Genomic DNA, 57,671 nt, shown 5'->3' on the forward strand with positions numbered 1-57,671 from the left:
GACCTGGTAAAAACCTCTGGAAGAAAGAGAAACAAAGAAAGGAAAATGAACTATATTTGTGAAACCCAAAAACAAGGTGGCAAAGGTTTATGCCATTGTTGCCAAAACACTGGAAGGGCATCGAGCCCTACCAGTGTTTACCCAAAAACAAAGGCGGCTTCGGATTGTCCATTGTTGAGCGAGGATGTAAACCTTTTTAGTTTGTCAATTCTCAAAATGACAACCTTGTTAGGGATGAGTTTTGGTTGTGTCAACTTTTATAGTAAACAGTGACGAAATGTGACAACCAATTTTAGGATAAGTCATTTTTCACCCAGATAAAATCGTTTGATAGTTATCAAACGATTGTTCTATAATTATCAAACGATCGTTCGACAATTGTGTAATGATCGTTTGACAATTGTCGAATGAATCGACCTTTTGCACAATGGCTGTTTATGATCACAATACATTCAAAAAGCAATTGATGAACCTACAGCACATATCTTCTTTTATTGAATCCAGACTCCGGTCACTTCTCCAAGGATTATTTTTTGTTGTTTTTCATTGATTTCACCTTGTTTTTTGCATTCAATGATCATCCATGGCGACGAAGCGTTTGCTGGGTTGAAAAAGGAGAGGGTGTATGCCGAATTGTCGGCAGATTGATACACATTGCTTGTCTCTCCGACCTGAAAAGCGGCGATCTCTGTTCCGTATAAAAGACCGAATCCTTTCCATAAAGCATTCGATTTCAATAGCTGGTTGGCCTGATCACTCACTTCCAACCGGCTCGAAGGTAGTAGTTGTATCAATGTCTGAGGTATTTTGTCAATAGCCATAGCCATGTATCCCTCTCGCGACGAAGGCTGTTGGGCGATGACCGGTTTCGGCTGAACCGGCGTTTCTGATACCGTTGGCGAAGGAGTTGCATTTTCCGGTACAGGAGTAGCCGTTAATACAGGAGAAGAGGTCGGCATTACGGCTAAAGCCAGTTCCGCACTTTTAAATAACTCATCGACAAAATCAATGGTCGTTTTTCTGAATTTACCGCTTATCCGAGTGAGCTTGTTCTTATTGAGAGCCGCTTTGTCTACGATCCATTCTTCCGCCAGATATTTTTCGGGATCCCGTTGATAAGAGACCTTGTATTCATAACGGATACCTGCTATTTTAATCAGACTGCTGTTTGCATCACACTCAATGGTCAGGCGATACGACATGGACGTTTGGTCTACGGACAATGCTGTTTTGGAAAAAACGAGGTAATCTTCTCCCACCGCAGCGATGTTTCCCTGCGAGCGATCGGTATATACGACCCGTTTGGGCTCTTCGTTGAACTGTTCCTGCGCCCAAGCCAGCATCCGATCAAAAATTTCTTCTTTGCTCAGATGAGCGGTCGTTATCTTTTTTGAAAAAACCACTTTCCCGTTTTCAAGAGGTACTGCGCCAGCCAGATAACGCTCGTTATTTTGTGCAAACAGGGAGATGGGAGCCAAAAGGAGTAGTAAAATTAGTTTTTTCATCGTTTTTTCTCTTTTTTGATTGGATGCTGATAAGAAACAAAGATATGTATTGTACCTGAAATAAAGCGAGTCTCTCACAAATTATTATATTAATTACTCTTTATCAAAGAAAAAAAGTCTATATTTGCACCCTGTGAAAAATAAGGAATATATAATAATGTAATATAAAACCTAAGATTCAAATGCAAAACAAAGGATTTGTAAAGGTCTTCGCGGTGTTGCTTACGCTTGTTTGTTTGTTTTATCTGTCGTTCTCTTTTGTAACCAGACACTACAGCAATAAAGCCGCTGAGTATGCAGGTGGAGATACTGAGAAAGCGAGTTATTTCCTTGACTCACTATCTACTCAGAAGGTATGGCTGGGGTATACCCTGAAACAATGTCAGGAAATGGAGATCAGTTTAGGGCTTGACCTAAAAGGTGGGATGAATGTCGTATTGGAATTGAATGTGCCGGATGTGGTTCGTTCACTTTCTAATAACAACCAGGATCCGAATTTCAATAAGGCGTTAGAATTAGCTTATGAACGTCAGGCTAGCAGTAACAGAGACTTCATCGACTTGTTCGCTGAAGAGTATAAAAAACTGGATGCTGGAGCACGTTTGTCTGCTATTTTCAGTACCTTCGAACTAAAAGATAAAATCACTCCACAAAGCAGTGATGCACAAGTGATCGCTATCCTTAAGAGCGAATTAACCAGTGCGATCGATAACTCATTTAATGTATTACGCACGCGTATCGACCGTTTTGGGGTCGTTTCTCCGAATATCCAACGTTTGGAAACGGCTGGTCGTATCTTGGTTGAATTACCGGGTGTGAAAGAACCGGAACGTGTACGTCGCCTTCTTCAGGGTAGTGCCAATCTGGAATTCTGGGAAACATACCGTTTACCGGAAATTTACCAATACCTGATAGAGATCGATAAGTTATTGGCTTCAATGGAAAGCACGAATAACAACCAGTCGGAAACGCAAACTCAAACCACTGCTCCTGCAGATCAGAACGCTGATCAAGCGCCGGCTGCAGAAGGAAATGAAGCTGATTCTTTGTTGGCGCAAATTGAAGGTGGCGAAGAGGGTGCTGATGCACTTGATCAAACCAATATGAGTCTTGAAGAGATGTTGCGTCAATATCCTCTAACGGCTCGTTTACAGATAAATTCGTACAACGGACAGTTATCGAACAGTTCGGCAATCGGTGTGGCTAACTCCCGTGATATGGATAAGATCAATGAGATCTTTGAAATGAAACAGGTCAAAGATATTCTGCCTCGTAACCTATTACTTCGTTGGGGTGTTAAGGCGATTGACGAACGTGAACAATATTATGAATTATATGCACTTAAAGTGACGAATCGCGACGGTACTCCTGCTCTTGGCGGTGATGTAGTTACTGATGCGGTAGCCGACTTTATGCAACAAGGTGGTCGTACAGAACAGATTGTAAGTATGACGATGAATGCCGAAGGTGCAAAATCATGGGCGCGTTTGACGAAAGAGAATATCGGTAAGCAAATTGCGATTGTTCTCGATGAAATGGTATATTCTGCACCGAATGTTAATGATGAAATTACAGGTGGTCGTTCGCAGATTACCGGTCATTTCACTCCCGAAGAGGCGAAGGACTTAGCCAACGTATTGAAATCGGGTAAAATGGCGGCATCGATCAATATCGTTCAGGAAGATGTGGTTGGTCCTTCATTGGGACAGGAAGCGATTAATGCCGGTGTGATTTCATTTGCGATTGCATTAGTCATATTAATGGTTTATATGTGTGTCTTCTACGGGCTAGTACCGGGTCTGATTGCCGACGGAGCGCTTGTGTTGAATATCTTCTTTACGATGGGTATTCTGGCCTCTTTCCAGGCTGTTCTGACTTTGCCGGGTATTGCCGGGATGGTCTTGACTCTCGGTATGGCTGTGGATGCGAACGTATTGGTCTATGAACGTATCAAAGAAGAGTTGCGTGCCGGAAAAGGATTGGGCAAAGCGATTGCCGATGGTTACGGAAATGCATTCTCTGCGATTTTCGATGCCAACTTAACTTCGATTATTACAGGTGTCGTATTGTTCTACTTCGGAACAGGACCTATCCGTGGTTTTGCTACGACGATGATTATCGGTTTGATTGCTTCATTCCTTACTGCGGTATTCTTAACCCGTATTGTCTATGAAGCTTTTTTGGCTAAAGATAAATTGAAAAATGTCACATTTGTTACTTCTATATCTAAAGACTTCCTGACCAATCCAAAAATTAATTTCTTGGGTATGCGTAAGGTGGGATACCTTATTCCTGTTGCCTTGATTGTCTTAGGAGGACTCTCCATGGTGACAATTGGATTGAATAATGGTATCGACTTCACAGGGGGACGTAACTATATTATTCGTTTCGATCAGGATGTAAATACGGAAGATGTGCGTAATCTGTTGGATGAGCAACTGGATGGTGCTGTAAGTGTAATCACGATCGGTTCGCCGAATCAGGTGCGCGTTTCAACCAACTATCGTATTGCTGATAACGATCCGTCTGTTGACCGGGAAATTGAATCCAAATTATATACCGGAGTACAGTCTTTACTGTCTCAGGGAGTCACTCAAGATCAGTTTGTATCCGACTATATTCAAAGTTCACAGAAGGTAGGGCCGAGTATGGCGGATGACATTAAGAATAGCGCTATATTGGCCGTTATTTTTGCCATGTTCTGTATGGCTGCCTATATCTTACTCCGATTCCGGGATATCTCATTCTCGGTCGGTACTTTTGTTTCTGTATTGGTAACGACACTTTGTATTATCGGATTCTACAGTATGTTATGGAAAATACTTCCATTCTCTATGGAGATCGACCAGACATTTATTGCAGCGATCCTGACGGTAATCGGGTACTCGATCAATGACACGGTGGTTGTATTCGACCGTATCCGTGAAACAATCGGATTGTATCCGAAACGTGACCGTTATCAGGTGATCAATGATGCGTTGAACTCCACGTTAGCGCGTACATTTAATACCACATTGACAACGATGTTGGTGGTGTTATGTATCTTTATTCTGGGCGGTAGTACCATCCGTAGTTTCACCTTTGCTATTCTGCTTGGTATTCTGATCGGAACGTACAGTACATTGTTCGTTGCTACTCCGATTGCTTATGAGCTTCAGAAAAAGAAAATCAATAAGAATGCGGAAAAAGGAAAAGCATAATTATTAAAGCCTTATTATAGAAAAGCCGGGAATTTGATTTCCGGCTTTTTCATTTCCAAGACCTTCACTTGTCTGTCATTCTGTCGATAAACATACCTCATTTCTTTGTTTGAATAAAGAAAAAACCTATCTTTCGTCGCCATTACAAGAAATAAAGATAACAGAATGTAAACGCCATAAAATTACAGTATCATGGAAGAGATGATCGATCATATACCCGAATATCCTGTTTTTGAACAAGGAATTCGCCGTGCTCCTGACCGGGGATATACCCTTACTCCGGCTCAGACTGAAACTGCTTTAAAAAACGCATTACGTTATATTCCCAATCGTTATCACGCAATACTGGCTCCTGAATTTATGGAGGAGTTGTTGACTTATGGCCGGATTTACGGGTATCGTTTTCGTCCGGCGGGTGATTTGAAAGCGAAACCGATCGATCAGTATAAAGGGAATTGTATAGAAGGGAAAGCCTTTCAGGTCATGATCGATAATAATTTGAGTTTCGATGTCGCTTTATATCCTTATGAACTGGTCACCTATGGAGAAACCGGACAGGTTTGCCAGAATTGGATGCAATACCGGTTGATTAAATACTATCTGGAAGAGATGACCGATCATCAGACGCTTGTTGTCGAGTCGGGACATCCGTTGGGTCTTTTTGAATCGAAACCGGATGCGCCACGCGTCATTATTACCAATTCAATGATGATTGGTATGTTCGACAACCAGAAAGATTGGGAAATCGCAGCACAGATGGGCGTGGCCAATTACGGACAAATGACTGCCGGAGGATGGATGTATATCGGTCCGCAAGGGATTGTACATGGCACTTTCAATACCTTATTAAATGGTGGACGGAAAAAATTACATATTGCTCCGGATCAGGATCTGCACGGTTTTCTGTTTGTCTCTTCCGGTCTGGGAGGAATGAGTGGAGCGCAACCCAAAGCTGCAGTAATAGCAGGAGCAGCTTGTATTATTGCCGAAGTGGATGCGTCTCGTATCCAGACCCGTCAGAAACAGGGCTGGGTAGAATACGTAACGGATCATATGGAAGAAGCATTCAGTCTGGCGGCTGCTGCGGTTAAAGCGAAAAAGCCGATCTCTATTGCTTATCATGGGAATGTGGTCGATTTGTTGGAGTATGCCGCAAATACACATGTACATATTGATTTATTAAGTGATCAGACCTCCTGTCACGCCGTATATGAGGGTGGCTATTGCCCGGCAGGTCTCTCTTTTGAGGAGCGAACCGATCTGTTGACTCATGATCGGAGTGTTTTTGAATCGTTGGTCAATCGATCACTCGTTCGTCACTTCGAAGTCATCAAAAGATTGGTTGCGGCAGGTAGTTATTTCTTTGATTACGGTAATTCGTTTATGAAAGCGATATTTGATGCCGGCGTACAGGAAATCTCTCGAAATGGAATCGATGAAAAAGACGGTTTCATCTGGCCTTCTTATGTGGAGGATATCATGGGTCCTGAACTTTTCGACTATGGGTATGGTCCCTTCCGTTGGGTTTGTCTGAGCGGTAAACATGAAGACTTGATCCGGACAGACCGTGCGGCAATGGAATGTATTGATCCGAACAGACGTGGTCAGGATAGAGATAATTATAACTGGATCCGTGATGCGGAGAAAAATCAACTGGTGGTCGGCACACAGGCACGTATCCTTTATCAGGATGCGGAAGGTCGCCTGAAGATCGCTTTACGCTTCAATCAAATGGTGCGTGAAGGCGAAGTAGGTCCGATTATGCTGGGACGTGATCATCATGATGTGAGCGGAACGGATTCTCCATTCAGGGAGACGGCAAATATTTACGACGGTAGTAATGTGATGGCCGATATGGCCGTGCAATGTTTTGCCGGAAATGCGGCACGAGGGATGAGCCTTGTCGCCCTACATAATGGGGGAGGGGTTGGAATTGGGAAATCTGTCAACGGAGGTTTTGGCATGGTGCTCGACGGCAGCAAACGTGTGGATGAGATACTTCGTTCGGCGATGTTGTGGGATGTGATGGGAGGCGTTGCGCGTCGTTCATGGGCACGCAATCCGAATGCGATGTCGACTACTGCGCTATTCAATGAAAAACAGGCCTCCGGTTATCACATTACCTTACCTCATGTCGCTGATGAAACACTGATCCGGAAAATAGTCACACAATCATTAAAAAAACAGATATGAGCAATTGGAATAAAATCATGGAATGCGTTCCTAACTTCAGTGAAGGACGCGATCTCGATAAGATCGATCAGATTATTAGTCCGTTTCGGGGCAAAGTGGGAGTAAAACTACTTGACTATAGTAACGATATCGACCACAATCGGATGGTTGCGACCGTTGTTGGTGAACCGGAAGCGTTAAAAAAAGCGGTTGTCGAAGCAATTGGAATCGCAGTGAAATTAATCGATCTGACCAAACACTCCGGGCAACATCCGCGTTTGGGTGCTGCCGATGTCATTCCGTTTATCCCTATTCGTGGATGTACCATGGAAGAAGCCATTACGCTTTCAAGAGAAGTGGGAGAAGAAGTCGCTTCACGGTATAATCTGCCGGTATTCCTCTATGAAAAGTCGGCTTCAGCCCCTCACAGGGAGAATCTGGCGACTGTCCGTAAAGGGGAGTTTGAAGGATTGGCGACAAAGATTAAACAGCCGGAATGGCAGCCTGATTTTGGCCCGGCCGAACGACACAGTACAGCCGGAGGTGTTGCAATCGGTGCCCGTATGCCTTTGGTGGCCTATAATGTTAATCTGGGAACAGCTAATTTAGAGATTGCCAACGAGATTGCTAAAAAGGTTCGTTTCATTGGCGGAGGCCTTCGTTTCTGTAAAGCTATGGGAGTCGATTTGAAGGAAAGAGGAATTGTACAGGTCTCTATGAACCTGACTGATTATACACGAACAGCCATTTATAGAGCGTTCGAATTGGTACGCATAGAAGCGCAACGTTATGGAGTGCCGGTGGTCGGCAGCGAAGTGATCGGACTTGTACCGATGGAGGCACTTGTGGATACGGCTTCTTATTATCTGGGGTTGGAAAATTTCAGTATGAATCAGGTCCTCGAATCACGTATAATGGAATAAATATGTCGAACCGCTTATTGATACGCAACATCTCCCAACTGGTTACCTGCTCCGGTTTTAAAGCAAAACAAGGCCGGGACATGAACGAGTTGTGTATTCTTGAAGACGGTGCCGTTGCTGTTGAGAACGGCGTAATCACCCATGTCGGAACAACACCGGATGTATTGGCTTGTTTGGATGGATATTATCCGGAGATTAATGCGCAGGGGAAAGCCGTTTTACCGGGATTTGTGGACAGCCATACGCATTTTGTGTTTGGAGGTTACCGTGAAGATGAATTCTCCTGGCGCTTACGGGGAGATAGTTACATGTCAATCATGGAACGTGGTGGCGGCATCGTCAATACGATGAAAGCGACTCGTGAAAGCAGTTTTGGCGAGTTGAAAGAGCGGGCAAAGGAACGGTTGGACGAGTTGCTGGCAATGGGAGTCACTACAGTGGAAGGGAAAAGCGGATATGGACTTGATCTGGAGACGGAAATCCGGCAACTGCAAGTCATGAACGAATTAAATAAAGAGCATCCTATAGATATTGTTTCGACTTATCTGGGAGCTCATGCAGTACCTCCTGAGTATTCCGGCCAAACCGACGCATATATCGATTTTTTGATTGACGAGGGATTACCTGCTATCCATCCGGATTATAATGTTCGTTTTTGTGATGTGTTTTGTGAAAAGGGTGTTTTTTCCATCGAACAGAGTGAACGGTTGTTATTGGCAGCCAGAAAACAGGGGTTTGATTTAAAACTGCATGCCGATGAAATCGTCCCTTTAGGAGGAGCCGAGTTGGCTGCCCGTATGCATGCCATGAGTGCTGATCATCTGTTGCATATCTCGGATGAAGGGATCCGCCAATTGGCAGAACAACAGGTTGTCGCCACACTTTTGCCGTTGACGGCTTTTTCTTTAAATGAACCTTATGCCCGCGGACGTGAAATGATTGATGGAGGTTGCGCTGTTGCTTTGGCCTCTGATCTGAATCCGGGTAGCTGTTTCTCTGCTTCGATCCCTATGTTGATCGCATTAGCTTGTATCCAGATGCGGTTGACGCCCGAAGAGGCCATTACAGCTCTGACGATAAATGGTGCAGCTGCCGTCGGACAGGCGGATAGAATCGGAAGTATTGACGTCGGCAAACAAGCAGATATGATTCTATTACACTATCCTTCCTATAAGTTTCTTCCCTATCATATTGGGATGAATATCGTAGAAACAGTGATAAAGAGTGGCAAACCATTTCAGGTGCCCCGCTTGTCGGACAGACCGTATTTTAAATGATATACAGACAGAAAGTATAAACTAAATATGAACAATTATGTTAGCAGACTTATCAATTAAACAATTTCTGGCCGAAACAGCTGCAAATACGCCTGTACCGGGAGGGGGGAGTACTGCCGCGTTATGTGGAGCCATAGCCACAGCATTAACGGAAATGGTCGCTCATCTGACGATCGGGAAGAAAAAGTATGCAGATTATGACGGGCAGATGCGCACGATTGCCGTCGAAGCCGCAACGATCCGTGAGCGTCTGATCGAGTATATCGATACAGACAGTAAGGCCTATGCTCTGGTGATGGACGCATATAAGCTACCTAAAGAGACAGAAGAGCAAATCGCAATACGTAATCACGCAATACAAGAGGCCACCAAAGAAGCAGCCAACGTTCCTATGAGGGTAGCCGAAGAGATCGGATCTGTGATGGAAACAATTATCTATGTGGCTAAAAAGGGAAATCAGAATGCTGTAACAGATGCCTGTGTTGCTATGATGACAGCCAGAACATGTGTGCTTGGAGCGTTACTGAATGTCCGAATCAATCTCTCTTCGATCAAAGATGAGACCTTTGTCAGCCGAATGAAAGAGAAATCCGATCATCTTGAAGCAGAGGCCATACGTATTGAAACAAAATTATTAATATGGGTAAAGACAATCCTTTAATGCTTTAAGTAAACACAGGCAAGTCAATGATAAAATAAGTTCTGAATAATTCAGATCGACAGATTTAAAGAATATGGGACAAAACGTATATTATGTGGGAGCCGCCCCACTTACCTTCGAGGGTATCGAACGTATTCTCAGCGGGAATATGAAATTAGAGTTGAATGCGGAGGTAAAGGAGCGCATTCAACGATGCAGGGATTATCTGGATCATAAAATCGAACAACAAGACGGTCCTTTGTATGGGATAACGACCGGATTTGGTTCGCTATGTAATAAAAATATATCTCCGGATGAATTAAGTACGCTCCAGGAAAACCTGGTTAAAAGTCATGCCTGCAGTGTGGGAGATGAAGTCAGTCCGGTGATTGTCCGTCTGATGATGTTGTTAAAAGCCCAAGCGTTATCATTAGGGCATAGTGGGGTGCAGGTCATTACCGTGCAGCGTATTCTGGATTTTTTCAATAATGATATACTCCCTATTGTTTATGATCGTGGTTCGTTGGGTGCATCCGGTGATCTGGCTCCTTTAGCCAATCTCTTTTTACCGCTTATAGGGGTGGGTGATGTGTATTACAAAGGTAAAAAACGCGATGCAATCGGTGTTTTAGACGAATTTGCATGGAAGCCAGTTAAACTCAAAAGCAAAGAAGGATTAGCGCTTCTCAATGGTACGCAGTTTATGAGTGCCAACGGAGTCTTTGCCCTTATGCGTGCGTTTAAGATCTCCAAAAAAGCCGATTTAATCGCCGCTTTGTCACTTGAAGCCTTTGACGGATTGATGGATCCTTTTATGGATTGTATCCAGCAAATGCGTCCACATCAGGGGCAGATAGAGACGGGTGATGCTTTTCGTCGTCTGTTAGAAGGCAGTGAACTGATTAACCGCAAAAAGGCGCATGTGCAGGATCCTTATTCGTTTCGCTGCATTCCTCAGGTACATGGTGCGACAAAAGATGCGATTCGCTATGTTTCCAGTGTGTTGTTGACAGAGATCAACTCTGTAACCGATAATCCGACCATTTTCCCTGATGAAGATAAAATCATCTCAGGAGGCAATTTTCATGGACAACCATTAGCTATATCCTATGATTTTTTGGCTGTTGCTTTAGCTGAGCTGGGAAATATCTCCGAGCGGCGAGTAGCCCAACTGATTATGGGATTACGCGATTTACCCGAATTTCTTGTTGCTAATCCGGGATTAAATTCCGGATTTATGATACCACAGTATACAGCCGCCAGTATGGTGAGCCAGAATAAGATGTACTGTTATCCGGCCAGTAGTGATTCGATCGTCTCCAGTAACGGTCAGGAAGATCATGTGAGCATGGGGGCTAATGCGGCTACCAAGTTATTCAAGATTATGGATAACCTGGATCATATCCTGGCTATTGAGTTGATGAATGCTGCTCAGGGTATAGATTTCCGTCGCCCCGCTAAGACCTCTCCATTCTTGGAAAAATTCCTTAAGGAGTACCGGAAAGAGGTTTCGTTTATCGAAGACGATATAGTGATGTATACGGAAATTCACCGGACGGTCGCATTTATCCGAAGGAAAGATTTTGACTATTGAAAGCGATAAGTCCAGAAGGTATTTTAATTCACTCACATCAATCCTGACAAGGGTTGAACCCACTTTGGGGACTGAATATAGTTGTGATTATCTGCCCCGGGTTTCACCCGGGGTTATGCATATCTTATCCCTTGCGGGGTAACTATTTATAACATGTAATCTATTCAAAGATAAGCCGTACTTTTGGACGCCCCATTTTTTTTCTTACCGCGTATAATGCCTGAAAGTAAAATGCCTTTGAGAGATATAACTGACTAAGGTACAGAATACTGTAATGACAAATTTAGAAATGGTCGGATAAAAATGGAGATATTCGACACAGACTTTCAATCCGATATAATTGATCAAAAGATTCATGCCGACAACAAGCATATAACGTGACAGTTTAGTCCTATTGGTCATGGGTGATCCCTGGAAGACCACATTATTCATCAGCCAGAAACCAGTTAACAGGGTAATCGGGAAAACAATTAAAAACGCAGCGATATAGGGCGATACCACAATAAAGCCGAGGTCGAGATCTTCTTTGCCGAACACAAAATTATACAAGAATGCAAAGAGCGCAAGGTCGAAGACCATATTGCCCCCTCCACATACCAGATACTGAAAGACTTTATAGGAAAAAAGCTTGTTGAACGGAGGAAAATAAAGCCATTTGATGATTTTTTCAATACTTTTTTTCACAGGTTATCGTTGATCGTTTGTATTATTTCTTCACCTCTACGCGTTGAGTCGGAGCCATCTGTTTATTCCGCTCTTCCGACTGTGCGACCATATGTTCGGCCAATAGACGGAAAGCCTCTCCAGTCATTGTTCCCGAATGCAATGCAACCGGTTCTCCGTTGTCTCCTCCTTCACGTATACTTTGTACGATCGGAATTTGTCCAAGTAATGGAATCTTCAGTTCTTCGGCCAACTGTTTACCTCCCTCTTTTCCAAAGAGATAATATCTATTTTCCGGGAGTTCTGCCGGGGTAAACCAAGCCATGTTTTCTACCAGTCCGAGAACCGGTACATTGATCTTTTCGCTTTGGAACATACTGATACCTTTACGGGCATCCGCCAAGGCTACATCCTGAGGGGTGGTGACTACGATCGCTCCGGTAATGGCCAATGTCTGCACCATGGTCAGGTGAATATCACTTGTACCGGGTGGTAAGTCGATCAGAAAATAATCCAATTCTCCCCAGTTCCCGTCACTGATTAATTGTTTCAAGGCATTGCTTGCCATGGCGCCCCGCCACAAAACAGCATCCTCTTTATTGACAAAAAAACCGATCGACAATAGTTTGACACCGTAATTCTCAGCCGGTTGAATCAGTTCTCGTCCATTGACCTCCTGCACAAAAGGACGGGCATCTTCGACCTGAAACATTTTCGGTTGCGAAGGGCCAAAAATATCCGCATCTAACAGTCCGACTTTATAACCCAATTGTGCCAATGCAACAGCCAGATTCGCCGCAACCGTACTTTTTCCTACTCCGCCTTTCCCGGAGGAAACGGCAATGATATTCTTAACCTCCGGAAGTAATTTATCCGGTTCCGCCGGCAAGGCCTGTGGGGTGACTATCCGTATATTTCCTTTGATCTCCGCATCCGGACTGGCGTATGTTAAAATAGCCGTTTCTGCCGCTTTCACCACAGATTTGATGAACGGATCGTTCGGTTTGTCAAAAAATAGCGAAAAACTGACTTTGTTTCCATCAATCCGGATATCATCTTCTACCATTCCCGCAGAAACAAGGTCTTTACCTGTTCCGGGATACCGGACTTTCGACAGTGCATCTATAATTAATTGAGGATAAAGTGCCATAACATATACGATTAATTGATCATTTATTTTCCGGAAGCGAGTGCGCTCCGTTTACTTCGATTAAAACTCCGATAAACATCGAACTCAATCTCCACATCAGGTTCGATGAGTTCATCCCTCTCTTCACAAATGAAGCGGATATATTTGATCGTTAGTCCTCTGTCGAGCCATTGTTGCTCATAATAGGTTTTAATAGCGAGAATCTCATCTGTCGACCCCGAGTGATACAGATCATCCGTACTGAATAATACCGGATAACGATTCGCTTGAATCATCTCGCAGGTATAGGTATACATAAACCCGCTATCGGTTTTCAGATGGATCAATCCGTTGGGTGCCAATATTTTTCGATAAAGTCTCATAAACGAAGTCGATGTCAGTCGTTTACTTACTTTTTTCATTTGCGGATCCGGAAACGTCAACCATATTTCAGCCACTTCACCCGATGCAAAAAAATGATCGATCAGTTCAATAGAGGTGCGTAGAAAAGCGACATTACACATCCCAGACTCCAACGAATCTTTTGCGCCACTCCACATCCGCGCGCCTTTAATATCAACCCCAATAAAATTCTTTTCAGGAAACAGCCGCCCTAAGCCAACGGTATATTCCCCTTTGCCGCAACCCAGTTCCAATACGATCGGATTCTCATTTTTGAAAAAGTGTGTATTCCATTTCCCTTTCAAATCAAACCCCTTCTCTTTCAATACGGCAAAAGGAAATTGGAATACATGGGGGTAACCCGCCATATCATCGAACTTTGCCAATTTGTTCTTTCCCATGGGGGCAAAGATAGATAGAATCTCGTAAAGATAGATAAAATGAGAAAATATGTGGAGGGTGATTGCGATGAGATCAAAGATATGATCCTCTCTTTTTTTACGATATTAATAGATAAATATGTCATCTGAATGACATAAAACATACATCAATAGATCTATATTTGCACCTTGTTAGAAACGGTATATAATTGCCCACAGAAGAATGGTCGTTTGGGGAAATTACGCTTCTTCTCACATAGTCAATAATTAAAAACAATTAAATCAGTAAATTATGAATATGAAAAAAGTATTTGTGATGTTGTGTAGTGTGTTGTTTATTACAGCATGTGGTAGTGATAATGATACACCATCACTTGAAGAACAAGAGCAGACCTTGTACGATACGTATGTAACGGCTGAAATGGAATCAGCAATCGCCAAATTGGATATGACTGTAAATCGTGGGATCAACCCTCCCAAAATAGAAGGATATTACAGAATGGAAGGGATCTTTTTGGCCACAACAAATAGTGCTGAAAAGAAATATCTGGGTTCACGTTTTAATACGGATTATAAGTTCAACTTCTACAATCAGTCAGAGTTATCCGTCGATCTGTTGGGATATGAAGTGATACGGGATACGGATGAACTTGACTCAGAGCACAGAGGGCAAGGCACATTCATTTGCGGAGAAGGGGATAAGTTCTCGATCTTCATGGAAGAGCGACACTTCTCAGATGGTTACACCGCGATATCATTGACTATTCTATCGGGAGAAGTGGTTAGAAACGGAGGAAGCATTACAGGGATAAAAAATCTAAAATATGCTTTCATTATGAAAGATAGAGGAGGAGATACGAGCCTTATTCAAGTAGGGCAAGGGCGTATCGTAGGGAATGATCTTGCGCAAGTGATTACCAAAAAACAATTCGAAACGCTGGAGCAGCCTACCCGTTTGAAATCAGATAATTCCGATTTTGGGATCTCTTTCTTATCCAATTTTAAATAAAACAGAAGAATCTTTTTATACGTTTGTCTTGATAGAGAAGAGTGGTCGTTTTCAATAAACACCTGTATCGGATAGGGGTTTTTTATTCTTTTCTCGTCCTATGGTTGAATTTTTTTCGATCATATCAATCAGAAAACAACAAACGTATGAAAAGATTTTTATTATTACTCTGCTTACTTCCTTGTCTCTCTTTTGCACAAACTGAAAAAAAACAAAAACCGAAAACCTTAAAATGGTTTCAATCCGGAACAAGCGCTACTCCTCTATTGAGGGCTCAGGAGAGTATCTTGTTGGACTCTGTTTATACCTTTACGAAAACAGATGAGGAGAACCCTGAGATCTTAGAACAAAAAACCTATTATAAATATGATGAGTTCCAACGAATCACCGAAGAGTTGTTATTCGTGGACTATTCAGGGTTGGAGCAGTTCAGACAATATAAGTCGATCTACACGTACAAAAACAGTAGTCGTTATCCTTCCCGGATAGAGACATACTACTTGAAGAATGGAAATTGGATGAAAATCAGTGAAGACCAGCAAAACTATACCGAAGAAGGTATTCCGTTGGAGGCTCGATCATTTGTATTTGACGGAGAAGGGTTAAAACTGGAAAATGTGTGGAAAGCAATATCATTCGATGAAAAGGGGATTCCGACTGAATTTATTGACAGCACTTTTTATGAAGAGGTCTATGTGATGAAATTCAACATAACGTTTAATGAAAAGGCGCAACCGACAGCGGTGACGACTTTTTCACCCAATGAGATTAATCGCGAAGAGTGGATTCCTTTCGAAAAAATGATCTATCATCTGGATGAAGAGGGCTTGCTTCGCCTGAAGGAGGAACATTACGATTATGAAGGTGATGAGGATTGGGATTTCTCTTATCTCATTGCTTATGAATATGATGAGCGTGGACGGATGATCCATGAAAATGAGGCTATGGGGCCAGGAATGTTTTACTCTTTTATCAGTACCCGGAATTTTTATTCCGACGGACTGACTACGCATAACGAACCTCCTGTAACTGCAGCGACTACCGCAACCATTCATTACACCCAAGGCTCTGGATCCCTTTATGTAGACCTTATGCAGGAACAGAGTGGCCACTTATTGATTATGCGTCCGACAGGACGGTTGGTAGGTCAATATCGCTTGAATCAACAAACAACAACTATCCCTTTAAATACCGTAAAAGGCGAAGTTCTCATTGTCCGGCTGCAAACTAAATCTGGTCATTATACAAAAAAGATATTGGTACGATAAAAAAATCGTTTGACAATTGTCGAATGATCATTCCATAATTATGAAACGATCATTTCACAATTGTCAAACGATTATTCCATAAATGTCGAATGAATATATCTTTTTAGAGCGTAGAACAGACGTATGGAAAGGATTCGCATAACGTATGCGAAGGTTTTTCACCATGAATGAACCGCTGACGACCTCGCGAGGTGAAACATTATTTAACGTGAGTTCGATATAAATTTCAAATTGAAAGAAATTTGAAGATGTAAACGTAGCGACCAGTACTATCTGGGCACCTCTCCTGGCCCTACTCTTTATACACATCTTTGATCATGTCAAGTAGACATTCTCAGCTCCTTGCCTGGTCAGGCGAGGGGAACCGCCGCTTGCGGTGGTGGAGTGGTTGTATAGCGGTAGATAATAAAAAATATACTAACTAACATCTATCACAAAACAATATATCTATCTAATATTCAGCTTTGTCTATACAAAACAACCACTCCACCGCTGCGGGACAGCGGTCCCCCTCGCCTGACCAGGCAAGGAGCTGAGAATGTCCACTTACTAATATTAGAATGTCCACTTACTAATTTTGAAATCTTCAAAAATGACACAATCTGAAGATAAATCTTTATATCGAACTCACATTATTTAGGAATCGGTCGCTTGTGAGGGATATATTACTTTCGTACCTTTGCAGGTTCAAAATTTTAAAGGGGTATATGGCAGAGAATAATTCGATCTTCATTAAAGGTGCGCGAGTCAATAATCTGAAAAATATAGACGTGGAGATCCCACGCGATAAACTGGTGGTGATTACCGGTTTGTCGGGCAGTGGAAAATCTTCATTGGCCTTTGATACGTTGTATGCCGAGGGTCAGCGTCGGTATGTGGAAAGTTTGTCGTCGTATGCCCGTCAGTTTCTGGGGCGTATGAGTAAACCGGAAGCGGATTACATCAAAGGAATACCTCCGGCCATTGCCATCGAACAGCGGGTAAATACCCGTAATCCCCGTTCTACGGTTGGGACTTCGACTGAGATTTATGAATACCTGCGTTTACTGTTTGCTCGGATCGGGAAAACCATTTCTCCGGTCTCAGGGGCGGAAGTAAAAAAACATCAGGCAATGGATATTCAACGGGAGATTCTCTCTTATCCGGAAGGAACCCGTTTTGCCGTATTTACCCCCATCGTTTTGTCGGAAGGGAGGACGATGCAGAAACAGTTGGAAATTCTGCAGAAAGAAGGATATACCCGGTTGTCTATCGCTGATACGACGTATCGGTTGCAGGAGGTGTTGGACGATAAAAAACTGATGGCATCGTCTTCCATTGAATTACTGATCGACCGGTTGACTGTTTCGGCAGATAAGACCTTGAAAAGCCGTTTGGCAGATTCGGTTGAAACCGCTTTTTTTGAGGGACATGGGGTGTGTTATATACGGGTGTACACCGATGATGGAGCGGTCATCCTGAAAGAATACTCCAAAAAATTTGAGGCCGACGGGATTACTTTTCAGGAACCGACGGAGATGATGTTCAGTTTCAACAATCCGGTAGGCGCCTGTCCGGTATGTGAAGGTTTCGGTAAGATGCTGGGGATTGACGAAAATCTGGTGATCCCGGATAAAAGCCTGTCGGTCTATGAAGGAGCGGTTGTTTGCTGGAAAGGTGATGTAATGGGCGAATGGCTGAAAGATTTTATCACGAATAGCAGTAAATATAAATTTCCGATCCATAGACCTTATTTTGAACTGACGGAGGAGGAGAAAGAACTCTTGTGGCACGGTAGACGCGGACTACACGGGATCAATGATTTTTTCAAATTTGTTGAAGAAAACGTCTATAAAATCCAGTACCGGGTCATGTTGGCTCGCTATCGGGGAAAGACGACTTGTACGACTTGCAAGGGAAGCCGTTTGCGACCCGAAGCATTATATGTGCAGGTAGGTGGTAAAAATATTGCGCAACTGGTTGTTTTGCCGATAACGGAAATCAAAACGTTCTTTGATCAGTTGCAATTGGATGAAACAGATACAGCAATCGCCAAGCGTTTGTTGACAGAGATAAACAGCCGTTTACAGTTTTTGTTGGATGTGGGATTGGGTTATCTCTCGTTAGACCGTCTCTCTTCGACATTATCAGGCGGCGAAAGCCAGCGGATCAATCTGGCCACTTCTTTAGGGAGTAGCCTGGTCGGTTCACTCTATATTTTGGATGAACCGAGTATCGGACTGCACTCCCGGGATACCGATCTGTTGATTAAAGTATTGCGTCAACTGCAAGGGCTGGGAAATACGGTTATCGTCGTGGAGCATGACGAAGAGATTATTCGTGCGGCAGATTATATCATCGATATCGGTCCGAAAGCGGGACGTTTGGGTGGTGAGATTGTCTATCAGGGAAATGTCTCCCGCTTGCCGGCGAAGAGTGAGAGTTATACTGTCCGCTATCTGACGGGAGAGGATCAGATTGAACAACCTCCTTTCCGTCGTCCATGGAACAATTATATCGAGGTCACCGGAGCGAGGAAGAATAACCTGAAAGGGTTTGATGTGCGTTTTCCGTTGAATGTGATGACGGTAGTTACCGGAGTCAGCGGTTCGGGAAAGAGTTCTTTAGTGCGGGATATCTTCTATGAAGGGGTCAAGCATTATCTGGATAATGCCACACGTCTGTCGGTGGATTGTGCCGGTTTGTCGGGCGATTTGCAGATGATCCATGGGATTGAGTTTGTGGATCAAAATTCAATAGGAAAAAGTTCACGTTCTAATCCGGTCACCTATATCGGAGCGTATGATGAGATCCGTAAATTCTTTGCCGAACAGGCCTTATCCAAACAGATGGGGTATAGCGCCGCTCATTTCTCCTTTAACAAAGAAGGAGGACGCTGTGAAGAGTGTAAAGGTGAAGGGGTAATTACGGTAGAGATGCAGTTTATGGCCGATATCACGCTCGAATGTGATGTCTGCCATGGGAAACGTTTTAAATCGGAGTTATTGGAGGTAGAATATAAAGGGGCGACGATTTTTGATGTTCTCGAAATGACTGTCAACCAGGCCATCGAGTTTTTCAGTCAATCAAATGGCAGCCAGGAAAAAAAGATTGTCAAACGGTTAACCCCTCTACAGGAGGTCGGCTTAGGTTATATTAAACTGGGACAAACCTCCTCGACGCTGTCAGGAGGAGAAAATCAGCGGGTCAAATTGGCTTACTACCTGGGACAGGAGAAACAACAACCGACCCTGTTTGTTTTTGACGAACCGACTACCGGTTTGCATTTCCATGATATAAAAACATTACTAAAGGCCTTCAATGCCCTGATCGATAAAGGGCATACGGTGGTGATCGTCGAACATAATATAGACGTGATCAAATGTGCCGATCATCTGATCGATCTGGGTCCGGAAGGCGGTAAAGGAGGGGGGACGCTTGTGTGTGCCGGAACTCCCGAAGATGTGGCTGCGTGTATGGAGTCGTATACCGGACATTACCTGAAAGAGAAATTAAAATGAAGGGATGATTTCATCCGATCATACAATTTATAATGAATTGTACCGTTGAGTATTAAAGGTAAATGTTTACCTTTGCGGCCAATCTTTCGTTTTTGGGCGAACAGAATCATGCAATTAACAATCACACTATAAGAAAAGTATGGGAAACTATAAACTGATCAACAACGTGCTGGGATGGCTTAGCTTTTTGCTGGCTTCCTCTGTTTATATGATGACAATGGAGCCGACAGCCAGTTTCTGGGATTGTGGTGAATTTATCTCTTCGGCGTATAAATTGGAAGTGGGACATCCCCCGGGTGCTCCATTTTTTATGTTGACAGCCAATATCTTTACACAACTGGCTTCGGATGTATCACAAGTACCTCTGATGGTCAATACCATGTCGGCCTTGTTCAGTGGGCTCACCATCATGTTCCTTTTCTGGAGTATTACCCATATGGCCCGGAAAATTATCGGAACGGAAGGGGAAGAGATGACCACAGGTCAGATGATTACCATACTGGGGTGTGGATTGGTAGGTGCATTGGTATATACCTTTAGTGATACATTCTGGTTTAGTGCTGTGGAAGGGGAGGTGTATGCCTATTCATCCCTGTTTACGGCTGTTGTATTCTGGTTGATCTTGAAATGGGATGCTGTGGCAGACCGTCCGCATGCCGATCGTTGGATTGTATTGATCGCTTACCTGATGGGGTTGAGTATTGGTGTCCACTTGTTGAACCTGCTTTGTATTCCGGCAATCGTATTGGTCTATTATTATCGAAAATATCCGAATCCATCGATGAAAGGGATGATAATCGCTTTATTGATATCGTTTGCTATCGTAGGACTGATGATGTATGGAGTCGTACAGGGATTGGTCGAAGTGTGTGGTTGGTTTGAACTTCTCTTTGTGAATATATTGGGTATGCCTTATAATTCGGGTGTATATGCCTACCTGATCATTGTGGGCGGCGTATTGGGCTGGTCGATTTGGGAGACTATGCGTGAAGAGGTTCATCCGTTGCGTGTTAAAATTGCATTTATATTGGCGGTCACCTTATTGGGTATTCCGTTTATAGGTGATGGCTATATTTTGGGTATTGCATTGATCCTTGCATTAGGGGCATATCTGTTTAAGAGCAAGAGAGTCGCTGTAAAAGCATTGAATACGATCCTGGTCTGTCTGATGGTGATTGTGGTCGGGTATTCATCGTATGCATTGATTATGGTGCGTGCTACGGCTGATACTCCCATGAATCAGAACGATCCGAGCGATATTTTTACCTTACGTACCTATCTGGCTCGTGAACAATATGGAAAAGTGCCGTTGTTTTATGGACAAACCTATGTGTCGGAGATAAAACGTGAACGTCAGGGCGATCAGTGTGTGCCGGTGACTACTCAGGGACAGCCGACCTATACACGGGTAATTAAAGAAAACGGAAACGAAAAAGACCATTATTATATTTCACGCTATGAGACCGAATATGAAAATATAGGCGAATTGGATATGTTATTCCCGCGTATGCATAGTTCGGATCCTCGTCATGTCAGTGCGTATAAGGAGTGGGCGCAGATTAAAGGGACACCGGTGAAATTTAATCGTTGTGGTGAAACCGTGTCGGTAATGAAACCGACCTTTGCGGAAAACCTGCGTTTTTTCTTCCAGTATCAGCTTAACTTTATGTACTGGCGTTACTTCATGTGGAACTTCTCCGGACGGCAGAATGATATCCAGGGACATGGAGAGATTATGAACGGTAACTGGATTACAGGTATTAGATTTATAGATCAGGCACTGGTCGGACCACAGGATGATATGCCTTTTGATATAGCGAATAATAAAGGACATAACGTGTATTATATGCTGCCTTTGTTGTTGGGTATATTGGGTTTACTCTTCCAGGGGTATGCCGGCAAGAAAGGGATACAAGGATGCTGGGTTACTTTCTTTTTGTTCTTTATGACCGGTATTGCAATTGTGTTGTATCTGAATCAAACACCCTACCAGCCGCGTGAGCGCGATTATGCCTATGCCGGATCATTCTATGCGTTCTGTATCTGGATCGGTTTTGGGGTCGCTGCGTTGGCCAAAATATTAAAAGAATATGGCAAATTGCCGGAAGTGATCGCTGCTGCTGCTGCAACGGTTCTCGGACTGTTTGTGCCGATACAGATGGCCGGACAAAACTGGGACGATCATGATCGTTCGGGACGGTATGTGGCTCGTGACTTCGGTCATAACTACCTGGAATCGTGTGAACCGAATGCGATCATCTTTACTAATGGAGACAACGATACATTCCCGCTTTGGTATGCACAGGAAGTAGAAGGTATCCGGACGGATATCCGTGTGTGTAATACCAGTTATTTGCAGACCGACTGGTATATCGACCAGATGAAAAAAGAGGCTTACGAATCGGCACCGCTGCCGATCTCCTGGACGCGTGCTGACTATGTGCAAGGTACGCGTGATGTGGCTTATCTGTTTGATATGACTAAGGGAGAGCCGATAGACTTGCAGACGGGACTTAATTTTGTACAAAGCAATGATCCGCGTTATAAGCGTATTGCCGGGATCAATCAGGATCTGCATTATATGCCTTCTCATAAACTGAATTACCGGTTTGATTCGGCTCAGGTGATTGCTAAAGGAATTGTGAAACCGGAAGAGGCCGGGTATATCGTGAACCCGATGACCATCGATCTGAGCGATAAGGATATCCTGGGCAAACAGGAACTGATCATTCTCGATATGCTTCAGAACAATAACTGGGAGCGTCCGATGTATTATGCCATTACGGTTAGCCCGGATCAGTTCGTGAATTTAGATGGGTATTTCCGTCAGGTCGGTATGGCTTACCAGATCGTTCCGATGCATACGAAAAATAATGTATTGTCTGTAGATGCGGATAAGATGTACGACAATATCATGAATAAGTATAAATGGGGAGGTTTGGATAAACCGGGTATTTATCTGGACGAAACGATTATGCGTCAGGCAAGAAGTATGCGTCTGGCATTGTTTAACCGACTGGCAGGAACGCTGGTGTATGAAGAAAAGTACGATAAAGCACTGAATGTACTGGATAAAGCGATGGAAGTATTGCCTCCTGAAAATGTTCCGTTGGATTATACGGCATTACAGTTTGGTGAACTTTATTATGAACTCGGACATCCAGAAAAAGCGGAATCGATTTTTACCGGAATTATGGAGTATTCATTCCGTAATGTCAATTGGTTCTTCCGTCTTAAACCGAGTCAGTTGGCTTCCGTTCGTGCTGATTTGGAACAGAATCTGGCTGTGATCCAAGAGGTTCTTCGAGTGAGTAAAGAGTATAATCCTGAGTTTGCTAAAAAGTATCAGGAAGAATTCGATAATTACCGGATGGCTTATGGACGTTCGGGTGCGAGAGATTAAAAACGAAAGATGTTTATAGAACAACCACCCTGGATTTACAGGGTACTGTTCCCCGGTACGATCTGGCGTTTACCGTCGAAAGAGAAATGTGTCTATCTGACATTTGATGATGGTCCGATACCTGAAGTAACCCCTTGGGTATTGGATCTGTTGGATCGATACAACATTAAAGCAACCTTTTTCTGTGTGGGGGATAATGTGCGTAAATATCCTGAAACCTACCAAGAGGTATTGGATCGCGGGCATCGGGTCGGCAATCACACCTTTAATCATATACAAGGGATTAAGTTCTGGACCAAAAATTATCTCGCTAATATAGAGAAAGCGGCAGAGCTTATTCAAACAGATCTTTTCAGACCGCCTCATGGTCATATGCGACGTCCTCAGATTTTACGGCTTCGCCATCGATACAAGATCATCATGTGGGATGTCGTGACGCGCGACTACAGTCCGCATATGACCCCTAATGGCGTATTCAACGTTGTTAAACGGTATACCCGGAACGGTTCGATCCTGGTCTTTCACGACTCCTTAAAAGCGGAGAAAAATATGCGCGAAGCATTGCCGCTATCCATCGAATGGCTTTTAAAGGAAGGGTATCGGTTTGAGGTGTTTAAATAATTGATATATTTGTTCTGCTAAACGATAAATCGACTACTGTTATGGGAAAGATCTCTTATGCACTGTTATTCTCTTTTCTCTTTGTTCTCACATTATTTGCATCAACTCCGGAACTGAAAGAAAAACTGGCCGGATTAGATGGAGTTACACAAATAGAACTGTTGGAATCCAATCGATATACGGAAAAATATGTCGTGCGAATCACACAGCTGCTGGATCCTCATAATCCGGCTGCAGGTACTTTTTCGCAACGTGTCATTATCGGACACCACGGTTTTGATCGTCCGACAGTGATTGTTACTGAAGGATATGGAGCCGCATACGCCTTGCGGGAGCGTTATCAGGATGAGATTTCCGGCCTACTTAATGCCAATGTCATTGTCGTTGAACACCGCTACTTTCTGGAATCTACGCCCGAACCGTTGAACTGGGATTATCTGACGGCTGAAAATTCAGCATATGATCTGCACCGGGTCACTACGACATTTAAAACGCTTTATCCCGGCAAATGGATCAGTACCGGGATCAGTAAAGGCGGACAGACAACGATGCTTTACCGGGCCTATTTCCCCGACGATGTAGATATATCAGTGCCTTATGTAGGTCCACTGAACAGAGATGTGGAAGATGGACGTCATGAAGAATTTCTTCGTCAGGTTGGTACTTCTGCCGTCAGAGAGCAGGTGGAGAAGTTCCAGATTGAGGTGTTGAAACGCCGTACTTCTTTACAACCGATCTTTGAGGCCTATTGTAAAGAGAAAGAACTCTCTTTCCGTTTGCCTATCCATGAGATTTATGATTATGCCGTACTGGAATATCCTTTTGCTTTCTGGCAATGGGGAGTCAGTGCGAATGAGATCCCGTCGCTGACAGCTGATGATCAAACCGTTTTTGACCATTTTATCAAGATCGGTGGGCCTGCATATTTTTCAGAAAACCAATCGATCTCTTCTTTTTTTGTTCAGGCCGCTCGCGATTTGGGGTATTATGGATATGACACCGAGCCGTTTAAGGAATATCTGTCGATCTCGACCAGTAAAGGCTATCTGAATAAGATCATGGTACCAGCGAGTGCCGGAGAGATCACTTTTAATCCGGCTTTATACGAGAAAGTCTACAATTACCTGAGCGCGAACGATCCGAAAATGATTTTTATCTATGGCGAATACGATCCATGGTCTGCCAGTGGTGCACCGCAATTCGCCGGAAAGAAAAACCAGCAGAAGTATATTTTACCTCAAGCCAGCCATAGCGCCCGGATCAGTAACATGCCGGAAGATATGGCCTCGAAAGTAATCGATCAGCTGAATGCCTGGTTGAACGAATAATCAGGCTTTTGTCTCCATTTTTGATGTTATCCGGTCGTACAGGAAGAGCAACAATGCGGCACCTACTCCGATCGCCAGAATGACCATCCATAACTTGGACGGTTCATACGTATCCCACAAGAGATTGGTTAATTCCTGTGGCGTAAGGCTAACCTGTTTGGCCACCTCTTCAAAGTAAGCGTTGGTAGATAATCCGTCTATAATCTGTAATCCTTTCTCAGCGGCAAAACGCTCTGTCAACATCACCTTATCCGACATATTCTGATAGACAATCCCTGAGATAAATCCGGCAAAAACATTCCCTAAGAAGACAGGAATAAACGAGTAACCCATATAAAGCGCCTTTTTATCCGGAGGAGCAATTCTCCCGATGTATTCGGTGATCTTTGGTGATCCCGCCATCTCGCCAAGAGCGAAAATCAGAATAGCGACCAAGGTGAACAACACATTTTGCGAAACCAATGTCAGCGCCATCCCGATGGCACAGACCAGAAAGCCCGACATCATCGATTTTAGCGGTTTCATCTTCATCACAATACTGGAAACGATAATCTGAAACAGAATGATATAAAGCGCATCCATATTGGTGATGAACTCGGCATCCAATACACCCGGTGCCGGACTGTAATTGGCACTGATAAAAGGAATATAAGTATCAAAAAAGCGATAAAGCACCCCGGTATCCACCCATTGAGAAATAAATACCGGAAGGGTAAAGAACAACTGATTGTACATCGTCCAGAAACCGGCAACAATCAACAGGAATACCACAAACTTAACATCCTTAACAATACTGGCCATATTGCGGAAAATACCACCGAATGTTTGCCAGATGCTCTCCTCTCTCTTTACCTCGCCCCTTGGCGGTTCATTGTAAAAGAATAATAGGATAAAGTTTAACGCGATGATACCGGCCGAAACATAAAAGATCAGATGCGATGTGCCTTTAAACAATAAGGTCACCATCGGACCGAAAAAGGCACCGATATTCACCATCATATAAAAGATACCGAAGCCGATAGAGGAAGTCTCATCGGTAGTCGTTTTAGCAATGGTGGCGGAGATCACCGGTTTGAACAGTGCCGCGCCGAGTGCCAGGTAGAGATACATTAGAAAAACCCCTGTAAAGGTGGAGAACATCGGTAATAACAGAAAGGCTGAGGTATAAATAATAAATGCCAGGAATAAAACTCGCTTATATCCGTATCTGTCTGCAATCGCTCCGGTCAATACCGGCAGGAAGTAGAGAATTCCCGTCCCGACCCCCATCAGGATCCCTTTCTGACTCTGTGAAAACTCCAGGCCACCCAGATCGGATGATCCTGTCAGATAGTTAGCGAATAACATAAAGAAGCCGTACCAGGCCCAACGTTCGAACAATTCAATCAGATTCGCTACCCAGAAAGTGCGTGGAAATTTACTAAAGACAGACATATACTATTTCGTTTTTCATGTTAGAATGTGGTAAAGATACATAATCTTCACAAAACGATCAAATAGGTGAAGCTGTAGGTCTTATTTCTTCAGTGCGTAGATGCGTTCGATGATATCGACCACCTTCAGGCCTTCGTGTACATTGGTGGTGATTGTTTCGCTCCCGGAAGATAACACGTTCACCACATTGCGGATCACATAGTTGTGGTTTTGTGCCGACCCTTTATAGGCGCCGTAGTCGTTCCCGGGGTTGGTTGGCGGAAGGTCGGGCATCTGATAATCGTTGATGTGGCAATAGTCGATCTCGTTCATATATTGTCCGCCGATTTTTACGCTGCCGTTTTCGGCAACAATCAACAGGCTACTTTCCATATTCTTGTCCCATACGGCTGTCGAGTAGTTAAAGGAGCCCATACCGCCATGGACAAAATTGAAATGGACAAATCCCGAATCTTCAAAGTCGGTCAGTTCGTTATGATTGAAGTCGGCAAACCGTGCCTGAATGTCACAGATATCCCCGAACAGCCAATACATAATGTCGATGAAATGGGAAAATTGTGTAAACAAAGTGCCTCCGTCGAGTTCGGCATCCCCATGCCAGCTACCTGGTTTGTAATACCGCTTGTCCCGGTTCCAGTAACAGTTGAATTGCACCTGATAGATCTCTCCCAGTTTCCCTGAACTCACCAACTCCTTGATCCATACGGAAGGTGGGGAGTAGCGGTTTTGCATCACACAGAACACCTGTCTGTTATGCTGGAGTGCACACGAAGCAATCCTTTTTGCATCGGAGGTGTTCAGCGCCAACGGTTTTTCGATCACCACATGATGTCCTGTTTCTATGGCACGAATAGCCATCGCAGCATGTAATCCGTTGGGTGTACAGATATTGACCACATCTATTCCGTCTTGCTTCAATAACGCTTCGATATCCGCATAAAACGCAACGGGATAGGCGTCGATACCCAATGTTTCCCGTGGAAGAATATCACATAATGCCACTAGTTCGCCGTTTGGATCACGGGAAATCATTTCGGCATGCCGTTTCCCGATATGTCCGCAACCGACAACTGCAAAACGAATATTAGTTGAATGCATAACGATGTATAGTTTCTATAATGTAATCCTGCTCATCGGTGGTCATTTCCGTATGGATAGGGAGGGAGAGTACCGAATCACACAGCTGTTCTGCCTTTCTCGGTTGTTCCGCCCATTTGATGATTCTACTGTAAGCCTCCTGCTGATGAACCGGCAGGGGGTAGTAGATCATAGAAGGAATCCCTTTCTCTTTTAAATAGGCCTGTAATGCATCCCGTTTACCTTCTTTGACCCGGATCGTATATTGATGATAGATATGGGTGGAGTAATCCGCTTCTGTCGGGGAAATAAATCCTTCGATCGCATGGAATGCCTCCGTATATCTCCGGGCAACCTGTTGCCGGGCAGCATGAAACGCATTCAGGTGTTTTAATTTGACTGATAGAATAGCCGCCTGAAGCGTGTCGAGCCGCGAATTACAGCCAATCATTCGGTGATGATATTTCTGTTGTTGGCCATGATTAGCAATCATCCGCATCCGTTCGGCTAGCTTTTCATCAGAGGTGATCATCGCACCCCCGTCGCCATAACAGGCCAATGGCTTAGATGGGAAAAAGGAGGTGATGGCGATATGCCCCATCGTTCCACTCATTTGCACTCGCCCGTCAGAGAAGGAATATCGACTGCCGATCGATTGCGCATCGTCTTCAATCACATACAATGTATGTTTGGCTGCAAGCGCCAACAACGGTTCCATATCACAGCATTGTCCGAAAAGATGTACGGGAACGATCGCCCGTGTGCGTGGAGTAATGGCTTCTGCCGCTTTTTGAACATCGATATTGAATGTTTCCGGATCGACATCCACCGCTACGGGTGTAAGACCCAGTAGAGCCACCGCTTCAACGGCCGCAATATATGTAAAAGCAGGAACAATCACCTCGTCGCCCGGTTCCAGATCCAAAGCCATCAGTGCGATTTGCAGTGCATCCGTACCGTTCCCGCAGGGAATGAGGTAAGGCACATGGAGATAATCGGCCAGTTCCGTGGCGAATTGCTTCACCTGTGGCCCGTTGATATAGGCACTATTCGTGATGACCTCCTGTATGGCAGCATCTATCTCCGTTTGTAAACGAAGATATTGGCCATGAAGATCGACCATCTGTATCTTTTTGGAGAAACTCATTATATCATAAACGGGGGCAATACAAAGATATTATGTGGGTAGGAACTACTTCACTTCACTTCCCGGTTTGACTGTTTTCTGAGGCATCACCACGGCCAATGATCCGTCGTTATTCTCTGCCGAGAGGATCATCCCTTCCGAAACGATTCCTTTCAGTTTACGAGGTGCCAGGTTAGCAATAAAACAGATCTGTTTGCCGATCAGTTCTTCCGGCTGATAATGTTGGGCAATGCCGGAGACAATGGTTCGTTGCTCTAATCCGTCGTCGATCCGGAATTGCAATAATTTATCCGCTTTCGGCACTTTGGTACATTCCAATACCGTGCCGACACGGATATCCAGCTTCTGAAAATCTTCAAAATCTATGGTTTCACCGATTGGTTTCGCTTTATATTCGGCTTCCTCGTTGGCCTTTTTCGTGTCCAGGAGTTTCTGTACCTGTGCATCGATCACCTCGTCTTCGATCTTCTCGAAAAGCAATTCGGCTTTACCCAACTGATGTCCGGCAGGCAGTAGATCGGTCGCACCCAACCGGCTCCATCCCAACGGTTCGACATTTAGCATCCTGTTCAGTTTCTCCATGCTGAACGGCAAGAACGGTTCAAACGCAATAGCCAGATTAGCAGTGATCTGAAGCGAGATGTTCATAATGGTAGCTACCCGATCCATATCTGTTTTCGCCAGTTTCCAAGGCTCGGTGTCTGCCAGGTATTTATTGCCGATACGCGCCAGATTCATCGCCTCTTTCAATGCATCCCGGAAATGATAGGTATCCAACAACCGTTCGACATGGGCTTTGACATCTTTGAACTCTTCAATAGTCTGTTGGTCATAGTCGGTCAATGCACCGGCAACAGGCACTTTATTGTCGAAATATTTTCCGGTCAATACCAATGCCCGGTTGACAAAATTACCCAGGATAGCAACCAGTTCATTGTTGTTGCGTGCTTGAAAATCACGCCAGGTAAAGTCGTTGTCTTTCGTCTCCGGCGCGTTGGCGGTCAATACATACCGTAAGACATCCTGTTTACCAGGCATATCCTCCAGGTATTCGTGTAACCATACGGCCCAGTTGCGTGAGGTGGAGATTTTGTCTCCTTCCAGATTCAGAAATTCATTGGCCGGCACGTTCTCCGGCAGGTTAAATGAACCTTCGGCTTTTAACATCGTCGGGAAGACGATGCAATGGAATACGATATTATCTTTTCCGATGAAATGGAGCATTTTAGTCTCCGGATCTTTCCACCAGGTCTCCCAGCTGTCGGGCAACAACTCCTTGGTGTTGGAGATGTATCCGATCGGAGCATCAAACCAGACATACAACACTTTCCCTTCGGCGCCCTCCACCGGAACAGGTATCCCCCAATCCAGGTCACGGCTGACCGCACGCGGTTGTAATCCCATATCCAGCCAGCTTTTACACTGCCCGTATACATTCGATTTCCACTCTTTATGCTCTTCCAGTATCCATTGGCGCAGGAAAGGCTCCCATTTGTCCAATGGCAGATACCAGTGTTTGGTCTCTTTCATAACCGGAACACTCCCGCTAATGGCCGATTTGGGATTGATCAGATCGGTCGGACTTAGTGATGTGCCACACGCCTCACACTGATCGCCATAGGCATTCTCGTTGTGGCAATGCGGACAAGTGCCGGTAATATACCGGTCGGCCAGGAACTGTTTGGCTTCCTCGTCATAGTATTGTTCGGAGGTACGCTCAATAAATTCCCCTTTATCATATAAGGTACGGAAAAAGTCGGAAGCGACCTGAAAATGCGTTTTCGACGTGGTGCGCGAATAGATATCAAACGTGATCCCAAAATCACTGAACGATTTTTTGATAATCGCATGGTAGCGATCAACAATATCCTGCGGCGTCACCCCTTCCTTTTTGGCACGCAATGTAATAGGAACACCATGTTCGTCAGACCCTCCGATCATCAGTACATCCTCACCTTTCAAGCGTAAATAACGTGCATAAATATCCGCCGGAACATATACGCCGGCCAGATGTCCGATATGTACCGGACCATTTGCATACGGTAATGCAGTAGTGATAAGTGTTCTTTTAAATTGCTTCTCCATACTCTCTGTTTCGTTTTTTTGAAACGCAAAAATACGAAACAATTAACAACTGACAATCAATCTAAAGGAAGAATCAAGATTATTCACTACCCCCTTATACAAATCTTCCGGATCCCTTCCACAAATAACCTCGACCAGCTCCTGTTTTTATCCACTTCATTTAATCGTCTACCAACTGGTGCACTTCCGTCTACCATCTGTGTCACTTTCGTCTACCAACTGGTGCCCGATCGTCTAACAGTTGGTAGACGATTAATTGTATGAGAAAAAACAGGTAGGGGAATTAGAAAAAAGGGGTAGGGGATCCTTTTCTTTTGTCTTATAGAGGTACAGCGAACATATATAGCCTCTCTTAAATTTTTATTAAAAACCGGATAAATGCGCTTCAACGTATTGCTACTTCTAACAATCCTCTTATATTTGCTATCCGTTTGTAGAATTTTAGTATTAAACTTAAATAGAATATCATGGATAACAACAAGCCTTATGTAGTAGGGATAGATATTGGTGGAACCAATACAGTATTTGGAGTAGTGGATGCAAGAGGTACAATCTTGTATAGCGGATCGATCAAGACGGGTAAACATGCCGATGTGAATGATTATGTTGCTGAGTTGGCAAAAGGACTGAATGCAGTGATAGAGCAGGCTGGCGGACATGATAAAATCAAAGGGATCGGTGTTGGCGCTCCGAATGGGAACTATTTTAACGGTTGTATTGAGTTTGCTGCCAATCTGCCTTGGAAGGGTAAAATTCCGTTGGCGCAGTTGATCAGTGAGCAGGTGGGAGGAATCCCTGTTTCGTTGACAAACGATGCGAATGCAGCGGCAATTGGCGAGATGACCTATGGTGCTGCCCGTGGAATGAAAGATTTTATCATGATTACACTTGGTACAGGCGTTGGTAGTGGTATTGTTATTGGTGGTAATCTGGTTTACGGACATGATGGATTTGCCGGAGAATTGGGTCATGTGATTATGCGTCGTCATAACGGACGTGTTTGCGGCTGCGGTCGTCATGGTTGTCTGGAAGCGTATACTTCAGCCAATGGTGTGGCTCGTACAGCACGTGAATATCTGGAAATCCGTAAGGATGAGAGTGTCTTGCGTGAGATCGATCCGGATGCGATTACCTCTAAGGATGTGTATGATGCTGCGATGAAAGGGGATAAAATTGCGTTGGAGATCTTTGAATCTACCGGTGCGATGTTGGGTGAAGCTTTTGCCGATTTCATCGCATTTTCCAGTCCGGAAGCGATTATTCTTTTCGGTGGTTTGACAAAGGCGGGCGATTTGATTATGAACCCGATAAAAGCATCTTTGGAGAAGAATATATTGAATGCTTTTGCCGGAAAGACTAAACTGCTTTTCTCACAATTGAAAGAGAGTGATGCTGCTGTTTTAGGTGCCAGTGCATTAGGTTGGGAAGCAAAAGAACCGACAGTATAAATGTAATTATTCCTGAATATACTCGGGAATAATTCAATAATTAAAGTAGTCAAGTAATCCTCAATTGCTTGTGTTTCTTAGATGTTAAAACGAATAATCGTTTTACGTAACCAGGCACAAGCGAGAAATGTGGATTGGTTGACTACTTTTGATTCTAATTATGATTCATCCTCTACATCAGTTTCAATTTTGCCCGAAATGCGGGATGAAAGGTTTTCGTTCACAGAATGAAAAGGCGAAGCAATGTGCTTCGTGTGGTTTTGTGTACTATTTTAATCCTTCAGCGGCTGTTGCCTGTTTTCTCAAAGACAGTGAAGGTTGCTATTTATTGGTTCGCAGAGGTCAGGAGCCGGCGAAAGGAACCTTGGACTTGCCGGGAGGTTTTGTCGATTTGTATGAGAATGCGGAAGAGGCTCTCAGGCGTGAAGTCAGGGAAGAGACCGATTTGGATGTCATGAGTTGCCGATATCTTTTCTCCATACCTAATATTTATCTGTATGCGGGTTTTGAGGTGCATACGTTAGATCTTTTTTTTGAATGTTTGGTTGACGATTTTTCCGGTGCCAAAGCTAAAGATGATGCGGCGGAAATTGTGATCTGTACATCAAAGGAAGAGATGCAACCCAAAGCTTTTGGATTGGCATCCATACAAAAAGCGATTTTGCACTACTCCAGCGAAGGCTAAGTGTATCTGAAAGGTATTTATTTTTTTAGTTCTCCTGATTTGCAGCATTCCTCAATTGCCTGTATCTTTGTATGCTATATCTAAACAAGATGAACAGACGTTTAAAAAACAAAAACACAACTAATCGTAAAGCTCCCCGGGAAAGAAAACTCATGGTCAAAGCAGGTACGACGCTTTTACCTTTTTTGCTGGAACAGTTGAAAGAACAGAGCCGAAGTTCTGTAAAGGCCTTGTTGGGGCACGGCCAGGTATCGGTCAATGGACAGGTTTGCAGTCAGTTTGATACGCCATTATCTCCGAATGATGTTGTCGGAATCAGCTATGAACGCGGGAAGGTTCCGTTTAGTCATCCTCTATTGAAAATAGTCTGGGAAGATGATGATTTGATTGTTGTCAATAAAAAGGAGGGTTTACTTTCTGTCTCCAACGCAAAGGCCAAAGAGCGTACTGCCTATCAGTTGTTGAGTGATTATGTCAAGAAAACAGATCAGCGAAACAAGATATTTCTGTTAAATAAACTTGACAGAGGCGTTTCCGGCTTGATGATGTTTGCCCGCAATCGGGGGGTACAGGAGAAATTTTATGCTTCTTGGCGGAAAATGGTGACGCAACAGACCTATGTGGCTGTCGTTGAGGGACGGCCTGAGAAAGAGGTCGGTCTATTGACCTTTCTTCAGTCGGAGAACAAAGAAGAGCGCCATTTTATCGTTGCTGAAAATGCCGGAGAAGCCATTGTCCGTTACAAATGGGTCAAAGGGAATGCACATTACTCGCTGTTGGAGTTAAATCTGGAAACCGGAAGACGTGAGCAGATCCGTGAACAGTTGGGGCAACTCGGTCACCCGGTAGCCGGAGATAGCCGGCATCATGCCGAAACAGATCCGGAAGGAAGGTTATTGCTTCATTCCAGGGTATTGACCTTTATTCATCCTGAAACGGGGCAAGAGATGAGTTTTAAAACAGCGATTCCATCGAATTTTGTGTCATTAACGAAATAAATTTAAACCAAACTAAATATAAAATGAAGAAGCTGACAGGAATACTCATAAGTCTGTTTTTTTCACTTCTTGTGCAAGCGCAGATTTTTGATCCGATCAAGTGGAACATTCGGTTGGATGATCCGGGGACTCCGGAAAAAACGATCGTGTTTACAGCGACTGCAGATGCTGGATGGCATTTGTATGATATGAATTTGCCTTCGGGTGGCCCAATATCTACTTCGTTTACCTTTGAAACGTTGAATGGAGTAGAACTTATAGGTGCTCCGGAGTCTTCCAAGGAACCGACATCGGTCTATGATGAATTATTTTCGATGGAGTTGCGTTGGTATGGCGGTGAAGTTTCGTTTACGCAACAGATAAAGGTTACGGATGCAGCGAAATTTAAACTCGTCGGTGAGGTGGAATTTATGGCATGCAACGATGAGACCTGCTTGCCTCCCGAACGGATTGATTTTACTTTTGATAAAAAAAATATACGGATGGATGTCGTTACGACATCAACAAACGGAGAGCCGGCAACAGATTCGGTCGCTGAAGAGACTTCTGAAGGGTCTTCGGAGGTTAACATGGCGACGCTAGCTCCGGTAAACAAGCCCTCTGGGAATATATCTGTTTCAACAGGACGGGTGGATGAACTTACGGATAATGCCTCTCTTTGGCATCCAGTCATCGAGGAGTTGAAAGATTACGGTGATTCGATCGTTTCGGCCGCGGATACTTCCTGGATCATTATCTTTATTTCCGGTTTTATCGGTGGATTGATAGCCCTATTAACGCCTTGTGTCTGGCCGATGATCCCCATGACTGTGAGTTTCTTCCTAAAAAGAACCAAAGATCGTAAAAAGGCGATTAAGGATGCGGTATTGTATGGTTTCTCTATCGTTGTAATCTATTTATTATTGGGATTGCTGATCACAGGTCTGTTTGGTGCAAGTGCCTTGAATGACTTGTCGACAAATGCGATATTTAATTTACTCTTCTTTGCATTACTGGTGGTTTTTGCAGTCTCTTTCTTTGGTGCATTTGAGATTGTTTTGCCAGCATCGTGGACCAATAAACTGGACAGCAAAGCCGATTCAACAACCGGATTGTTGAGTATCTTTTTCATGGCGTTTACGCTTGTGTTGGTCTCTTTCTCCTGTACGGGGCCTATTATCGGCACTTTACTGGTACAGGCGGCATCGATGGGTTCGTTGTTTGGTCCGGCGATCGGTATGTTTGGGTTTGCTTTAGCATTGGCCATACCTTTCAGCTTGTTTGCCATATTCCCTAATCTGCTTCAGAGTATGCCGAAATCGGGTGGATGGTTGAATTCTGTGAAGGTGGTACTCGGATTTCTGGAACTGGCTTTGGCCTTGAAATTTTTATCTGTTGCCGACCTGGCCTATGGATGGCGGATCCTTGACCGGGAGGTGTTCTTAGTGTTGTGGATTGTTATCTTCGTCTTATTAGGATTCTACCTGATCGGAAAGATTAAATTCAGTCATGATAGTGATTTGGCCTACGTCTCTGTGCCACGACTATTCATGGCGATTGTCTCGTTTGCTTTTGCCGTTTATATGGTACCCGGATTATGGGGTGCTCCGCTCAAAGCGATCAGCGCTTTTGCTCCGCCGTTGTATACACAGGATTTTAGTTTGTATGAAGACGAAGTGCATGCGCCTTTCGATGATTATGAATCGGGTATGGCTTATGCCAAGCGGATGAATAAACCGGTCATGATAGACTTCTCCGGATATGGATGTGTGAACTGCCGGAAGATGGAAGCTTCGGTATGGACTGATCCAAAGGTGAAACAGTTGATAGAAAATGATTATGTGTTGATCACCTTGTTTGTCGATGATAAAACCAGACTGCCGGAGACCATCGAAATTGAAGAACATGGAAGAAAACGTAAACTGAAAACTGTCGGAGATAAATGGAGTTACCTTCAACGCAGTAAATTTGGAGCAAATGCTCAGCCGTTCTATGTCTTATTGGATAATGAAGGGAAGCCGTTGGCTCCATCGTATGCCTATGATGAAAATGTGGACAAATATGTTCAGTTCTTGCAAGGCGGATTGAAACGATATAAAGGTGAATGATTAATGTTTAATTATTGATGATGGAAGATCGGGTACGGGAAGAGAAGATGCAGGCTTTTGGGCGTTTGTTGGATGTGATGGATGAACTGCGGGAAAAATGTCCATGGGATCGAAAGCAGACCAATGAGAGTCTGCGTTCGAATACGATAGAGGAGACCTATGAGTTGTGTGAGGCACTGATTCGGGATGATAACGAGGAGATAAAAAAAGAGTTGGGTGATCTGTTGCTTCACATTGTCTTTTATGCTAAAATAGGAGAGGAGAAAGGAACTTTCGACATAAAAGCGGTCTGTGATACGTTATGCGATAAATTGATCTACCGCCATCCACATGTTTTTGGCGATGATCATGCGGATACGGCATCGAAAGTCGAGCAAAGCTGGGAGCAATTAAAACTGAAAGAGAAAGGTGGAAATAAGACAGTGCTTGAAGGTGTTCCGGTTTCACTTCCTTCTATTGTAAAGGCGCATCGTATTCAGGACAAAGCCAGGAACGTCGGTTTTGACTGGGAAGAACGTGAACAGGTCTGGGAGAAGGTTCGGGAAGAGTTTCAGGAGTTAGAATCGGAAATCAACCGGATGGATACCGACCAGATGGAAGCGGAGTTTGGCGACCTGTTTTTCAGTTTGATTAATGCCGCCCGTTTATATAAAATTAATCCGGATAATGCGTTGGAACGAACCAATCAAAAATTTATACGCCGGTTTAATTATCTGGAAGCCTATGCTGTACGAACCGGTCGCTCTTTAAAAGAGATGGATCTGAAAGAGATGGATGATAAATGGAATGAAGCGAAAGACCGTGAAAATACCCTTGGATGATTTTTGTGATTAAACCTAATGGGTTGTTTCTTGTCTAATAGGAGATTCTATATAACAGTTTGATTTTTATTCATGAATATTGTTTTTACCCCTAAAGAAGAAGCATGCAACAATATACCGAAAGCGAGATTGTAGAGCAATTGCGTGATCCTGTGCGGCAGAGAGATGCATTTGCTTTGATTGTGGATATGTATGGGGAGAAATTGTATTGGCAGATACGAAAGCTGGTCTTGAACCACGAGGATGCAAACGATTTATTACAAAACACCTTTTTGAAAGCGTGGACAAATATTGATTATTTCAGGGGCGACGCCAAACTGTCTACCTGGTTGTATAAGATTGCGATTAACGAATCGATCACTTTTCTGAATCGGCAACGGACGCAGAATAACGTCTCTATGGATGATACGGATGTGTTTCTTCTGGAACGATTGAAGGGCGATGACTTTTTTGATGGGGATGTTATACAGAAAAAGCTACAGGAAGCAATTCTTCGTTTGCCTGAAAAACAACGACTGGTATTTAATATGAAATACTTTGAAGAGATGAAATACGACGATATGTCGGAAATTCTGGGCACCTCGGTAGGCGCATTAAAAGCCTCTTACCATCATGCGGTAAAAAAAATCGAGGAGTTTTTAACAAAAGATGTTTAAACCTTTTACTATTATGATTGTCAAACCAGTGTTAAAGTATTGAAGGATATGAAAAAAGAGAAAAACGTCCTGGATCAGTTAAAAGGGAAAAATCCATATAAAGTGCCTGAGGGGTATATGGAAGGGCTGACATCTCAAATTATGAGTCAGCTTCCGGAGAGGCCTGTCGTCAAAGAAAAGCGTATTACGATGATCGACCGTGTTCGTCCCTGGTTGTATATGGCAGCTGTTTTTGCCGGCTTAGTGCTCTTTTTCCGTGCGATAATCGGACTGCCAGGTTCAGAAGAAGATGCACTTAAAGGAGATTCGTTATTGGTACGCACGGAAATCCCTTCCAATACATTGAATGCGCTTCAACAAGGGGTGGAATATTATGATGAAGATGAGGAATATCTCGAATATATAGAGGCGCAATACGCAAACTATCTTTTAGCAGAAGAATTGGCTTTTTCTGAATAAAATGAAAAGAGATTGAACCAGAATAAATATTTTTGTAATAATTTTTGTATGAATAAAATATTTTTTATTACATTTGTCTCGGTTTCAATGCTTGTCTCTTTGAGTGCTTTGGCACAAGATGACAGGTCAGGAAACAGAAGAGAAAGGCCGCATTTTGACAGAGAAGCTTTTGAGGCAAGACGGAATGCTTTTATTACAGCAGAAATGAATCTTACGCCTGATGAAGCAGCGGTGTTTATTCCACTGTGTAACGAACTACGACAAAAAAAGTTTGAGATTGGGAATGATTGCCGTCAACTCTCCAGAGAAATGTCACGAAAAAAAAGTATTACTGATGCGGAATATCTAAAGACAATAGATGAATGTTTGCAGGTAGGTATTCGGGAGGCTCAGTTAGAAGAGGAGTATTACAGACAGTTTAAAAACATACTTCCACCAGCAAAACTTTATAAATATCGGGATGCAGAAATGAAATTTGCCAGACATTTTATGAGTTTTGGGGAACGGGAAAAACGAGAAGGTAATTCCGGGAAAAGGGAGTAGTAAAGAATAAAAATATTATTATTTGTGTTTTTTGTTTAGATTTAGTTTTGGCGTTTAAGTTAAGGGAGGGGTGGCGACGTGATGTCGGTTCCCCTTTATTTTTTTCTCTTGTTACTTCCGATAAAAAGAACTAATATTGTTACTTTAAAAGTTCGATTCATGGAATTTTGTACCCCCGTTGTTTTAAAACCGGCTGATTTTACTTTTTCTTATACCGATCAAACGTTGCTGTTAGGCTCCTGTTTTGCCGAAAATATCGGAAAAAGTATGATCTCGAATAAGTTTACGATCGATATCAATCCGTTTGGGATTTTATATAACCCGGCATCGATTGCTTTGTCTCTTCAACGATTATTACATCCGGTTTTCTATCAACCGGATGATCTATTCTCCTATGAAGGCGTTTTCCATAGTTTTGAACATCATAGCCGGTTTTCTTCCTGTTCGGCAGAGGAGGGGGTGGCTGTTATGAATGAACAATTACGCCATTCATCCGATTATATTCTTCAGGCAAATCGGTTGATCATCACATTTGGAACAGCTTATGTGTATAAATTTAAGAAAACCGGACGAGTCGTAGCGAACTGCCATAAACTACCCGAAAACCTGTTTCTTCGCGAAAGATTGACTCCGGATGAGATCGTCGTAGAGTGGCAATCAGTCTTACAAACCTTATATACCTATAATCCGCAGCTGAAGATTCTGTTTACGGTCAGTCCGATTCGTCATTGGGGAGATGGTGCACATGCCAACCAATTAAGTAAAGCGACCCTTTTATTGGCCATAGATCGTTTGCTGGCCGAATTCCCGGATCAAACAAGTTATTTTCCGGCCTATGAACTTGTCATGGACGAATTGCGCGATTACCGTTTTTATGCCGAAGATATGCTTCATCCTTCGTCTCAGACGATCGATTATATCTGGGAGCGTTTTGCTGCAACCCATTTTACCCAAGAAACTTTAGATATACAGAAAGAGTGGGGAAGTATCCGAAAAGCGATCGATCATAAACCGTTTCAGCCGGGATCAGCGGCCTATAAGCAGTTTATAATGCAAACTTTGTTAAAGATAGAACGACTTAAGGAGAAATTCCCTTTCTTTGATCTTATAAAAGAAAAAGAGATACTTGAATCAAAACTGAGTTGAACGAAAATGGATTATTCAATAAAGGAAATAACTCGTATTATCGGAGCAAGAAGTACGGGTATTCATGACGCAGCAATACATGTTCTTTTGACCGATAGCAGACGGTTATCTTCTCCAGGCCAAAGCCTTTTTTTTGCTCTTAAAACCAAAGGGAATGACGGACATCGCTATATTGAAGAACTCTATAAATTACGTGTACGTCATTTTGTCGTCAGTGAAATTCCCGAGAATCACCATGAGATGGGTGAGGCCAATTTTTTGTTGGTGAAAGATCCTTTAAAAGCCTTACAGAAGCTGGCGATCTATCACCGCAAACGTTTTGATATCCCTATTATAGGTATTACCGGCAGTAATGGGAAGACTGTGGTCAAAGAGTTCCTTTATCAGTTACTTCGTAACGAATTTAACATCGTCCGTTCTCCGCGCAGTTATAACTCACAACTGGGAGTCCCTTTGTCGGTTTGGCAGATGAATGAAAAGCATACTTTGGGTATTTTTGAAGCAGGCATTTCCCAACCTGATGAGATGGATAAATTAGAACCAATTATTGCTCCAACTATAGGTATTCTCACAAATATCGGTGAAACCCATCAGGAAAATTTTCTTTCGATGACTCAAAAATGTCTGGAGAAATTAACGCTATTCAACGACTGCGACGCAATCATTTATGATGGAGATAATCTTTTTCTGAACAATTGTTTGGATGCCGCTTGTCTGTCTCATAAAGCGATTGGATGGAGCAAAGTCGATTCAGACGCTCCACTTTTTATCGATTCCATCGAAAAAAGGCAGGATCATACACTTATTAAATGTACTTTGCTTGGTTTAGATCAGCAGTTTAAAATACCCTTTACCGATGATGCCTCTATCGAAAATGTGATCCATTGCCTGGCGGTTATGCTCTACTTAAAACCGACGAGTGTGAATGACCTGTCTAAGTTTGCCACATTGGAACCGGTAGAAATGCGATTGGATATCAAAGAGGGTATTAATGGATGTGTGTTGATCAATGATACATACAATTCAGATATCAATTCTTTGGATATTGCATTGGATTTTCAACTGAGCCGTAGAGTAGATAAACATCAGAAATGTACGTTGATTTTATCTGATATTTTACAGTCGGGGACATTGCCGAAATCGTTGTATAAGCGTGTTGCCGATATGGTAGCACGAAAAAAAATCAATCATTTGATTGGAATAGGACGTGATCTGAGTGCTTTCAGTTCACTTTTTGAAGGCGAAACAGACTTCTATCCAACCACTGATGAGTTTATCCGTTCGTTTTCTATCCGGAAATTCCAAAATGAGTTAATCCTAATTAAGGGTTCGCGACATTTTCATTTTGAACGGATCTCTGAATTGCTTGAAAAGAAAGTACATGAAACCATCTTGGAGGTAAATCTGGATGCGTTAGTCCACAACTATAACTATTATCGGTCGCTGATAAAACCCGAGACAAAGATTATCTGTATGGTAAAGGCGTTTGGCTACGGTGCAGGTTCGTATGAACTGGCAAAAACCTTACAGGAACATCGCACGGACTATCTAGCTGTAGCTGTTACGGATGAAGGGGCTGAATTACGGAATGAGGGTATTTCAATTCCTATTATCGTGATGAATCCGGAGTACAGCAGTTTTAATGTGTTATTTGATAATCAACTTGAACCAGAGGTCTATAGCTTGCGATTGTTGGACGCTGTCATTCGCGAGGCCGAACGGAGGGGCTTGACTTCTTATCCGATCCATTTAAAGATCGATACCGGTATGCATCGTTTGGGATTTCAGCAAGCAGAACTTCCAGAAGTCATCCACAAACTGAAAGCACAAAATGGCATTTTTGTCCGTTCAGTCTTTTCTCATCTGGCTGGTAGTGATTCGGAAAAGTTGGATGAATTTACCTTGCATCAGGTCTCCCGGTTCCAAGAGATCGCCACGCAAATAGAAGCAGCTCTGGAGTATCCAGTATTGAGACACATTCTTAATACTGCCGGTATCAAACGTTTCCCTGAAGCCCAGATGGATATGGTACGATTGGGGATCGGCATGTATGGGGTAGGTGAGTCTGGGCAGAAGGATTTGCGGAATGTAAGCACCTTAAAAACAACTATTTTACAGATAAAACAGATCCCTGCCGGAGACTCTGTCGGATATGGGCGGAGTGCCTTTGTGGAGCGAGATTCTCGGATTGCCGTTCTTCCTATTGGGTATGCTGATGGGTTGGATCGCCATTTAAGTCGAAGAGGCGGAGAGGTATTGGTGAATGGACGTCGATGTCCTTTTATCGGTAATATCTGTATGGATCTTTGTATGGTGGATGTGACGGATGTTCAGGCAGAAGAAGGAGATGCAGTTATTCTTTTTGGAGATAATCTGCCGGTGGAAGAACTTGCGACCAAATTAGATACCATACCTTATGAAATATTAACCTCTATTTCTCCTCGTGTGAAAAGAATTTATTTCAGGGAATGACAGGGAAGAGTATTAGACAGTTAGAAAGAGTTGATCGTTTGGGTCTCTCGATAAAAAGTGAGTTTTTGCGAGTATTTTTAGAATAGACAACATGCAAAATAGATTATTTTATCGTAATTTTGTTGTGTAAAATATCGATAATGCGAAGAGTTCATATTATATCTGTCACAGAACCACTTTTATTAGACCTTGCCTTAGCTATCCGGGAAAAAGGTTTTGAAGTCAGTGCATCCGGTGAGGGTCTGACGGAATCGATCATTTCTAAACTGGAGCAAATAGGATGTATCTGTTATGGCAACGGCTGGTTTCCTGAAAAACTATCAAAAGACATATTTACAGTTGTACTAGGGGCTACGGTTAAAAAAGAGAACCCGGAATTGCTTCGTGCAGAGGAATTGGGTTTACTGACTCAATCGGCGCCAGAATTTATTTTTCAGCGGACAAAATCCAAAACACGTGTTGTTGTCACCGGAAGTCATGGTAAAAAATCCATTCTGTCCATGATGATCTATGCATTGCAAAAACAGAAATTGAATTTTGATTATGCGTTAACAAGCGAATATGACTTGTTGCCGAGTCGGTTTTCATTACTTTACGAACCTCGTATAGCCTTGATTGAAGGGGATGAACATATCACTTCCGCTCTTGACAAGCGGTTTAAACTCGAATTCTATCGTCCGCAATTAGCGGTGATAGCAGGTATGAATTGGTCGGAAGCAGATGATCATCATTCGGAAGAAGAATACATCCAGATGTACCGCTCATTTATAGCTTCGATTGAACGCGAAGGAAAACTGATCTATTACAATGGAGATGAAACTTCCAGTCGGCTGGCACAAGAGGTTAGAGAAGACATTACTTCTATTCCGTTTGAACAACATGAGGTTGCAGTAGTGGATGGAAAAACATATTTATCTACCCGTTATGGCGACTATGAAGTGTATGTGACCGATCCCTATTTTCTTGTCAACATAAACGCGGCGCGTCTGGCCTGTCGCCAGTTAGGGGTGAAAGACGCTGATTTTTATAAAGCTATATCCGAATATAGCTTATCTTTGCAGGCATGATTGTTGCCCAACAAAAAAGAAGAGAGCATATTGTCGAATATCTGCTGTATATGTGGCAGATAGAGGATTTAATCCGTGCCAATCAGTTTGATATCGAACAGATCAGTCAAACAGTCATTTCCCAATATGATCAGCCGGAGGATGTGAAAAAGCAGATTATTCAATGGTATGAAGAACTGATAGCCATGATGCGAAGCGAAGGTGTAAAAGAAAAAGGACATCTTCAGATTCATACCAATGTCATTCTCGCATTGACCGATCTGCATCTTCGTCTGATGCGATCATCTAAAGAAACGGTTTATCAGGCCGCCTATTATAAGACATTACCTTATATCGTTCAGTTGCGTGCCAAGTCGGGGGGAGTTGAAATCCCGGAATTGGAGACTTGTCTGACAGCGATCTACGGATATTTGATGTTGCGTATGCAAGGCAAAACGATCACTCCCGAAACATTAACAGGTGTTCAGCAGATCAGTACTTTCCTGGGAGTACTTTCCGAAAAATACCGGGAGGAGCAAAAAGGAGAATTAAATTTAGACGAATAGTCATGAATATATTAGTTACCGGCGCCAACGGGCAATTAGGCGATGCGATTCGCCGATGTACAGATAAATACCCCTCCGACCACTTCTTTTTCACAGATGTGGATACCTTGGATATTATAGATGAAAAGGCTGTTGTAAGCTATTTAGAGACAAACCGTATTGAGTTGTTGATCAATTGTGCCGCTTATACCGCTGTCGACAAAGCCGAAAGTGAAAAGGAACAGGCCGATAAACTCAACCATCAGGCTGTTGCGATTTTAGGAAAAACAACTTCTGCATTGAAGATTTCCATGATTCATATTTCCACCGATTACGTGTTTGATGGTAAAGGGTATCGTCCCTATATCGAGACAGACGAAACCCACCCGTTGTCGGTCTATGGCTGTACGAAATTAGCCGGTGAAATGGCTCTTATGGCAGCTAATCCACAAACAGTAATTATCCGTACCTCCTGGTTATACAGCGAGACAGGGAATAATTTTGTCAAGACCATGCTTCGGTTAGGCGGTGAACGTGACTTTTTGCCGGTAGTATTCGATCAAATAGGAACACCGACGTATGCCGGAGATTTGGCGGCGGCTATTTTAGCTGTTTGTAACCGTGGTATTGTTCCGGGTATCTATCATTTTTCCAATGAAGGAGTCTGCAGCTGGTATGATTTTGCGCGTAAGATTATGCAATTCGCTCACTTGCATTGCGAAATACGGCCGATTGAGACAAAAGATTATCCCACAGCAACTGTTCGTCCGGCCTATAGCGTATTGAATAAATCAAAAATAAAAGAAACATATACACTCTCTATCCCCCATTGGGAGGAAAGTTTGGAGAAAGTAATTAATAACCTTTCCGTGTAAAGGCTCTTATCTGATTCATTAAAAATGGGACAATATTCAAGCGAAATAAAAAAGCGAAGAACATTTGCGATTGTCAGTCACCCGGATGCGGGTAAAACGACACTGACAGAGAAATTACTGCTCTTTGGAGGCGCCATTCATGTGGCCGGAGCAGTTAAGTCCAATAAGATAAAAAAGACAGCCACATCCGACTGGATGGAGATCGAAAAGCAGCGTGGTATATCGGTGGCTACCTCAGTGATGGCTTTTGACTATGAAGAGCATAAAATCAATATCCTGGATACACCGGGGCACCAGGACTTTGCGGAGGATACTTTCCGGACATTAACGGCTGTCGATAGTGTGATTATTGTCATCGATATCGCTAAAGGGGTAGAAGCACAGACCCGGAAATTGATGGAAGTTTGCCGGATGCGTAAAACACCTGTGATTGTCTTTGTTAATAAACTAGACCGCGACGGGAAAGATCCGTTTGACCTGTTGGATGAGGTCGAAGAAGAACTGAAAATAAAAGTACGTCCTTTAAGCTGGCCGATCGATATGGGGCAACGTTTTAGGGGCGTATACAATATCTTTGAAGAAAAGCTGGATCTTTATACCCCCAGTAAACAGTTGGTGACCGAAAGTATTGCGTTCAAGGATATCAATAACCCGGAACTGGAGGATCATATCGGTGCTCCTTTAGCAGCCAAACTTCGTGAAGATATTGAACTGATAGAAGGAGTCTATCCCGAGTTTGAAGTTGCCGATTACCTGAAAGGAGATATTGCTCCGGTCTTTTTCGGCTCAGCATTGAATAACTTCGGTGTAAAGGAACTCCTGGACTGTTTCATACAGATCGCTCCTTCACCGCGTCCGGTGCAGGCGATAGAGCGTGTGGTGGATCCGGAAGAAGAGGCCTTTACCGGTTTTATTTTTAAGATCCACGCCAATATGGATCCCAATCATCGCAGTTGTATCGCTTTTGTCAAGATCTGCTCGGGACGTTTCGAACGAAATGCCAACTACAAACATGTCCGTTTCAATAAAGGGATGCGGTTCAGTAGCCCTACAGCTTTTATGGCGCAGAAAAAGGAGACGGTCGATGAGGCGTTTGCCGGTGATATTATCGGTCTGCCGGATACCGGGAATTTTAAGATCGGGGATACACTGACAGCCGGAGAAGAACTACATTTCAAAGGATTACCCAGCTTCTCTCCCGAGATGTTCAAATACATTGAAAATGCTGATCCGATGAAAGCCAAACAGCTGGCCAAAGGAGTTGAGCAGTTGATGGATGAAGGGGTAGCACAGCTATTCGTCAACCAATTCAACGGGCGTAAAATCATTGGAACGGTCGGCCAACTACAGTTTGAGGTCATTCAATACCGGTTGCTCCACGAATATGGCGCACAGTGTAAATGGGAACCGGTCAGCCTCTATAAAGCCTGTTGGATTGAAAGTGATAATGCGACGGTCTTGGAGAACTTTAAGAAACGAAAGATGCAATATATGGCCGTCGATAAAGAGGGCAGGGATGTCTATCTGGCAGATTCGGCTTATGTCTTGACAATGGCACAACAAGACTTTCCGGAGATTACTTTCCATTTTACGTCCGAATTTTAGAACCATCTGACCTGTATATTATTCGTTAAAAGGGGAGAAGATAACAAAATCTTCTCCCCTTTTACTATGTATTACACCGTAAACGGATCCAAACAAAACCCGTCATGTCGCTGTCGGTTTATTTGAAGCATTAGAAACGCTTTTTTGTTAGAGGTACCTCTAAATTGTTTTACACCTACCTCTAAACGGATTTAGACGTACCTCTAAATTATTTTAGACGTACCTCTAACAAAAAACAGAGGTAGGTATTCCCCCAAGAAGTACAGAATGATGTTTTTATTTCTTTAGGATGATGTGGAAAAAAGGAGGTATAAATGATGTGATGTGTATTTTATGCGTCCCTATTAGACATTAAACCTGAAATGCATAATGTCGCCATCCTGTACAATATACTCTTTTCCTTCCACACTCATTTTTCCGGCTTCTTTGACAGCGGCTTCCGAGCCATAGGCGATAAAATCGGCGTATTTAATGACTTCTGCGCGGATAAACCCTTTTTCAAAGTCGGTATGGATCACGCCGGCACATTGGGGGGCTTTGCTTCCTTTTAGATAGGTCCATGCACGCACTTCCTGTACGCCAGCTGTAAGGTATGTTTCCAGATTCAATAGGCGATAGGCCGATTGGATAAGGCGGTTAACTCCGGATTGCTCAAGGCCGATCTCCTGTAAGAACATCTGACGTTCTTCATAGGTCTCAAATTCGGCAATCTCGCTTTCAATTTTCGCTGCGACAATCAAGATTTCCGCATTTTCATCCTTAACAGCTTCCCGAACAGCTTCCACATATTTGTTTCCACCGACAGCGCTGGCTTCATCGACATTACAGATATACATCACCGGTTTGCTGGTCAATAGGAATAGTTCACGAGCCATCTTCTGCTCGTCTTTGGTGTCGAACGTCACGGTACGTCCGCTTTTTCCCTGTTCCAGTGCCTCTTTGAATTTGATTAATACATCATACATCAGTTTGGCCTGTTTGTCCCCTCCGGTCTGTGCCTGTTTCTGCACTTTTGAAATGCGGCTATCTATTGTTTCCAGATCTTTGATCTGTAGTTCGGCATCAATGATTTCTTTATCGTGTACCGGGTCGACCTGACCGTCTACATGGACGATATTTTCGTCGTCAAAACAACGCAGTACATGCAGTATGGCATCGGTCTCACGGATATTAGCCAGAAACTTATTGCCTAATCCTTCTCCTTTGCTGGCTCCTTTGACCAATCCGGCAATGTCGACGATCTCTACGGTGGTCGGAACAATCCGTTGCGGGTGAATGAGTTCAGCCAGTTTATTCAGTCGCTCATCAGGAACGGTAATCACTCCGACATTCGGTTCGATTGTACAGAAAGGGAAATTAGCCGATTGCGCCTTTGCATTGGATAAACTATTGAAGAGAGTAGATTTTCCGACATTCGGGAGTCCTACAATGCCACATTGTAATGCCATTTAGATAGAATTTAATTAATGATTTTATTTGAAGGTGCAAAGATACATAAATATCCCATAAATCAGTCAATCTGCATGATTCATAAAAAAGAGAAGCCCAACAGGACATTGGTTCTTTCTTCTGCTATCAGAAGTTGAATCCCATATTCAGATAGAATTGTACTTTGCTGTTCCGGTTAGACATTCCGAAGTGGGCACTGATCGGTCCGGCTATACTGTTGTAAGCATAACCGATACTTCCTCCCCATACGTCCTCGCCGTCGAGGAGATGAAAGAAATCGTGGTGATGCAGTCCATAATTACCGATAAGCGATAGGTAATGGCGTTCCCATAACTGTTGGCGCAGGTGCATACGCACGACAACAATGGAGTTATTGAAAACCTCCATATGATTGATGCCGGCGAAAGGGAGTTGTTGCGGGAGATACTTTCCGAATGTCTCTCCTCCCAGGGTATTCAGGTATGGAAAGGCATGGTTCCGGCCGATCAATGTCCTGCCGTATATGGAAGGAAGCAGACTCAGGTGATGGGTCAGTGGCGCGACCGCCATAAAGTCGGCTCCCAATGCGGAGAATGGTGTTTGATCGTTGTAGGTCACAAAATTGTCTGTATATAAAGAATAGTGTGCCTGCATCGAGACACCCCGGGTGGGGAAGTACCTTCTGTCGAGCGTCTCCAGGTGAGCCAACGCAAAGTAGCTGATAAATCCTTCCGGTTTGACGTCATAGATGTGATTGTTGTCTGTATACAAGAACGAATTGTAATCGAAATATTCATAACGTAAACCGATTTTAAATTTGAAATTCAACCAGTTCATATCCGAATAGGCCAATTCGGCAAAATGATTCCGGTAGGTGGAGTTGATGATTTTCTCTCCTTTGTGGTAGATATCCAGGTCGTGATAACCGAACTTATAGGAGAGGTTGAAATGGCGTAAGGGCGAGCGTCCCATGATATAATCCAGCTGACCGTATGAGTTTTTACCGATCTTTCCTGTCAATGCAAATTTCGATCGGTATCCGGCGCGAAGATCCAATGTGGCGTTGAGTAAAACGCCAACGATCTCTTCCGTGTCAAAGCGTAATCCACCATTTAATGAACTGATAGATTTCTCTTGTACGGTCAGTATCAGGTCTTGCTGTTTTTCTCCGGTGAGTTTGTAGCTGACATTGGTATAGACATTTGTTCCGACAATGATGGACATGACCTCTTGAAGTTTTTTCAGGGTGATGGACTGATTTTCCTTTAATCCGCTGATCTTTTTCAGCCATTGTTCATCACGGGGATCAATCCCTTCAAAGTAAATATTTTGGATAAACAGAGTCTTTGTATGCGGTTCGGGAGCGAACTGGTTCAGATTGTTTTTTCTATTTGAGAGATCTTCTTCGGTAACTCCTATTTTCTCCTTAAGCGCCAGTATCTCCGTCCAATGCTCCCGGGCGTTTTGTTCACCCCGGCGGATAAGGGTATCTAAAGCTGCAGCGGTAAAACTGGCTGCATTGTAGGGGTGCATATCCGGGCGAAAGAGCAGGTCGGTCTGTTTTTTATTCCTATCATACTTCGTATGGCCGTAGAGTGCAATGATTTGTCCGATCACATCACCCGGGGTATTGATTCCTTCCAATAGTTTAAGATCACTTGTGCCCAGATCCACACCAATAATTATTTCAGCCCCCATGGCTCGTACCACATCTGCCGGATAGTTGTTGTTCAACCCTCCGTCTATTAAGACCATACTGTCGAGGTGCACTGGAGTGAACACGGCCGGGATAGCCATACTGGCGCGCATGGCCAACGGAAGGCTTCCCTGGTGGAAGACGTATTCGTTGCCGTTGACGATATCTTGTGCAACGGCGGCAAAAGGGATAGGTAACCGGTTGAAATCGACAGAGTCATGATATCCGATCGTCAGATCGGAGAAGAGGTTTTGAAGGTTTTGCCCCCGGATGACACCGGAGATGACCCGGTCTTTTTTCTCTTTTCCGAAAGGTAGGGATACGATAAAACGTTCGGAATTTTCTTTTTCGGGGAACGACTGGCTACTTCGATTCACCCGGTCGCTCAATAGCATCACCCAATCCTGGGTGTTGACCATACTATCGATCGCTGCGGCGTTATAGCCGATGGCATACAGACCTCCTACGATGGCACCCATGCTTGTTCCGGCAATATAATCGATAGGAATACCGGCCTCTTCCAGAACCTTTAAGACGCCGATATGGGCCACGCCTTTAGCTCCTCCTCCTCCGAGGACCAGGCCTACTTTCTTTCGCTCAGTCGCAAAAACAGATTGGGTCAGTAGATAGATAAATAACAGGTAAAGGAGTCTTTTCATTGTACGCCTCTTTTTGACAAAATTAATAGTTTCTTTGAGATAGCGGATATGTTTCTTCTCAGGATTCTCCGAACCAGGGTCAATCAGCTATCCGAAGAATCATAAAACAAAAAAAGACCGAACATACTGTCCGGCCTTTTTCTCTATTTCTATAAGAGGATTTAACTGATTTCTCCTCTGACGATCTCTTCTTTATCTTTGTCCCAGTACATTGTACGTCCTTCCAGATAAGCGCGTGTACCCATATGTGCTGTCATCGCTTCTTCAAATGCCTGATCGATATTACAGCTTGGTGTTTTCTTCTGACGGATACATTCCAACCATTCACGGATGTGAAGGTGAGTCGTATCATACCGTTTACCATTTACATAGGTATAAAGCAACCCGCGTTTGGCAAAATACAATTCTGTCGGTGAAGTGACCGAGTCTGAACTGTCCTGTCCGGGTACATAGGTGTAGAATGTTTCATCTGTCGGAATAATCCCCTGAGCGATCTTTTCGGCATAACGTGTTGAGTTACGGTCTACTTTCACTTCTAGGATATTGGATACTTCCATCGAAGCATCATGACCCATAAACACTTTACCACGTGTACGTGAACTGGCCTGTGTGGCACTGTACAACATCGTCATATCGATTTCCGGGAATTCGAACGTGGTCTGCAATACATCAGGAACTGTCCGTCCGTCTTTGAAGAAATAGACACCGCCTGATGAAGTGGCAGAGTGTGGGATTCCTACATGCATGATCTGATTTACCGCATCATATTCGTGGGTCAACAAGTCGCCCGACAAACCGGTACTGTAGTCCCACCAGCAGCGCCAGCGGAAGAAACGTTCCAGACTGAATTTGCTTCTCTCTTCGGGTCCGACATACCGTTCCAATCCGTATTTGGTCATATAATCGGTATATTCCTTGATGCGTTCAGGATCGCCTTCAAACTGCGCCCAGTCGATGCTGTTCGGATTAGAACCTTCGATAATGTCGTATACCCATGCACCGTTTGGAGTATTTCGGTTGGTACATACTTCAATCAGATTCACCTTTCCTAACAGATTTTTACCGATAATCTCTTCGGCTTTCTGGTAGCAGTCGGTCTGACGACCTTGATGCCCTAACTGGAAAACAACACCGGTCTCTCTGATCACTTCACGTACCATATAGGTTTCAGGTACGGTCCATGTCAACGGTTTTTCTACATAAACATGTTTGCCGGCTCTTGCCGCATCCATCGCCATCGTGCCGTGCCAGTGGTCGGGAGAGGCGATGATTACCGCATCGATATCGTCTGCAGCCAGTAACTCTTTATAATGACGGTAACGTTTCGGCATCTTACCGAATTTGCCGTTTGTTCCTTCTTTGTTGACGTTGGCTCCTGCTAAAATTGCTGCATCGCCATAAACGTCAAAGATGTCACACACACCATTGATGACAATATTCAGGTCGTCTTGTTCCAGATATTGCTGGTAGCGTGTATCACTTTTGTTTTTCTTTCCCGATTCGATCATCGTATCGATCCATGTCGGTTCGGCAAAACCGGCTGCACGAAGTAATTGTTTACCACGGATACCAAAACCGATGATTCCTAAGCGGATCTGTTGTCCGTTAGCTACCGGTTCAAGGAATTTGGCCTGTTCGCCACTGACCGGGAACACATCGGAGATATTCCGGTTTCCAACGGCATCTTTTCTTTTTCTGTATGCACCGTAAGCCAATGCACCAAGGATGGGCACGGTTGCCAGTGTTTTTAACACTTCCCGTCTGCCTGTATCTGGCTGTTGATCTTCAGCCGGTATGTTTTTGTTTATGTCTTTTTCTTCTGCCATGACTGTATCAGATGAGTTTGTATTTAACTAAAGCGGGCAACTTACGTGCCACTATCCGGTCAAATCCGTAGATACGTGACGTAGGGAATACACAAAGCAATCCTATGGCCGCCAATTCTACCAGATTTTTATCGATCAACAGATAGGTCCCTTCAAAGGGGGTCATATACGTTGCTCCGATAAAAGAAGGATGAGACAGGGTGTACATCACCAGAAGGACTATGCCTCCGACAGAAGAGAGACGGTACAGGAACCCTAATGTGATTCCGAGACCGATAAGTAATAAACCATACGCATTCGCGAAATTCACAAGAGCCATCATGTCGGCACTCTGTGACAATTTGAGAAAGAATGGCGCTGCAAAACCTTTTGAATCGAGCAAATAGGGCAGCGCGGTCCATTTAGGGTTAATCACTTTCACAATACCTTCGTACATGAAATGCCAACCGATAAAAAGACGCAACAACATCAACCACGTGAGTTGTGACTTGGAGTAAGATTGTTCTGTAATCATTTCCTGGTATTAAAAATTGAGTCTAAAGAATTTAAATCGCACAAAAATATAGAAAGAATCTCACAAAAGATGTCTGAGACACATTCTAAATGATGCAAATGTATAAAATTTGATGGCAAAAAACTACCCGAAGCACGTAAAGTTAAACTCCGGGTAGTATTTTTTAGGATTATTTATGATGTTTACGCGAACATCGGTGAAAAAGAATTAATCCAATATTTTCACTTTGATATTCCGGAACCATACATCGTCTCCATGATCCTGGAATCCGATCAACCCTTCTCTTTCAGAACCACCGCAGTTCAACAATAGGTCGTAAGCCACCGGCCATTTCTCCTTGCTGAATTTACTGTTGTCCAATAGTTCTTTCCATTGTGGAGTCCATAAGTGGTATTCAACCACTGCTACGTCATTTTGGAAATGTACGACAGTTCCTTTGTAAACCATAATACTAGCCTTGTTCCATTCGCCGAATGGTTTGGAGTTCTGTGGTTTCGCTGGGATCATATCATACAACGAGGAAGACATGCGGTTGCCATCAACACCCAGGCGGGCATCCGGATGGTTTTCATTGTCCAATACCTGAAACTCAGGAGCAGAGATATAGATCGGTTCATTTGGAATTTCCTGTGCCAGGTAGAAGATACCGGAGTTTCCTCCTTTAGAAACTTTCCATTCCAACTCCAGCTCGAAGTTCTTGAATTTACGGTCGTAAATCAAATCACCACCGTCACCGTCTTGCGCTTCACCGCCTCCCGATCCGTTGAATTTGATCGCACCATCTTCGATAGTCCATTTGCTGGGTACGGATGTTTTGTTATAGCCTCTCCATCCTTCGAATGTTTTACCGTCGAAAATGCTGATCCATCCTTCGTCGGCTTTTGTTGTAGTCGTTTCTGTCGACGTACTTTCTGAACTCTTGCCACCACCGCAAGCTGTGAAAACACACATCATAACAGCTGCACTTACTAATAAGATTGACTTTTTCATTGTTTTATTAAACTAAAAATTAGAGGTATCAGTCGTTAAGCGAATCAACGGGTGATCGATTTAACGACTGATACATTGATCACTATTTATCTTGGCATATCAACCAGTTTCCAACCATCACGATAGTTGTGTTTGATCAGTTCGGCTGCAAATTGTTGTGCATTTACCGGATCAGTCCAGATCTTATTGAATTTCGGGTCACCGTCAACGATCTTGAAGTCGTCTTTGATAATGATCTTGATCTCTTCATTGTTGCCGATATTCGTGAATTTCATGTTCGGACCATCCCAATGCAACTCTTTGTTCAGTGTTTGCAAACGAACAGCCAATACACCCATAACCACCATTTCGTTGAATGGACCGGCTTCAGAGAAGTCCGATTTCGTCATTACGCGGTTAGAAGCGCTCTCTTTACAAGCACGGATCCAGTCTTGTTCGTGGCCACCCTGCATCGCTTTGTCTACGCGACGGCATACCTTCGGTGAGTTCGGTTTGCGACCTGACAACAGCCAAGGGTTAACACCATAACAACCACAGATCAACGTGTCTTTTGTTCCGTAGAAAATAACACCACCACCCGAGTCGTTCATATTCTTTCCTGCTGGCCATCCTGCCGGCATATCTGGTTTCAAACCGCCGTCATACCAGAATACTTCCACTTCCGGCATCGCCACTTTCGGCATATTGTCACGGGCAGGGAATACCAGTCTGACGCGTTGTGCCTGAGGAGCACAATCCTGTAATAACAACGTTGAAGAACCTTGTACTTTTGTCGGATAACCCAGATTTAACCCTTTAAATACCGGATGAAGGATATGACAAGCCATGTCTCCCAAAGCACCTGTTCCATATTCCCACCAGCCGCGCCAGTTCCATGGATGATAAAGTTTGTTATAAGGTCTTACTTTGCCTGGGCCTGTAAACAGATCCCAATTCAAGGTAGAAGGGATTTTGTCTGCTTTTTCAGGAGCGTTCATTCCTTGTGGCCAGATCGGACGGTCTGTGAATGCTTCAACGCGTGTCACTTCACCGATTTCACCGTTCCAGATCCATTCGCAAACTTGATCAACACCTTCAGCCGACGATCCTTGGTTACCCATCTGAGTCGCTACTTTATACTTTTCAGCCAGTTTAGTCAGCAAGCGTGATTCGTATACCGAGTGTGTCAATGGTTTCTGTGTATAGGCATGTTTGCCCATTGTGATCGCATCAGCCGTAATAATCGCATGGGTATGGTCGGCAGTAGCTACCATTACCGCATCGATCGAACTACCCATTTCATCATACATTTTGCGATAGTCCCAATATTTTTTTGCTTGTGGGAAAGCATCAAAGACCGGTTTGGAATATCTCCAGTCAACGTCACAGAGCGCCACAATGTTCTCTGTTTTCATGTTGTTTAGGTTAGAATTACCCATACCACCGATACCTATACCGGCGATATTCAGTTTGTCGGTTGGCGCTGTGTATCCGTGGCTTTTGCCAAGAACCGAGCTCGGAACAATGGTTAAAGCAGCTGCCGCAGCGGTTCCACGCTGAAGAAAAGCTCTTCTTGAAATGTTAGACATAGTCGTAATTTTTAATAGATTAGCACTTAGTAATATTAAAATGTTTCTCTTTTGAACAGATTCATATACAAATGTTGCAAATATAACGAATACAGCGTTATTAACAAGAAATAACAAAATGATTCTGAAAGAAAATAGTTTTTTTTAACACTGTCGCAGTCGATTCATTTCGGGATTGTTGTTAGTGGCTGTATGTGACCTCTTTAAATGCATAACGGCGCGAGGTGCCATCTTTCAGTTTCAATACCAGATGGCCTGTATCTTCGATCGCATAGATCTCTGCTTCAAACCTACCCGAACTGTCGCTGTAAGAATAAAATCCTTCCCCCCGGTATAGCGCTTGGCGGTAAGCTGTTCTGATCACCTCCTCTTTTTCCTGTAAGAGGGAGAGGTAGCGGTCATAAAACAGGGAGAGAAAGTGGCGAAAGACCTCTTCCCGGTCGACTCTCTGTCCGGTGATCTGAATAAGTGATACCGGATTAGGAGCCGGACTGATAAACTGTTCCTGGTTCAGATTGATGCCGATCCCGATCACCGAGCGGAAGATAAACGAACCGGAGAGGTCGTTTTCGATCAATATGCCACAGATTTTTTGATCGTTTCGGTAAATGTCATTGGGCCATTTGACAGTAATCCCATCGGTATACTGCTCTAAGGTCTCTTTAACGCTTAATGCGGTGATCTGGGAAATCAGGAATTGCCGGTTGGCCGGTATGCAGTCCGGGTAAATCACTATGCTGAACAACAGGTTTTTCCCCGCTTCCGACTCCCATGAGTTTCCGGTCTGGCCGCGTCCGGCTGTCTGAAAATCCGCAAGTATCACACTCCCTTCAGGTAACTTTTCCTGTTCGAGCCGTTCACGTAGGCTTCGGTTAGTCGATTCGGTCTCTTTCAGCCGGATAATCCGTGGTTTTTCTGTCTGATTACAGTCCATACTCCTGCTGTTTCTTTTTAGGTAACTTCCGGATCACTTCCCAATACGAATGATCAATCCATGTTTTGATCTCCTGATTTGTCATGTCGCTGTTGAGCAAGATGGAGTTCCAATGTTTTTTATTGAAATGGTAGGCTGGTTCCACCGCATTGTACCGGGCTCTCAACTCTTCCGCCTTTTCCGGTTCGCATTTGACGGTTATAGACGGATCAACCGCCTCCAACGGAAGCAATAAATACATTTTCTCATCTACTTTAAAGACCAGTGACTGATCATCAAATGGAAAACTCTCCGTCGTGTTCTTTAGTGCCAGGCAGTATGCGCGTATTTCTTCGATATTCATGTTTGTATAATGATAAATTGTTAATGATGAATGATTAATTAAAAAAAGAAAAAAGTTAGTTTAATGATTCGACAAAACTGTTGTGTGTAAAATTAATCATTCATCATTCATCATTCATAATTATTTTACTGGTGCATAAAACGCATCCTCCAGATGTTCAATTGTATACCCCTCATTGTGTTTAATCAGGGTGATGATGTCGAAACGGACAGGCAGGGCAATCCCAAATCGGCGCACATAAGCATCTGCTGCCCGGACGATCCGTCTGATCTTCTTCATGTCGACCGACTCCTCGGGTGAAAGCAGGTAACCCACCGAGCGGGTTTTTACCTCTATCACTACCAGTTCATCACCCGTTGACGCCACAATATCCAGTTCAAAATGATGCCACCGCCAGTTGGTATGCAATAACTCATACCCTGCCTGTTTCAGGTAAGTTTGCGCCTCCTCTTCTCCTCTCTTGCCGGTTTCGTTGCGTTCAGCCATTTTTTTGAATGTTGAAGTTGGAATTTTCTATCTCCTATCTCCTTCAAAACAACAAATATAACTCATTTTCTTTGTAATTTAATCTTTCCCGCGTACATTTGCATGCGATGAAACCCTCACAGAAATATTCAACAGCCCGACCCAAACAGCCACGGGTGCACAAGGTAACATTTATGCTCAACGATGAAGAGCAGAAATTTGTCATGCGTTATCTGAAGCGGTATAAGATTGAGAATAAGTCGCGTTGGTACCGCGAAACCATTCTTTCGCATATCCTCAAAACCCTTGATGAAGACTATCCGACGCTCTTTAATGAAAACGAGATGAGAAGATGAATCCGTTCAACGACGACTATTTTATGCGTCAGGCGCTGGCCGAAGCGTGTGCTGCTGCCGAGGAGGGAGAGGTGCCGGTAGGTGCAGTCATTGTCTGTAACGACCGGATTATTGCCCGTGCACATAACCAGACCGAGTTGCTCAACGATACCACCGCCCATGCCGAAATGCTGGCCATCACTGCTGCTACATCGGTCTTGGGCGCCAAATACCTGGTTCATTGTCGGCTGTATGTGACTGTCGAACCCTGTGTGATGTGTGCAGGTGCCATCGGTTGGTCACAACTGAGCGAAGTCATTTACGGCGCTTCCGATGAAAAAAGAGGCTTCACCCGCTTCGCCCCCCAAGCATTCCATCCGAAAACTGTTGTCCGCCATGGGATCCTCGAAGAAGAGTGTGCCCGTGAGATGCAGGCGTTTTTCCGCAAAAAGAGAGGGAATTAATTATGAATTATGAATTGTGAATTATGGGTAATGAATTCAAGAGGTTAAAGGGTTGGTTGTGTGTGATTAATGCAGTTTAATTGTCTTTAATTAATCATTCATCATTCATAATTAACCATTCATAATTCTCATTCCACTTCTTCGTAGTCCACATACTCCCCTTCCTCTTTAGAGATAATTTTTCTGCGGGGTGGGGTGGGGTTGTTAGGTGTTTTTTGTTGACCGGAGGATTTACCGCGGGTCTGCTTGCGTTGTTTTTTCTTTTTATCTCCGCTGCCGAACAGAATATCACGGGCTGTCCGCAAG

47 protein-coding genes (1 of these 47 running past the window's edge) are annotated in these 57,671 nt (G+C 43.7%); 29 read left to right on the forward strand and 18 right to left on the reverse strand.

Features of this window, described 5'->3' with window-relative positions; translation table 11 throughout:
• Positions 1–273 (forward strand): hypothetical protein (locus M2135_RS02415; protein WP_280746999.1); only part of this gene is annotated, 273 nt, incomplete at its 5' end.
• A 218-nt stretch (positions 274–491) separates the two neighbouring features.
• Here M2135_RS02415 and M2135_RS02420 read toward each other — a convergent pair.
• Positions 492–1,505: a DUF4468 domain-containing protein gene (locus M2135_RS02420; RefSeq protein WP_280747000.1), complete on the reverse strand. Its 1,014-nt coding sequence runs from the start codon at positions 1,503–1,505 to the stop codon at positions 492–494.
• A 182-nt stretch (positions 1,506–1,687) separates the two neighbouring features.
• Here M2135_RS02420 and secDF point away from each other — a divergent pair, with 182 nt between their 5' ends.
• The 6 genes from secDF to hutH all read left to right on the forward strand — a co-directional run bounded on the left by secDF (position 1,688) and on the right by hutH (position 11,311).
• Entirely contained in the window at positions 1,688–4,705 is a 3,018-nt protein-coding gene (gene secDF, locus M2135_RS02425; protein ID WP_280747001.1) for a protein translocase subunit SecDF, read from the forward strand.
• 192 nt (positions 4,706–4,897) lie between these two features.
• The gene (locus M2135_RS02430; RefSeq protein WP_280747002.1) at positions 4,898–6,898 is read left to right on the forward strand and encodes a urocanate hydratase; all 2,001 of its coding nucleotides are present in this window, start codon (positions 4,898–4,900) and stop codon (positions 6,896–6,898) included.
• Entirely contained in the window at positions 6,895–7,800 is a 906-nt protein-coding gene (gene ftcD / locus M2135_RS02435; RefSeq protein WP_280747003.1) for a glutamate formimidoyltransferase, read from the forward strand. Before M2135_RS02430 ends, ftcD begins: the two co-directional genes overlap by 4 nt.
• 2 nt (positions 7,801–7,802) lie before the next feature.
• Entirely contained in the window at positions 7,803–9,077 is a 1,275-nt protein-coding gene (gene hutI, locus M2135_RS02440; protein WP_280747004.1) for an imidazolonepropionase, read from the forward strand.
• Positions 9,078–9,114: 37 nt separating this feature from the next.
• Positions 9,115–9,738 (forward strand): cyclodeaminase/cyclohydrolase family protein, encoded by a 624-nt coding sequence (locus M2135_RS02445; RefSeq protein WP_280747005.1) that lies wholly within the window; start codon positions 9,115–9,117, stop codon positions 9,736–9,738.
• Between the two features lie 73 nt (positions 9,739–9,811).
• Positions 9,812–11,311: a histidine ammonia-lyase gene (gene hutH, locus M2135_RS02450; RefSeq protein WP_280747006.1), complete on the forward strand. Its 1,500-nt coding sequence runs from the start codon at positions 9,812–9,814 to the stop codon at positions 11,309–11,311.
• A 204-nt stretch (positions 11,312–11,515) separates the two neighbouring features.
• Here the strand turns inward: hutH and M2135_RS02455 are convergent, their stop codons facing one another.
• Genes M2135_RS02455 through trmB form a run of 3 tightly spaced genes read right to left on the reverse strand, consistent with a single transcriptional unit; the run spans position 11,516 to position 13,906 of the window.
• Positions 11,516–11,995 (reverse strand): GtrA family protein, encoded by a 480-nt coding sequence (locus M2135_RS02455; protein ID WP_280747007.1) that lies wholly within the window; start codon positions 11,993–11,995, stop codon positions 11,516–11,518.
• Positions 11,996–12,017: 22 nt separating this feature from the next.
• Positions 12,018–13,124, reverse strand: coding sequence for an Mrp/NBP35 family ATP-binding protein (locus tag M2135_RS02460; protein ID WP_280747008.1), 1,107 nt, complete (start codon positions 13,122–13,124; stop codon positions 12,018–12,020).
• Positions 13,125–13,147: 23 nt separating this feature from the next.
• On the reverse strand, positions 13,148–13,906 hold the full coding sequence (gene trmB, locus M2135_RS02465; protein ID WP_280747009.1) for a tRNA (guanosine(46)-N7)-methyltransferase TrmB: 759 nt from the start codon (positions 13,904–13,906) through the stop codon (positions 13,148–13,150).
• Positions 13,907–14,177: 271 nt separating this feature from the next.
• Between trmB and M2135_RS02470 the strand changes: the two genes are divergently transcribed.
• The 6 genes from M2135_RS02470 to M2135_RS02495 all read left to right on the forward strand — a co-directional run bounded on the left by M2135_RS02470 (position 14,178) and on the right by M2135_RS02495 (position 25,014).
• Positions 14,178–14,894 carry a hypothetical protein gene (locus M2135_RS02470; RefSeq protein WP_280747010.1) on the forward strand — a complete coding sequence of 239 codons (717 nt, stop codon included), beginning with the start codon at positions 14,178–14,180 and terminating at the stop codon, positions 14,892–14,894.
• Between the two features lie 146 nt (positions 14,895–15,040).
• Positions 15,041–16,162, forward strand: coding sequence for a hypothetical protein (locus tag M2135_RS02475; RefSeq protein WP_280747011.1), 1,122 nt, complete (start codon positions 15,041–15,043; stop codon positions 16,160–16,162).
• Positions 16,163–16,869: 707 nt separating this feature from the next.
• On the forward strand, positions 16,870–19,662 hold the full coding sequence (uvrA, locus tag M2135_RS02480; RefSeq protein WP_280747012.1) for an excinuclease ABC subunit UvrA: 2,793 nt from the start codon (positions 16,870–16,872) through the stop codon (positions 19,660–19,662).
• A gap of 139 nt (positions 19,663–19,801) precedes the next feature.
• Complete coding sequence (locus M2135_RS02485) at positions 19,802–23,065, forward strand: DUF2723 domain-containing protein (RefSeq protein WP_280747013.1); 3,264 nt, start codon at positions 19,802–19,804, stop codon at positions 23,063–23,065.
• A 9-nt stretch (positions 23,066–23,074) separates the two neighbouring features.
• Complete coding sequence (locus M2135_RS02490; protein WP_280747014.1) at positions 23,075–23,686, forward strand: polysaccharide deacetylase family protein; 612 nt, start codon at positions 23,075–23,077, stop codon at positions 23,684–23,686.
• A 41-nt stretch (positions 23,687–23,727) separates the two neighbouring features.
• Positions 23,728–25,014, forward strand: a complete 1,287-nt coding sequence (locus M2135_RS02495) for a S28 family serine protease (RefSeq protein WP_280747015.1) — start codon at positions 23,728–23,730, stop codon at positions 25,012–25,014.
• Here the strand turns inward: M2135_RS02495 and M2135_RS02500 are convergent, their stop codons facing one another.
• The 4 genes from M2135_RS02500 to metG form a co-directional block, all read right to left on the reverse strand.
• A complete protein-coding gene (locus M2135_RS02500; RefSeq protein ID WP_280747016.1) occupies positions 25,015–26,448 on the reverse strand; it encodes an MFS transporter in 1,434 nt (477 codons plus the stop codon).
• An 81-nt stretch (positions 26,449–26,529) separates the two neighbouring features.
• A complete protein-coding gene (locus M2135_RS02505; RefSeq protein ID WP_280747017.1) occupies positions 26,530–27,546 on the reverse strand; it encodes a Gfo/Idh/MocA family oxidoreductase in 1,017 nt (338 codons plus the stop codon).
• The gene (locus M2135_RS02510; RefSeq protein ID WP_280747018.1) at positions 27,533–28,648 is read right to left on the reverse strand and encodes a DegT/DnrJ/EryC1/StrS family aminotransferase; all 1,116 of its coding nucleotides are present in this window, start codon (positions 28,646–28,648) and stop codon (positions 27,533–27,535) included. Before M2135_RS02510 ends, M2135_RS02505 begins: the two co-directional genes overlap by 14 nt.
• 69 nt (positions 28,649–28,717) lie before the next feature.
• A complete protein-coding gene (gene metG / locus M2135_RS02515) occupies positions 28,718–30,757 on the reverse strand; it encodes a methionine--tRNA ligase (protein ID WP_280747019.1) in 2,040 nt (679 codons plus the stop codon).
• Positions 30,758–31,224: 467 nt separating this feature from the next.
• Between metG and M2135_RS02520 the strand changes: the two genes are divergently transcribed.
• The 14 genes from M2135_RS02520 (at position 31,225) to M2135_RS02585 (ending at position 46,143) form a co-directional block, all read left to right on the forward strand.
• Positions 31,225–32,205 (forward strand): ROK family protein, encoded by a 981-nt coding sequence (locus M2135_RS02520; RefSeq protein ID WP_280747021.1) that lies wholly within the window; start codon positions 31,225–31,227, stop codon positions 32,203–32,205.
• A 160-nt stretch (positions 32,206–32,365) separates the two neighbouring features.
• Positions 32,366–32,890: an NUDIX domain-containing protein gene (locus M2135_RS02525; RefSeq protein WP_280747022.1), complete on the forward strand. Its 525-nt coding sequence runs from the start codon at positions 32,366–32,368 to the stop codon at positions 32,888–32,890.
• A gap of 89 nt (positions 32,891–32,979) precedes the next feature.
• Positions 32,980–33,888, forward strand: coding sequence for an RluA family pseudouridine synthase (locus M2135_RS02530; RefSeq protein WP_280747023.1), 909 nt, complete (start codon positions 32,980–32,982; stop codon positions 33,886–33,888).
• A gap of 23 nt (positions 33,889–33,911) precedes the next feature.
• Positions 33,912–35,975, forward strand: a complete 2,064-nt coding sequence (locus M2135_RS02535) for a cytochrome c biogenesis protein CcdA (protein WP_280747024.1) — start codon at positions 33,912–33,914, stop codon at positions 35,973–35,975.
• A gap of 20 nt (positions 35,976–35,995) precedes the next feature.
• A complete protein-coding gene (gene mazG, locus M2135_RS02540) occupies positions 35,996–36,796 on the forward strand; it encodes a nucleoside triphosphate pyrophosphohydrolase (protein ID WP_280747162.1) in 801 nt (266 codons plus the stop codon).
• Between the two features lie 104 nt (positions 36,797–36,900).
• The gene (locus M2135_RS02545) at positions 36,901–37,452 is read left to right on the forward strand and encodes a sigma-70 family RNA polymerase sigma factor (protein WP_280747025.1); all 552 of its coding nucleotides are present in this window, start codon (positions 36,901–36,903) and stop codon (positions 37,450–37,452) included.
• 48 nt (positions 37,453–37,500) lie between these two features.
• Positions 37,501–37,911, forward strand: coding sequence for a hypothetical protein (locus M2135_RS02550; protein ID WP_280747026.1), 411 nt, complete (start codon positions 37,501–37,503; stop codon positions 37,909–37,911).
• Positions 37,912–37,959: 48 nt separating this feature from the next.
• Positions 37,960–38,454, forward strand: a complete 495-nt coding sequence (locus tag M2135_RS02555) for a hypothetical protein (protein ID WP_280747027.1) — start codon at positions 37,960–37,962, stop codon at positions 38,452–38,454.
• 159 nt (positions 38,455–38,613) lie between these two features.
• On the forward strand, positions 38,614–39,600 hold the full coding sequence (locus M2135_RS02560) for a GSCFA domain-containing protein (protein WP_280747028.1): 987 nt from the start codon (positions 38,614–38,616) through the stop codon (positions 39,598–39,600).
• Between the two features lie 6 nt (positions 39,601–39,606).
• Complete coding sequence (locus M2135_RS02565) at positions 39,607–42,072, forward strand: bifunctional UDP-N-acetylmuramoyl-tripeptide:D-alanyl-D-alanine ligase/alanine racemase (protein WP_280747030.1); 2,466 nt, start codon at positions 39,607–39,609, stop codon at positions 42,070–42,072.
• Positions 42,073–42,212: 140 nt separating this feature from the next.
• Entirely contained in the window at positions 42,213–43,139 is a 927-nt protein-coding gene (locus tag M2135_RS02570; RefSeq protein ID WP_280747031.1) for a Mur ligase family protein, read from the forward strand.
• Positions 43,136–43,684: a DUF4924 family protein gene (locus tag M2135_RS02575; protein WP_280747032.1), complete on the forward strand. Its 549-nt coding sequence runs from the start codon at positions 43,136–43,138 to the stop codon at positions 43,682–43,684. The genes M2135_RS02570 and M2135_RS02575 overlap by 4 nt, the downstream gene beginning before the upstream one ends.
• A 2-nt stretch (positions 43,685–43,686) precedes the next feature.
• Positions 43,687–44,538, forward strand: a complete 852-nt coding sequence (rfbD, locus tag M2135_RS02580; protein ID WP_280747033.1) for a dTDP-4-dehydrorhamnose reductase — start codon at positions 43,687–43,689, stop codon at positions 44,536–44,538.
• A gap of 24 nt (positions 44,539–44,562) precedes the next feature.
• Positions 44,563–46,143 carry a peptide chain release factor 3 gene (locus tag M2135_RS02585; RefSeq protein ID WP_280747034.1) on the forward strand — a complete coding sequence of 527 codons (1,581 nt, stop codon included), beginning with the start codon at positions 44,563–44,565 and terminating at the stop codon, positions 46,141–46,143.
• Between the two features lie 344 nt (positions 46,144–46,487).
• Here M2135_RS02585 and ychF read toward each other — a convergent pair whose 3' ends face one another.
• The 9 genes from ychF to M2135_RS02630 form a co-directional block, all read right to left on the reverse strand.
• Positions 46,488–47,591, reverse strand: coding sequence for a redox-regulated ATPase YchF (ychF, locus tag M2135_RS02590; protein WP_280747035.1), 1,104 nt, complete (start codon positions 47,589–47,591; stop codon positions 46,488–46,490).
• Positions 47,592–47,718: 127 nt separating this feature from the next.
• Positions 47,719–49,926: a patatin-like phospholipase family protein gene (locus M2135_RS02595; RefSeq protein WP_280747036.1), complete on the reverse strand. Its 2,208-nt coding sequence runs from the start codon at positions 49,924–49,926 to the stop codon at positions 47,719–47,721.
• 161 nt (positions 49,927–50,087) lie between these two features.
• Positions 50,088–51,752 (reverse strand): Gfo/Idh/MocA family oxidoreductase, encoded by a 1,665-nt coding sequence (locus tag M2135_RS02600; protein ID WP_280747037.1) that lies wholly within the window; start codon positions 51,750–51,752, stop codon positions 50,088–50,090.
• Positions 51,753–51,759: 7 nt separating this feature from the next.
• A complete protein-coding gene (locus M2135_RS02605) occupies positions 51,760–52,266 on the reverse strand; it encodes a DoxX family membrane protein (protein WP_280747038.1) in 507 nt (168 codons plus the stop codon).
• A 207-nt stretch (positions 52,267–52,473) separates the two neighbouring features.
• Positions 52,474–53,256 (reverse strand): DUF1080 domain-containing protein, encoded by a 783-nt coding sequence (locus M2135_RS02610; RefSeq protein WP_280747039.1) that lies wholly within the window; start codon positions 53,254–53,256, stop codon positions 52,474–52,476.
• An 86-nt stretch (positions 53,257–53,342) separates the two neighbouring features.
• On the reverse strand, positions 53,343–54,824 hold the full coding sequence (locus tag M2135_RS02615; RefSeq protein WP_280747040.1) for a Gfo/Idh/MocA family oxidoreductase: 1,482 nt from the start codon (positions 54,822–54,824) through the stop codon (positions 53,343–53,345).
• A 181-nt stretch (positions 54,825–55,005) separates the two neighbouring features.
• Entirely contained in the window at positions 55,006–55,758 is a 753-nt protein-coding gene (locus M2135_RS02620; protein WP_280747041.1) for a biotin--[acetyl-CoA-carboxylase] ligase, read from the reverse strand.
• Positions 55,748–56,101, reverse strand: a complete 354-nt coding sequence (locus M2135_RS02625) for an MmcQ/YjbR family DNA-binding protein (protein WP_280747042.1) — start codon at positions 56,099–56,101, stop codon at positions 55,748–55,750. Before M2135_RS02625 ends, M2135_RS02620 begins: the two co-directional genes overlap by 11 nt.
• Positions 56,102–56,221: 120 nt before the next feature.
• A complete protein-coding gene (locus tag M2135_RS02630) occupies positions 56,222–56,587 on the reverse strand; it encodes a YraN family protein (RefSeq protein ID WP_280747043.1) in 366 nt (121 codons plus the stop codon).
• Between the two features lie 107 nt (positions 56,588–56,694).
• On the opposite strand from M2135_RS02630, the gene M2135_RS02635 reads away from it, so the two are divergent.
• Entirely contained in the window at positions 56,695–56,922 is a 228-nt protein-coding gene (locus M2135_RS02635) for a hypothetical protein (protein ID WP_280747044.1), read from the forward strand.
• Positions 56,919–57,365 carry a nucleoside deaminase gene (locus M2135_RS02640; RefSeq protein WP_280747045.1) on the forward strand — a complete coding sequence of 149 codons (447 nt, stop codon included), beginning with the start codon at positions 56,919–56,921 and terminating at the stop codon, positions 57,363–57,365. The genes M2135_RS02635 and M2135_RS02640 overlap by 4 nt, the downstream gene beginning before the upstream one ends.
• Before the next feature lie 128 nt (positions 57,366–57,493).
• Here M2135_RS02640 and M2135_RS02645 read toward each other — a convergent pair whose 3' ends face one another.
• Positions 57,494–57,671, reverse strand: the 3' portion of a protein-coding gene (locus M2135_RS02645) for a DUF4834 family protein (protein ID WP_280747046.1). 68 nt of this gene lie beyond the right edge of the window; the window shows 178 of its 246 coding nt (coding positions 69–246); its start codon lies beyond the right edge, outside the window — the gene reads right to left on this strand; the stop codon is at positions 57,494–57,496.

Origin of the sequence: Parabacteroides sp. PF5-9 (assembly GCF_029893105.1) — a bacterium.
Taxonomy (GTDB): Bacteria; Bacteroidota; Bacteroidia; order Bacteroidales; family Tannerellaceae; genus JARXWG01.

Bases quoted from the DNA above. Each gene is read 5' to 3' on its own strand.
- mazG (WP_280747162.1), top strand. From the start codon at position 35,996: ATGGAAGATCGGGTACGGGAAGAGAAGATGCAGGCTTTTGGGCGTTTG.
- M2135_RS02475 (WP_280747011.1), top strand. From the start codon at position 15,041: ATGAAAAGATTTTTATTATTACTCTGCTTACTTCCTTGTCTCTCTTTT.
- ychF (WP_280747035.1), bottom strand. From the start codon at position 47,591: ATGGCATTACAATGTGGCATTGTAGGACTCCCGAATGTCGGAAAATCT.
- hutH (WP_280747006.1), top strand. From the start codon at position 9,812: ATGGGACAAAACGTATATTATGTGGGAGCCGCCCCACTTACCTTCGAG.
- M2135_RS02595 (WP_280747036.1), bottom strand. From the start codon at position 49,926: ATGAAAAGACTCCTTTACCTGTTATTTATCTATCTACTGACCCAATCT.
- M2135_RS02535 (WP_280747024.1), top strand. From the start codon at position 33,912: ATGAAGAAGCTGACAGGAATACTCATAAGTCTGTTTTTTTCACTTCTT.
- M2135_RS02470 (WP_280747010.1), top strand. From the start codon at position 14,178: ATGAATATGAAAAAAGTATTTGTGATGTTGTGTAGTGTGTTGTTTATT.
- M2135_RS02430 (WP_280747002.1), top strand. From the start codon at position 4,898: ATGGAAGAGATGATCGATCATATACCCGAATATCCTGTTTTTGAACAA.
- M2135_RS02460 (WP_280747008.1), bottom strand. From the start codon at position 13,124: ATGGCACTTTATCCTCAATTAATTATAGATGCACTGTCGAAAGTCCGG.
- M2135_RS02550 (WP_280747026.1), top strand. From the start codon at position 37,501: ATGAAAAAAGAGAAAAACGTCCTGGATCAGTTAAAAGGGAAAAATCCA.
- M2135_RS02630 (WP_280747043.1), bottom strand. From the start codon at position 56,587: ATGGCTGAACGCAACGAAACCGGCAAGAGAGGAGAAGAGGAGGCGCAA.
- secDF (WP_280747001.1), top strand. From the start codon at position 1,688: ATGCAAAACAAAGGATTTGTAAAGGTCTTCGCGGTGTTGCTTACGCTT.
- M2135_RS02600 (WP_280747037.1), bottom strand. From the start codon at position 51,752: ATGGCAGAAGAAAAAGACATAAACAAAAACATACCGGCTGAAGATCAA.
- M2135_RS02520 (WP_280747021.1), top strand. From the start codon at position 31,225: ATGGATAACAACAAGCCTTATGTAGTAGGGATAGATATTGGTGGAACC.
- M2135_RS02610 (WP_280747039.1), bottom strand. From the start codon at position 53,256: ATGAAAAAGTCAATCTTATTAGTAAGTGCAGCTGTTATGATGTGTGTT.
- metG (WP_280747019.1), bottom strand. From the start codon at position 30,757: ATGGAGAAGCAATTTAAAAGAACACTTATCACTACTGCATTACCGTAT.
- M2135_RS02605 (WP_280747038.1), bottom strand. From the start codon at position 52,266: ATGATTACAGAACAATCTTACTCCAAGTCACAACTCACGTGGTTGATG.
- trmB (WP_280747009.1), bottom strand. From the start codon at position 13,906: ATGGGAAAGAACAAATTGGCAAAGTTCGATGATATGGCGGGTTACCCC.
- M2135_RS02505 (WP_280747017.1), bottom strand. From the start codon at position 27,546: ATGCATTCAACTAATATTCGTTTTGCAGTTGTCGGTTGCGGACATATC.
- M2135_RS02575 (WP_280747032.1), top strand. From the start codon at position 43,136: ATGATTGTTGCCCAACAAAAAAGAAGAGAGCATATTGTCGAATATCTG.
- M2135_RS02615 (WP_280747040.1), bottom strand. From the start codon at position 54,824: ATGTCTAACATTTCAAGAAGAGCTTTTCTTCAGCGTGGAACCGCTGCG.
- M2135_RS02545 (WP_280747025.1), top strand. From the start codon at position 36,901: ATGCAACAATATACCGAAAGCGAGATTGTAGAGCAATTGCGTGATCCT.
- M2135_RS02555 (WP_280747027.1), top strand. From the start codon at position 37,960: ATGAATAAAATATTTTTTATTACATTTGTCTCGGTTTCAATGCTTGTC.
- rfbD (WP_280747033.1), top strand. From the start codon at position 43,687: ATGAATATATTAGTTACCGGCGCCAACGGGCAATTAGGCGATGCGATT.
- M2135_RS02525 (WP_280747022.1), top strand. From the start codon at position 32,366: ATGATTCATCCTCTACATCAGTTTCAATTTTGCCCGAAATGCGGGATG.
- ftcD (WP_280747003.1), top strand. From the start codon at position 6,895: ATGAGCAATTGGAATAAAATCATGGAATGCGTTCCTAACTTCAGTGAA.
- M2135_RS02585 (WP_280747034.1), top strand. From the start codon at position 44,563: ATGGGACAATATTCAAGCGAAATAAAAAAGCGAAGAACATTTGCGATT.
- M2135_RS02635 (WP_280747044.1), top strand. From the start codon at position 56,695: ATGAAACCCTCACAGAAATATTCAACAGCCCGACCCAAACAGCCACGG.
- M2135_RS02560 (WP_280747028.1), top strand. From the start codon at position 38,614: ATGGAATTTTGTACCCCCGTTGTTTTAAAACCGGCTGATTTTACTTTT.
- M2135_RS02500 (WP_280747016.1), bottom strand. From the start codon at position 26,448: ATGTCTGTCTTTAGTAAATTTCCACGCACTTTCTGGGTAGCGAATCTG.
- hutI (WP_280747004.1), top strand. From the start codon at position 7,803: ATGTCGAACCGCTTATTGATACGCAACATCTCCCAACTGGTTACCTGC.
- M2135_RS02570 (WP_280747031.1), top strand. From the start codon at position 42,213: ATGCGAAGAGTTCATATTATATCTGTCACAGAACCACTTTTATTAGAC.
- M2135_RS02530 (WP_280747023.1), top strand. From the start codon at position 32,980: ATGAACAGACGTTTAAAAAACAAAAACACAACTAATCGTAAAGCTCCC.
- M2135_RS02490 (WP_280747014.1), top strand. From the start codon at position 23,075: ATGTTTATAGAACAACCACCCTGGATTTACAGGGTACTGTTCCCCGGT.
- M2135_RS02485 (WP_280747013.1), top strand. From the start codon at position 19,802: ATGGGAAACTATAAACTGATCAACAACGTGCTGGGATGGCTTAGCTTT.
- M2135_RS02495 (WP_280747015.1), top strand. From the start codon at position 23,728: ATGGGAAAGATCTCTTATGCACTGTTATTCTCTTTTCTCTTTGTTCTC.
- M2135_RS02445 (WP_280747005.1), top strand. From the start codon at position 9,115: ATGTTAGCAGACTTATCAATTAAACAATTTCTGGCCGAAACAGCTGCA.
- M2135_RS02640 (WP_280747045.1), top strand. From the start codon at position 56,919: ATGAATCCGTTCAACGACGACTATTTTATGCGTCAGGCGCTGGCCGAA.
- M2135_RS02510 (WP_280747018.1), bottom strand. From the start codon at position 28,648: ATGGTCGATCTTCATGGCCAATATCTTCGTTTACAAACGGAGATAGAT.
- M2135_RS02420 (WP_280747000.1), bottom strand. From the start codon at position 1,505: ATGAAAAAACTAATTTTACTACTCCTTTTGGCTCCCATCTCCCTGTTT.
- M2135_RS02620 (WP_280747041.1), bottom strand. From the start codon at position 55,758: ATGGACTGTAATCAGACAGAAAAACCACGGATTATCCGGCTGAAAGAG.
- M2135_RS02565 (WP_280747030.1), top strand. From the start codon at position 39,607: ATGGATTATTCAATAAAGGAAATAACTCGTATTATCGGAGCAAGAAGT.
- M2135_RS02625 (WP_280747042.1), bottom strand. From the start codon at position 56,101: ATGAATATCGAAGAAATACGCGCATACTGCCTGGCACTAAAGAACACG.
- uvrA (WP_280747012.1), top strand. From the start codon at position 16,870: ATGGCAGAGAATAATTCGATCTTCATTAAAGGTGCGCGAGTCAATAAT.